The 57,671-nt window shown below is 35.1% G+C and carries 49 protein-coding genes and 2 pseudogenes (1 of these 51 only partly in view); 34 read left to right on the top strand and 17 right to left on the bottom strand.

Annotated features, from left to right (window positions below):
- From MKX37_RS17155 to MKX37_RS17140, 4 genes are all read left to right on the top strand, one after another.
- Positions 1–730 carry the 3' portion of a nucleoside hydrolase gene (locus MKX37_RS17155; protein WP_033708028.1) on the top strand. 203 nt of this gene lie to the left of the window's left edge, so the window shows 730 of its 933 coding nt (coding positions 204–933); the start codon falls outside the window, past its left edge; the stop codon is at positions 728–730.
- A gap of 117 nt (positions 731–847) precedes the next feature.
- The gene (locus MKX37_RS17150) at positions 848–1,957 is read left to right on the top strand and encodes a serine hydrolase (protein WP_002128464.1); all 1,110 of its coding nucleotides are present in this window, start codon (positions 848–850) and stop codon (positions 1,955–1,957) included.
- 101 nt (positions 1,958–2,058) lie between these two features.
- Positions 2,059–3,567: an argininosuccinate lyase gene (argH, locus tag MKX37_RS17145; protein WP_078203401.1), complete on the top strand. Its 1,509-nt coding sequence runs from the start codon at positions 2,059–2,061 to the stop codon at positions 3,565–3,567.
- 66 nt (positions 3,568–3,633) lie between these two features.
- On the top strand, positions 3,634–4,467 hold the full coding sequence (locus MKX37_RS17140; protein WP_002128462.1) for a GNAT family N-acetyltransferase: 834 nt from the start codon (positions 3,634–3,636) through the stop codon (positions 4,465–4,467).
- A 35-nt stretch (positions 4,468–4,502) separates the two neighbouring features.
- Here MKX37_RS17140 and MKX37_RS17135 read toward each other — a convergent pair whose 3' ends face one another.
- A complete protein-coding gene (locus MKX37_RS17135; protein ID WP_002128461.1) occupies positions 4,503–5,252 on the bottom strand; it encodes a (S)-benzoin forming benzil reductase in 750 nt (249 codons plus the stop codon).
- Positions 5,253–5,369: 117 nt separating this feature from the next.
- Here MKX37_RS17135 and MKX37_RS17130 point away from each other — a divergent pair, with 117 nt between their 5' ends.
- Positions 5,370–12,842, top strand: a complete 7,473-nt coding sequence (locus MKX37_RS17130) for a DUF7507 domain-containing protein (RefSeq protein ID WP_078422223.1) — start codon at positions 5,370–5,372, stop codon at positions 12,840–12,842.
- A 47-nt stretch (positions 12,843–12,889) separates the two neighbouring features.
- On the opposite strand, the gene MKX37_RS17125 is transcribed toward MKX37_RS17130, so the two are convergent.
- Entirely contained in the window at positions 12,890–13,447 is a 558-nt protein-coding gene (locus MKX37_RS17125; protein ID WP_078422222.1) for a CatB-related O-acetyltransferase, read from the bottom strand.
- Between the two features lie 139 nt (positions 13,448–13,586).
- Between MKX37_RS17125 and MKX37_RS17120 the strand changes: the two genes are divergently transcribed.
- The 8 genes from MKX37_RS17120 to MKX37_RS17085 all read left to right on the top strand — a co-directional run bounded on the left by MKX37_RS17120 (position 13,587) and on the right by MKX37_RS17085 (position 18,672).
- Positions 13,587–13,928 carry an ASCH domain-containing protein gene (locus MKX37_RS17120; protein ID WP_002167855.1) on the top strand — a complete coding sequence of 114 codons (342 nt, stop codon included), beginning with the start codon at positions 13,587–13,589 and terminating at the stop codon, positions 13,926–13,928.
- The gene (locus MKX37_RS17115) at positions 13,925–14,320 is read left to right on the top strand and encodes an NUDIX hydrolase (protein WP_002128457.1); all 396 of its coding nucleotides are present in this window, start codon (positions 13,925–13,927) and stop codon (positions 14,318–14,320) included. Before MKX37_RS17120 ends, MKX37_RS17115 begins: the two co-directional genes overlap by 4 nt.
- Before the next feature lie 86 nt (positions 14,321–14,406).
- On the top strand, positions 14,407–15,027 hold the full coding sequence (locus MKX37_RS17110; protein ID WP_000070943.1) for an acetate uptake transporter: 621 nt from the start codon (positions 14,407–14,409) through the stop codon (positions 15,025–15,027).
- Between the two features lie 142 nt (positions 15,028–15,169).
- A complete protein-coding gene (locus MKX37_RS17105) occupies positions 15,170–15,613 on the top strand; it encodes a flavodoxin (RefSeq protein ID WP_001062757.1) in 444 nt (147 codons plus the stop codon).
- Between the two features lie 16 nt (positions 15,614–15,629).
- Positions 15,630–16,529: a WD40/YVTN/BNR-like repeat-containing protein gene (locus MKX37_RS17100; RefSeq protein ID WP_002087724.1), complete on the top strand. Its 900-nt coding sequence runs from the start codon at positions 15,630–15,632 to the stop codon at positions 16,527–16,529.
- Between the two features lie 218 nt (positions 16,530–16,747).
- Positions 16,748–16,948: a cold shock-like protein CspB gene (cspB, locus tag MKX37_RS17095; RefSeq protein ID WP_001179147.1), complete on the top strand. Its 201-nt coding sequence runs from the start codon at positions 16,748–16,750 to the stop codon at positions 16,946–16,948.
- Positions 16,949–17,137: 189 nt separating this feature from the next.
- On the top strand, positions 17,138–17,983 hold the full coding sequence (locus MKX37_RS17090) for an exonuclease (protein ID WP_002167856.1): 846 nt from the start codon (positions 17,138–17,140) through the stop codon (positions 17,981–17,983).
- Positions 17,984–18,324: 341 nt separating this feature from the next.
- Positions 18,325–18,672, top strand: a complete 348-nt coding sequence (locus MKX37_RS17085) for a hypothetical protein (RefSeq protein ID WP_002087722.1) — start codon at positions 18,325–18,327, stop codon at positions 18,670–18,672.
- Positions 18,673–18,985: 313 nt separating this feature from the next.
- Here MKX37_RS17085 and MKX37_RS17080 read toward each other — a convergent pair whose 3' ends face one another.
- Positions 18,986–20,077 (bottom strand): DUF3900 domain-containing protein, encoded by a 1,092-nt coding sequence (locus MKX37_RS17080; protein ID WP_002128454.1) that lies wholly within the window; start codon positions 20,075–20,077, stop codon positions 18,986–18,988.
- A gap of 115 nt (positions 20,078–20,192) precedes the next feature.
- Positions 20,193–20,519, bottom strand: a complete 327-nt coding sequence (locus MKX37_RS17075; protein ID WP_002087720.1) for a hypothetical protein — start codon at positions 20,517–20,519, stop codon at positions 20,193–20,195.
- A gap of 464 nt (positions 20,520–20,983) precedes the next feature.
- On the opposite strand from MKX37_RS17075, the gene MKX37_RS17070 reads away from it, so the two are divergent.
- A complete protein-coding gene (locus MKX37_RS17070; protein WP_002128453.1) occupies positions 20,984–21,895 on the top strand; it encodes a VanW family protein in 912 nt (303 codons plus the stop codon).
- Positions 21,896–22,117: 222 nt separating this feature from the next.
- Positions 22,118–23,026 carry a VOC family protein gene (locus tag MKX37_RS17065; RefSeq protein WP_002128451.1) on the top strand — a complete coding sequence of 303 codons (909 nt, stop codon included), beginning with the start codon at positions 22,118–22,120 and terminating at the stop codon, positions 23,024–23,026.
- 200 nt (positions 23,027–23,226) lie between these two features.
- Here the strand turns inward: MKX37_RS17065 and MKX37_RS17060 are convergent, their stop codons facing one another.
- Positions 23,227–23,745 carry a GNAT family N-acetyltransferase gene (locus MKX37_RS17060; RefSeq protein ID WP_002087711.1) on the bottom strand — a complete coding sequence of 173 codons (519 nt, stop codon included), beginning with the start codon at positions 23,743–23,745 and terminating at the stop codon, positions 23,227–23,229.
- A 313-nt stretch (positions 23,746–24,058) separates the two neighbouring features.
- Between MKX37_RS17060 and MKX37_RS17055 the strand changes: the two genes are divergently transcribed.
- A complete protein-coding gene (locus MKX37_RS17055; RefSeq protein WP_002066498.1) occupies positions 24,059–24,736 on the top strand; it encodes an MgtC/SapB family protein in 678 nt (225 codons plus the stop codon).
- A 203-nt stretch (positions 24,737–24,939) separates the two neighbouring features.
- Positions 24,940–27,855 (top strand): collagenase ColA, encoded by a 2,916-nt coding sequence (gene colA / locus MKX37_RS17050; RefSeq protein ID WP_002128448.1) that lies wholly within the window; start codon positions 24,940–24,942, stop codon positions 27,853–27,855.
- Between the two features lie 33 nt (positions 27,856–27,888).
- Here the strand turns inward: colA and MKX37_RS17045 are convergent, their stop codons facing one another.
- Positions 27,889–28,392 (bottom strand): GNAT family N-acetyltransferase, encoded by a 504-nt coding sequence (locus MKX37_RS17045; RefSeq protein WP_000636220.1) that lies wholly within the window; start codon positions 28,390–28,392, stop codon positions 27,889–27,891.
- A 255-nt stretch (positions 28,393–28,647) separates the two neighbouring features.
- On the opposite strand from MKX37_RS17045, the gene MKX37_RS17040 reads away from it, so the two are divergent.
- The 6 genes from MKX37_RS17040 to MKX37_RS17015 all read left to right on the top strand — a co-directional run bounded on the left by MKX37_RS17040 (position 28,648) and on the right by MKX37_RS17015 (position 32,842).
- Positions 28,648–29,046: a DUF2871 family protein gene (locus MKX37_RS17040; RefSeq protein WP_002128447.1), complete on the top strand. Its 399-nt coding sequence runs from the start codon at positions 28,648–28,650 to the stop codon at positions 29,044–29,046.
- 136 nt (positions 29,047–29,182) lie between these two features.
- Entirely contained in the window at positions 29,183–30,574 is a 1,392-nt protein-coding gene (locus tag MKX37_RS17035) for an FAD-binding oxidoreductase (RefSeq protein ID WP_002128446.1), read from the top strand.
- Positions 30,575–30,580: 6 nt separating this feature from the next.
- Entirely contained in the window at positions 30,581–30,928 is a 348-nt protein-coding gene (locus MKX37_RS17030; RefSeq protein ID WP_000415340.1) for a DUF4260 domain-containing protein, read from the top strand.
- A 24-nt stretch (positions 30,929–30,952) separates the two neighbouring features.
- A complete protein-coding gene (locus MKX37_RS17025; RefSeq protein ID WP_000808566.1) occupies positions 30,953–31,489 on the top strand; it encodes a GrpB family protein in 537 nt (178 codons plus the stop codon).
- A 187-nt stretch (positions 31,490–31,676) separates the two neighbouring features.
- Positions 31,677–32,282 carry an FMN-binding negative transcriptional regulator gene (locus MKX37_RS17020; RefSeq protein ID WP_000275775.1) on the top strand — a complete coding sequence of 202 codons (606 nt, stop codon included), beginning with the start codon at positions 31,677–31,679 and terminating at the stop codon, positions 32,280–32,282.
- Positions 32,283–32,632: 350 nt separating this feature from the next.
- A complete protein-coding gene (locus MKX37_RS17015) occupies positions 32,633–32,842 on the top strand; it encodes a hypothetical protein (RefSeq protein ID WP_016120604.1) in 210 nt (69 codons plus the stop codon).
- A gap of 46 nt (positions 32,843–32,888) precedes the next feature.
- Here the strand turns inward: MKX37_RS17015 and MKX37_RS17010 are convergent, their stop codons facing one another.
- The 5 genes and pseudogenes from MKX37_RS17010 to MKX37_RS16990 all read right to left on the bottom strand — a co-directional run bounded on the left by MKX37_RS17010 (position 32,889) and on the right by MKX37_RS16990 (position 37,449).
- Positions 32,889–33,077, bottom strand: coding sequence for a Phr family secreted Rap phosphatase inhibitor (locus MKX37_RS17010; RefSeq protein WP_000592011.1), 189 nt, complete (start codon positions 33,075–33,077; stop codon positions 32,889–32,891).
- The gene (locus tag MKX37_RS17005) at positions 33,074–34,168 is read right to left on the bottom strand and encodes a response regulator aspartate phosphatase (protein WP_001102705.1); all 1,095 of its coding nucleotides are present in this window, start codon (positions 34,166–34,168) and stop codon (positions 33,074–33,076) included. Before MKX37_RS17005 ends, MKX37_RS17010 begins: the two co-directional genes overlap by 4 nt.
- A gap of 276 nt (positions 34,169–34,444) precedes the next feature.
- Positions 34,445–35,911, bottom strand: a complete 1,467-nt coding sequence (locus tag MKX37_RS17000; protein ID WP_078422221.1) for a protein adenylyltransferase SelO — start codon at positions 35,909–35,911, stop codon at positions 34,445–34,447.
- Positions 35,912–36,088: 177 nt separating this feature from the next.
- Positions 36,089–37,086, bottom strand: a pseudogene (locus MKX37_RS16995) (NADP-dependent oxidoreductase).
- An 18-nt stretch (positions 37,087–37,104) separates the two neighbouring features.
- Positions 37,105–37,449 (bottom strand): ArsR/SmtB family transcription factor, encoded by a 345-nt coding sequence (locus MKX37_RS16990; protein WP_002033417.1) that lies wholly within the window; start codon positions 37,447–37,449, stop codon positions 37,105–37,107.
- A gap of 502 nt (positions 37,450–37,951) precedes the next feature.
- Here MKX37_RS16990 and MKX37_RS16985 point away from each other — a divergent pair.
- Positions 37,952–39,568, top strand: coding sequence for an FAD-dependent oxidoreductase (locus tag MKX37_RS16985; protein WP_078422220.1), 1,617 nt, complete (start codon positions 37,952–37,954; stop codon positions 39,566–39,568).
- 120 nt (positions 39,569–39,688) lie between these two features.
- Here MKX37_RS16985 and MKX37_RS16980 read toward each other — a convergent pair whose 3' ends face one another.
- Both MKX37_RS16980 and MKX37_RS16975 read right to left on the bottom strand, forming a co-directional pair.
- A complete protein-coding gene (locus MKX37_RS16980) occupies positions 39,689–40,198 on the bottom strand; it encodes a DUF3916 domain-containing protein (RefSeq protein ID WP_078422219.1) in 510 nt (169 codons plus the stop codon).
- Complete coding sequence (locus tag MKX37_RS16975) at positions 40,191–41,042, bottom strand: LysR family transcriptional regulator (protein ID WP_002167871.1); 852 nt, start codon at positions 41,040–41,042, stop codon at positions 40,191–40,193. The genes MKX37_RS16980 and MKX37_RS16975 overlap by 8 nt, the downstream gene beginning before the upstream one ends.
- 112 nt (positions 41,043–41,154) lie before the next feature.
- Between MKX37_RS16975 and MKX37_RS16970 the strand changes: the two genes are divergently transcribed.
- A complete protein-coding gene (locus tag MKX37_RS16970; RefSeq protein WP_078422218.1) occupies positions 41,155–42,381 on the top strand; it encodes an MFS transporter in 1,227 nt (408 codons plus the stop codon).
- Between the two features lie 94 nt (positions 42,382–42,475).
- On the opposite strand, the pseudogene MKX37_RS16965 reads toward MKX37_RS16970, so the two are convergent.
- Positions 42,476–42,703, bottom strand: a pseudogene (locus MKX37_RS16965) (hypothetical protein).
- A 261-nt stretch (positions 42,704–42,964) separates the two neighbouring features.
- Between MKX37_RS16965 and MKX37_RS16960 the strand changes: the two are divergent.
- The 8 genes from MKX37_RS16960 to MKX37_RS16925 all read left to right on the top strand — a co-directional run bounded on the left by MKX37_RS16960 (position 42,965) and on the right by MKX37_RS16925 (position 52,291).
- Positions 42,965–44,092, top strand: a complete 1,128-nt coding sequence (locus tag MKX37_RS16960; RefSeq protein WP_002128430.1) for a serine hydrolase domain-containing protein — start codon at positions 42,965–42,967, stop codon at positions 44,090–44,092.
- A gap of 285 nt (positions 44,093–44,377) precedes the next feature.
- Positions 44,378–45,541, top strand: coding sequence for an agmatine deiminase family protein (locus tag MKX37_RS16955; protein WP_002167874.1), 1,164 nt, complete (start codon positions 44,378–44,380; stop codon positions 45,539–45,541).
- A 176-nt stretch (positions 45,542–45,717) separates the two neighbouring features.
- Positions 45,718–46,137 (top strand): phosphate-starvation-inducible protein PsiE, encoded by a 420-nt coding sequence (psiE, locus tag MKX37_RS16950; protein ID WP_002167875.1) that lies wholly within the window; start codon positions 45,718–45,720, stop codon positions 46,135–46,137.
- Positions 46,138–46,315: 178 nt separating this feature from the next.
- The gene (locus MKX37_RS16945) at positions 46,316–47,248 is read left to right on the top strand and encodes a bestrophin family protein (RefSeq protein WP_002185234.1); all 933 of its coding nucleotides are present in this window, start codon (positions 46,316–46,318) and stop codon (positions 47,246–47,248) included.
- 229 nt (positions 47,249–47,477) lie between these two features.
- Positions 47,478–48,455 carry an agmatine deiminase family protein gene (locus MKX37_RS16940; RefSeq protein WP_002128426.1) on the top strand — a complete coding sequence of 326 codons (978 nt, stop codon included), beginning with the start codon at positions 47,478–47,480 and terminating at the stop codon, positions 48,453–48,455.
- A gap of 44 nt (positions 48,456–48,499) precedes the next feature.
- Complete coding sequence (locus MKX37_RS16935; protein ID WP_078422217.1) at positions 48,500–49,321, top strand: MerR family transcriptional regulator; 822 nt, start codon at positions 48,500–48,502, stop codon at positions 49,319–49,321.
- 81 nt (positions 49,322–49,402) lie between these two features.
- Entirely contained in the window at positions 49,403–51,145 is a 1,743-nt protein-coding gene (locus MKX37_RS16930) for an amidohydrolase (protein ID WP_078422216.1), read from the top strand.
- A 96-nt stretch (positions 51,146–51,241) separates the two neighbouring features.
- Positions 51,242–52,291 carry an agmatine deiminase family protein gene (locus tag MKX37_RS16925; RefSeq protein ID WP_078422215.1) on the top strand — a complete coding sequence of 350 codons (1,050 nt, stop codon included), beginning with the start codon at positions 51,242–51,244 and terminating at the stop codon, positions 52,289–52,291.
- Between the two features lie 54 nt (positions 52,292–52,345).
- On the opposite strand, the gene pepF is transcribed toward MKX37_RS16925, so the two are convergent.
- A complete protein-coding gene (pepF, locus tag MKX37_RS16920) occupies positions 52,346–54,133 on the bottom strand; it encodes an oligoendopeptidase F (protein ID WP_078422214.1) in 1,788 nt (595 codons plus the stop codon).
- A gap of 118 nt (positions 54,134–54,251) precedes the next feature.
- The gene (locus tag MKX37_RS16915) at positions 54,252–55,043 is read right to left on the bottom strand and encodes an arylamine N-acetyltransferase family protein (protein WP_002033438.1); all 792 of its coding nucleotides are present in this window, start codon (positions 55,041–55,043) and stop codon (positions 54,252–54,254) included.
- 216 nt (positions 55,044–55,259) lie between these two features.
- On the opposite strand from MKX37_RS16915, the gene amyS reads away from it, so the two are divergent.
- A complete protein-coding gene (gene amyS, locus MKX37_RS16910) occupies positions 55,260–56,801 on the top strand; it encodes an alpha-amylase (protein ID WP_002167880.1) in 1,542 nt (513 codons plus the stop codon).
- 92 nt (positions 56,802–56,893) lie between these two features.
- Here the strand turns inward: amyS and MKX37_RS16905 are convergent, their stop codons facing one another.
- The gene (locus MKX37_RS16905; protein WP_078422213.1) at positions 56,894–57,598 is read right to left on the bottom strand and encodes an exosporium leader peptide-containing protein; all 705 of its coding nucleotides are present in this window, start codon (positions 57,596–57,598) and stop codon (positions 56,894–56,896) included.
- Between the last annotated feature and the right edge of the window lie 73 nt (positions 57,599–57,671).

Below are 57,671 nucleotides of genomic sequence, written 5' to 3'. Positions count from 1 at the left end.
TCCTTTATCTGGGGATTTTGTAACATATTATCCGGAAATTCATGGGGTAGACGGTTTGGGACCTATTAAGCCTCCTAAAACTTTTTCTCCCAATATTAAACCTTTTTGTGCATTTTTCGATATCATTGAAAAATATAAAGGAGAACTAATCATTGTTGATGCCGGCAGATCAACAACATTAGCGACGGCATTTATTTTAGAAAAACCAATGATGAAGTATGTGAAAGAATATTATATAATGGGCGGAGCTTTTTTAATGCCCGGAAATGTTACACCGGTCGCGGAAGCCAATTTTCATGGTGACCCAATTGCATCACAATTAGTTATGCAAAATGCGAAAAATGTGACATTAATACCGCTTAACGTTACATCAGAAGCGATTATTACACCGGAGATGGTGAAATACATTACGAAACATTCTAAAACGAATTTCAAGAAATTAATAGAACCGATTTTCGATTATTATTATAAAGCTTATAAAAATCTGAATCCTAAAATAACAGGGAGCCCAGTGCATGATGTAGTAACGATGATGGTAGCGGCAAATCCATCTCTTTTAGATTACGTGTATCGTCGTGTTGATGTAGATACAGTTGGAGTTGCGAAAGGGGAAAGTATCGCTGATTTTCGCCCGCAACCTGAAGCAAAAGCGTTGAAAAATTGGGTTAAAATTGGCTGGTCTTTACATTATAAAAAGTTTCTAGAGGATTTTGTGAAAATTATGACGTAGACATAATAGTAGCATACAAGTTAAAATAATGGAGATGATTGTTTAAATAATCATCTCCATTATTTTGTTTTTAAGAGATAAATAGAGAAGAGTTACACAATAGGAGAGGAATTTTACTTGAAAAAAACTATAGTATGCGCAGTGATTGTGGGTATTTTTGTTTTGCTGATATCAGGTAACTTTTTAGTGAAAAAAGTGTGGAGTTCAAATAATGATGATGCGCAGTACATAGCATCCTTTATTGAAGAACATAAAGATGAAAAGAATAGTGCACTTTTAATAAAAAGAAATGATAAAGTCGTGTATTCTGTAAATCCGGATGTTGTATTGCCAGTTGCTAGTACGATGAAGTTAATTGTGGCGCTTGAATATACGAAACAAGTTACAGAGGGGAAAATCGATCCGTCTAGTTTCGTTTCAATTAATGATGTGAATCGTTATTATGTGCCGGGTACAGATGGTGGTGCACAAGATAGATGGCAAAATTATTTGCAAAAAAAAGAAAAGATAACTGAAGGAGCGGTTTCTTTAGAAGAAGTTGCAAAAGGAATGGTTAAGTTTAGTTCTAATGCAAATACTGAATATTTAATGGAGGTATTAGGATTAGACAATATTAATCGGAATTTACAAAGTTTAGCACTTCCTGCACATCAACCGCTATTTCCGATTGTTTCATCTTTATACATTCCGGGATATTTGCATAAAGAATTACATGTTCCAAAATATAAAATAGAGAAAAAGTTAAAAGAAATGTCTCAAGAGCAATATCGTGAATATGCTATGATTATTCATGAACGCTTAAAAAAGAAGGGGCCATTATTACAGAAGGAAATTCCTCTGTATTTAGAGGAACGTTACGACAAAATTTGGTCGGATAGATTGCCGGCTGCTTCCGCTAACGATTATATGGTACTGCTTCAAAAGGCAAATCATCAAGGTGGTCTTACAGAAGCGGAAGAAAAAGTGTGGGCGAATATCGTTGAAACAGATATGAGCGCAAAGAAATATCGTAAAACATTCAGACATGCTGGACAAAAGAATGGTTATACACCATGGACGGTAACAAAAGCAGTTTATGCAATGGATAAACGCGGAAACTGTACAGAAATTGTTTTCTTGGCAAATAATTTAAATGAAGATGACAGTGCTGAAATACGTAAACATTTAGCAAATCTACACTTTCAAGTGTTGCAAAGTGATAAGTATGATGCGACTTTTATTAAATAAACTCGGTGCTATGAGCGCCGAGTTTATTTTTATGTACAAGCACTTTTTCACCATCCTTGGGTATGATGGGTAGTAACACTTAGGCGAAAGGGGAAAAGGTGATGAAACAGAGTAAAGAAGAGTTTATTAAGAATGAAGGCGCTGATTTCCCTGGGAAAACATATGTAGATTGTGTATTACAGCACGTATTTAATTTTCAGCGTAATTATTTATTAAAAGATATGTTTCAAGTGCATAGGGCACATATTACTATGTTAACTGAAGAGAAGTTAATGAAAAGAGAAGAAGCGAAAGTTATATTAATCGCACTTAAAAAAGTAGAGGGGATTCCAAAGGAGAAGTTGCTATATACAGAGCAACATGAAGATCTTTTTTTCTTAGTTGAACATTTGCTTTCTCAAGAAGCAAAGTGTGAATTTGTAAGTAATATGCATATCGGTAGAAGTAGAAATGATATGGGTGTAACGATGTATCGCATGAGTTTACGGCAATTTGTATTGCGGTTAATGGAACATCATTTATTGCTGCAAGAAAGTATGCTGGAGCTCGCCGGTGAACATATGGAAACAATTATGCCGGCGTATACACATACACAACCGGCGCAGCCGACAACATTTGGTCATTATATTTTGGCAATTTATGATACGATGCAACGAGATTTAGAAAGAATGAAAAAAGCGTATCATCTTTTAAATCATTCTCCAATGGGGGCAGCTGCGCTTTCTACAACAAGCTTCCCAATTAAGAGAAAACGAGTGGCACAGTTACTTGGGTTTACAAATGTAATTGAGAACTCATATGATGCTGTTGCTGGAGCAGATTATTTATTAGAAGTTAGCTCGTTACTAATGGTTATTATGACGAATACGAGTAGATGGATTCATGATTTTTTACTATTAGCGACGAAAGAATATGATGGGATTACTGTAGCGAAGCCATATGTGCAAATAAGTAGTATTATGCCGCAAAAACGAAATCCTGTTTCAATAGAACATGCCCGTGCTATTACGAGTAGTGCTTTAGGGGAAGCATTTACTGTATTTCAAATGATTCATAATACACCATTTGGCGATATTGTCGATACGGAGGATGACTTGCAGCCGTATTTATATAAAGGAATCGAAAAGGCGATTCGTGTTTTTTGTATGATGAACGCAGTTATTCGAACGATGAAAGTAGAAGAGGAAACGTTAAAAAGTCGTTCATATAAACACGCGATTACGATTACAGATTTCGCAGATGTTTTAACGAAAAACTATGAAATACCATTTCGGCATGCACATCATGCAGCAAGTGCGATTGCGAATATGTCATTGGAGCAGAAAAAGGAGTTACATGAATTAAATTTCAAAGAGATAAATGTATACTTACAAGAAAATTTGAAAGTAAATTTATTAGAAGAAGAGTGGAAAGAAATTATATCACCAGAAGCTTTTATTCAAAAAAGAAATGTATATGGTGGACCGAGTAAAAAAGAGATTGAGCGTATGATTAAAAATCGAAAAGAGTCATTTCAAAAAGAAGAAGAGGTATTTAAAAAGGAAAAACAAAGAATTTTACAAGCTGAAAATGATTTGAATACGTTAGCTTCGAACATTATTAAATCGTAAAAGAAGGATTTGATGAATTAATCGCCAATACTTAATGAAACTATAAATAGAGAGAAGAGATTGTCGATGATTCAACTACATGTATATGAAGAGATTCTTAATTTTACAGAAGAGGTTAAACCATTTTTAGAGAAGAATGAGCAGGAAAATAATCTCATATTAGGTGTATTACAAATGGTCCAAGAACCGATATTTATAGGAGTAGCAAAACAAGAGGAAGAAATTGCAGGTGTATTTCTTCAAACAGAAGAAAAGAAACAAATAATTGTTGCTACGTCTGAGATTTCGGCAGTAGCTATTAAGGAACTTGCAAAAGAGTTAACGAAAGTATATCCACATATTCCTGGATTGATTGGTAATAAAAAAATCGTACAGAAATTAGCGGAAGAGATTGCAGTGTTAGAGAATAAGAAAACTAATGTTGCAATGGAGCAAGGTATATATGAATTAAAACAAGTAAAGAAAAAGTGGAACGGAGATGGAATCTTTCGAGAAGTAAGTAGTGATGAGCTAACATTAATAGAGCAGTGGATATATCAATTTTGCGAAGATGTGAAGCTTCCTACTACGAAAGAAGAAGCGAAACAAACTGCTCATACATTAATTACTAATCGTTGTCTATTTGGTTTAGAAGTAGACGGGAAGATTGTTTCTGTAGCTGCAAAAACGAGACCGACTACAAACAATATAACAGTTAATTTCGTATATACACCGAAAGAAGCTCGGAAAAAAGGGTACGCATCTAGTTGTGTCGCTGCACTTAGTCAACGTATGTTAGATGAAGGCTACAAAACAACGACATTATATACGGACCTGGCAAATCCGACATCAAATAAAATTTATCAAGAAATTGGTTATGAGAAGATTATGGAGTCTGTACTTATATTTTTAGAGAAATAGAATGAAAAGGCACGCTATTATAGCGTGCCTCTTTGTTATTCATCAATTCGAATTACTTCACCCTGCGGGAAATTCTCAGTTTCTAGTAAGTTACGAATAGCTTTCGCAACATATTCAGGTGACAGCAGCTTTCCTTCTTCTTTTAATGCGGTGAATCGATCTAAGTTAATAAAGTCTTCCTTATTTGTTTCACGAATTTGTGCTTGCATATTTGTATCAACAACACCAGGTGCGAAAGCGACAGTTTTTACAGGATATTCTTTCTCCACTTCTTCAGTAGCTACGCACTGTGTAAACATATTTACACCGGCTTTCGTTGTACAATAAGCTCCCCATCCGAAATAAGGATTTTTTCCTGCTCCAGATGAAATATTTATAATGCGTTTTTCTACTTTCCAGTCTTTCGTATGTTTCATGAAAGTGGAAGTAAGAATCATTGGTGCGATTAAATTAATATGAACGTTCGTAATGAATTGTTCACTTTCTGACTTTTCAATAGGTTTCATTGGTGCAAGTGTTCCTGCATTATTAATTAAATGAATCGATGAGACATTGTCTTTTTGAATAGATGAAAAGACTTCGTTAAAATGAGTTTCTAAATTATGTACATCTTGAAGATCTATGGAATGGAAAATATAATTGCTGTCGTTTTGCTCTGCGAGTTTTGCAAGCTGTTTATTTTCTCTCCTAGAAATAGAGATAACGGTTGTATTTTCTTCTAACAATTGCACGGCGATTGCCTCACCTAAACCTTGTGAAGTTCCTGTTACGATAACGTAGCGCATAGTATAGTAAACTCCTCTCCATATATGTGGAATTTTGTTGGACAACGTACATTATATAGTTTGTCTACATTTTATAGTATAGAGCACTTTTTACTATAAATGAAATGAGATGATTGTGTGCCTTTTATGAATCGTTTTACAACAACAGTAACTGGTGCTGTCACGTTCACTGGGAACACGTTGGGACTAAGTCCTACATCACCTGCACCAAACAATAACTTCGGCACGATTGATGTGTTTACAACGTTAAATACATCGCTTCAAGTGCCTGGATTCCCGGCAGGAACAACGAATGACTGGCCATTAAATTCTTCAAGTGCAATTTTGAACCTTCCAGCAGGGAGTAGTGTTTTATACGCAGAACTAGTATGGGCCGGCACATACCGAACCGATACAGAGGATGTTACAGCATTTTTAAATGATAATATTTCATTTACAACACCAGCAGGAACATTTTCTGTTGCACCAGATCCTGCAACTGCGCAGCAAGGTTCAGTTGGGAACCAGTTTTATTATGTTCGCTCTGCTAATGTAACGAATCTTGTAAGTGCAGGTGGGGCAGGCACATATACAACAGGTGCCGTGCCAGCTGCAAGAACTTCAGCTGATCCAACAATCAGTCGTTCAGTTGGCTGGACGCTTGAGGTAGTTTATCAAAATGCAAGTTTACCACTTCGGAATTTGTCAGTATATGCAGGTCAAGAGATTATCGATGCTTCATCCCCGCCAGTTGATGCTACTATTTCAGGGTTTGCTACTCCGGCAACAGGAGCTGTTACAGGAAGAGTGCTCGTAACTGCTCAAGAAGGTGATTCTAACATTGTTGGAGATCAGCTTCGCTTTGGACCGAATGCAAATGCTACAGTCGCATTATTCGGTCCGAGAAACCCCGCGAATAATTTCTTTCAATCACAAATTTGTAATGATAGTGGCAATCTAGATACGAGCGGCACATTTGGAGATTTGAATCAGCCGTTAGGAATCGCTTTAGCGGTCCGAAGACAAGGGTGGGATATTACGAATGTAGATGCCTCATCTTCTTTAGTAAACAATCAAACGTCAGCAACTGTTCGCTTTGTCACAAATGGAGATGGATACGCTGCAGCTGGTTTTGGTGTTCAAATTGATGCGACAGGTCCAATCATTAATCCTGTTAAATCGGTTAATAGAACAGTTGCAGGGGTAGGGGATACTCTCACCTATACGATTACGGTCCCGAACACAGGAACAGGAAGTGCAGAAAACGTTGTATTACAAGATAGTATTCCGAACGGAACGACATTTGTAGCAGGTAGTGTAACGGTAGGTGGAGTAACACAACCGAGTGCGAATCCAGCGAATGGAATTAATTTAGGTACAATCCCAAATAACACGCAAAGAATTGTTACATTTCAAGTTCGAATAACATCGTTCCCGAACCCAAACCCTATTCCAAATCGTGCAATGGTGTCATACCAATTCCGTCCTTTTGTTGGAAGTCCTCCTATCACAAGTACAGCTTCTTCAAATACAGTACAGACGACGGTAAATCGCGCAAATGTAAGTTTGCAAAAATCTGTAGATTTACAGACGGCAACACTTAATGATGTATTAACGTACACAGTTAATGTGACGAATAATGGGAATGTCGCTGCAAATAATGTGATTTTTGTTGATAGTATACCTGCTGGAACAACATTTGTCGCAAATAGTGTTACGGTAAATGGAGTAGCACGTCCAGGAGCGAATCCATCAAGTAGTATTAATCTTGGAAGTATTAATGCTTCACAAACGACTGTAGTACGCTTTCAAGTTCGAGTAACATCTAATCCTCTTGTAAATCCAATTCCGAACCGTGCAAGTGTAACATTTAACTTTACTCCAGTGCCTGGCCAACAACCAATTTCAGGTCAAGCGACAAGTAATACTGTATTTACTACTATTAATATAGCTGATATAAGAACGAGAAAAACAGTGGATAGAGCTTTTGCGACAGTTAATGACGTTCTTACGTACACCGTTACAATTGAAAATACAGGAAATGTACTTGCGACAAATGTTATTTTTCAAGATCCGATCCCAACTGGAACGACTTTTATACCAAATAGTGTAACTGTAGATGGGGTTTCACAGCCTGGAGCAAATCCTGCGACTGGGTTTACAGTAGCGAATATATCTCCAGGTGGAAGTAGGACAGTGACTTTTCAAGTACGAGTCACATCTACCCCATCAGGAGGCACGATTGCGAATCGCGGTAATGTAGCTGCTAATTTCGTCGTTATTCCGAATCAACCGCCAGTAACGATTAATAGGCAAACGAATACCGTTGTAACACAAGTTAATACAGGTGGTTTAAATGTAATAAAAGAAGTAAATACAGCTCAAGCGGCAGTAGGTGATACTTTAACATACACGATTGCCGTCCAAAATACAGGAAACGTTCCGTTAACAAATGTGTTTTTCCAAGACACTATTTCTTCCGCTGTTTCATTTGTTGCAAATACTGTAACGATTAATGGAGTACCGCAAAGTGGATTGAATCCGAATACAGGATTTTCTCTTCCAAATATTCCTGCGGCTCAAACCGTTGTAGTCACATTTGACGTATTAATTGTACAGGATCCAGAAAATGAAGATATTTTAAATCAAGCAAATGTAACAGCAAGTTTTCAAGTGAATCCGAGCGAACCGCCAGTAACAATCAATGTTCCTAGTAACATTGTGAATACAACTGTACAATCAGGGGATTTTGAAGTTGTGAAAGCAGTGAATACGGATGTTGCAACGGTAGGTGATGTTTTAGTATATACAATCGAAGTCATAAATGCAGGTAGTGTACCAGCTACAAATGTATTTTTCCAAGATTCAATTCCACAAGGGACATTATTTATTGAAAACAGTGTATTTGTTAATGGTGTTTTACAAGAAGGGGCAGATCCAGAACTTGGATTCCCATTAAATAATTTGCCTACTGGCGCGAGTGTAATTGTTACGTTTGAAGTATTAATTGATGAAATTCCCCAAGGAAATAATGTCGTAAATAATGCGAATGTAACTGGAGATTTCCTTGTAAATCCAACAGAGCCACCGATTACTGTAACAGTACCAAGTAATACTGTTATGACAGTCGTGAATTCTTCAGGGTTAAATGTAATGAAGAGCGTAAGCGCTACTGAAGCAGGTGTAGGAGATACGTTAACGTATACAGTTCGTATACAAAATAGTGGAACAGTAGCAGCAACAAATGTATCATTCCTCGATCCTATTCCATCTGGAACAACGTTTGTAGCAAATAGTGTAACAATAAACGGAACACCTCAGCCAGGTTTAAACCCAACGACTGGATTTCCGCTTGCCAATATTCCAGTAGGAGGGATGGTAACAGCTGCTTTTCAGGTGACAATCACGAGTGTACCACCAAATAGAGTTCTTCCGAATAATGCAAATGTGACTGCTGATTTTCAAGTAAGTCCTTTGCAGCCACCAATTACAATTGTAACAATTAGTAATATTGTTGTGACGCGAGTGAATGTAGGATCAATTAATGTAATAAAGAGTGTAAACACACCGCAAGCAGGTGTAGGAGATACGTTAACGTATACGATTCTTATTCAAAATACAGGAACTGTTCCTGCAACAAATATTATTTTTCAAGATCCGATTCCTGTTGGAACTGCGTTTGTAGCGAATAGTGTCACGATAAATGGAGTTGTTCAGCAAGGTGCAGACCCTGTGGTAGGTTTTCCAGTTCCGAATATTCCAGTTGGGCAAACCGTTACAGTTACGTTTCAAGTTATAGTGACGAGTGTCCCGAGTGGTGGAAATATTAGAAACCAATCAAACGTTACTGCAAGTTTTCTTATAAATCCAGCTAATCCTCCAATAACGACTGTTACGAATAGCAATTTCGTCGTGACGCAAGTAAACACAGCACAGTTAAATATACAAAAATCTTCATCTGTACAACAAGCGGCACTTGGAGAAATTTACACGTATTCTGTTGTCATTAGAAATAATGGAACGGTAACAGCAACGAATGTCTCTTTCATTGATCCAATTGCTCCAGAAACAACATTTGTAGCAAATAGTGTAGTAATAAATGGAACACCTCAACCTGGATTTGATCCAAATATAGGTTTTACGCTTCCTAATATTGCTGCTGGAACATCATTGACTGTAACGTTCCAAGTAACAGTAGTTGCGCCATCCACGCGCGGAGCCGTACTAAACACCGCATCTGCAACAGCCACTTTTTTATTAAATCCTTTACAGCCCCCTGTAACAACGACGAATACAAGTAATACGACAGTAGTTACGATACCGTTACCTCCTCCTGGTGAAGTAACAGCAACAAAAACAGTTGACGTTGCAACTGGAGCGGTTGGGGATGTATTAACGTATACCGTGCTAATTTCAAACGTAGGAATTATACCTGTTACAGATGTGTTCTTCCAAGATGTCATACCAGAAGGAACGACATTTGTAGAAGATAGTGTAACGATAGGTGGGGTGCAGCAACTTGGTTTAAATCCAGAAATAGGATTTACAGTTACTCCATTATTAATTAATGGTGGAAGTATTGAGGTAACGTTCCGAGTGACGATTACAGAAATTCCAGATAATGAAGTCATATTAAATGATGCAGACGTTACATTTACTTCACAACCAAATCCGCAGGAACCACCGATTACGGAAACGATATTAACAAATTTAGTCGTTACGACAATTAATATAGCGTTTATTTTTCCGTTAAAACTAGTAGATAAAGAAGTAGCGACTGTAGGAGAAATTTTAACGTATGATGTATTGATTTTTAATTTTGGAACAGTGGCAGCGACGAATGTTCAATTTATAGATACTACTTCCGCGGGTGTAGCATTTGTACCAGGAAGTGTGAGCATAAACGGGGTACCAGCACCAGGATTAGATCCTTTTATCGGTTTTACAGTTCCAGATATACCTGTAGATGATTTTGTACTTGTCACATATCAAGAGATGGTAACGAGCATACCAGAAGGTGGAACAGTTGTTAACTTTGTAGATGTTACGGCTACATTTGCTGTAAGTGAAACAGAGCCGCCTATTACTGAAACAACGACAAGTAACACGACATTAACCGAAATAAATGAACCTGGTTTGAATGTTTTAAAATCAGTAAGTGAGCCAATTGTTGCAGTAGGCGATACAATCACATATACGACAGTAGTTCAAAATACAGGGACAGTGACAGCGACGAATATTCAATATAGTGATGTATTACCTTCCTCTATAGCATTCGTGCCGAATAGTGTAACGATAGGTGGTGTGATACAACCTGGGTTCAATCCTAATAATGGATTCCCACTTCCAGATATAAATTCAGGGGGAAGTGTAGAAGTCACATTCCAAGTAACCGTTGTTAGTGTTCCATCAAACGGAACAATTGCCAATACGGCAAATGTTACTGGAAGCTTTATATTAGTACCAGGAGAACCACCAGTTATAGTAAATCAGCCAAGTAACACAACGCTCACAACTGTAAATAGAGGACGCTTTAATGTTATTAAACAAGTCAATAGAGCTGCTACCTTAGTTGGAGATGTATTAACGTATACAGTGCAAATAACGAATACAGGAACAGTAACAGCTAACGATGTTCAGTTTATTGATACGATTTCAGCAGGAGCGTCATTTGTACCAAATAGTGTAACGGTAAATGGAACTCCGCAACCTGGTTTGAATCCGATTACTGGGTTTGGAATTGGCGATATACTTGTTGGCAATACGACTATAGTGACGTTCCAAGCGATAGTGACAAATATTCCATCTTCAGGAACGATAACGAATGTTGCAAATATAACGGGAAGCTTTACTTTAGTACCAGGAGAGCCACCGGTTGTAGTAACAGAGCCGAGTAATACGACAATAACAAGGGTAAATAGAGGACGATTTAATGTTATAAAAACCGTAAATAAAGAAGCAACACGATTAGGGGACACGTTAACTTATAGTGTGCAAGTTACAAATACAGGAACGGTAGCTGCGACAAATGTTCAGTTTATTGATATCCCATCGCCTGATTTAGAATTCGTTCCAGGAAGCGTACAAATAAATGGGATTCCACAAGTAGGTTTAGATCCTTTTGTAGGCTTTTCATTACCGGATCTTGCAGTAGGAGATAGCATACTAATCACATTTGAAGTAAATGTAATCGTAATTCCGCCTTCTAGTAGCATTATGAATACAGTGAGAGTAACTGGAGATTTTGAATTGATTCCAGGAGAACCACCGTTTACAATTACGAATTCAAGTAATACGACAGTCACACCAGTAAATAGAGGCAGTTTAGATATGCTGAAAGAAGTAGATCATTCAATTGTTGGAGTAGGAGAAACGGTAACGTACCGTGTTCGCATATTAAATACTGGTACGGCTGATGCAATGAATGTTCAATTTATTGATGTGTTATCGCCGGAAGCGGCTTTTGTACCAAATAGTGTAACGGTAAATGGAGTAGCACGTCCAGGAGTAAATCCGCAGGTTGGATTTACGATTTTAGACATTCCAGTCGGTGAGACGGCGATTGTAACATATGAAGCTACAATTACAAGTTTTCCAGATGGTGGTACAGTAGTGAACGTTGCTGGGGCATCGGCAGAATATATTTTAGTACCAGGGGAACCGCCAGTTACAGTGATGGACACGAGTAATACAGTTATTGTAACGGTAAATACTGCAATCTTATTTGTTGCAAAAGGAGTAAACTTTGAAGTAGCAATGGTAGGAGATGTTGTCACTTACGGAATTGCTGTTATAAATGATAGTACAGTTCCTGTGACGAATATTATTTTAACAGACATCATTGACCCAAATACGTTATTTATAAATGGCACGGTAACGGTAAATGATGTACCTTTTCCATTTGCCAATCCGAATACCGGTATCCTTTTAGGTGATTTTCAGCCGAATGATGCAGCAATTATTAATTTCCAAGTTGTAATAACAGGAGGGCAAATAAATAACTTAGTAACAAATACAGCTACAGCGAATGGGCTTGCAACTGTAAATCCTAATGAGCCGCCAGTAGTAGTTGAAGGCGATAGTAATACAGTTGTTATCCCGTTTATTCCTCAAAATGTTTCAACAACAGTCGTAAAAACGGCAGATCTTCAATCAGCAACAATTGGAGATGTTATTACGTTTACGACAGTTATTACGAATACGGGGGATACAGCGATACAAAATATTCGTTTTCAAGATATGTTAGATAGTAGTTTTCGATTTGTTCCTGGAAGTGTAACTGTTGATAATACGCCAGTGCCAAATGTAAGCCCAGTATCAGGGTTTCTTATAGGAAGTTTAAATCCAGGTGAAGCACGGACAGTTTCGTTCCAAGTAACAGTTCAGAGTGCACCAAGTGGTTCAGGAAATTATATTAATCAAGCGAGTATTCGCTTCGAACATCAAGTAGGCACAGTATTGCCACCTGTTACACAAATAATAGATAGTAACATAGTTGTCATTCCATTTGTTCCAACGATAGAACAAATTTGTGAAACAAACTTTAATTGTTTAGACAAAATTCCATTTCACTGTTCTCCGTGTAATCAGTTGCGAATAAATAAAAAATAAAAACAAAAAGAGCATCCTGAAAGAATAGGATGCTCTTTTTGTTTAGATCAAGTAGCTTCTTCTTCGGGAGAAGTGAAAAATTCGTTGACTTTGTTGGAGAGTAGAAATGGAATAGCTCCTTTTATAACGGAAATGTCCCAGTCCCACCATGCAAGGTTTTCTAGTTTTTCAATGATTTCTTGCGGGAAACGATATCGAACTAGTTTGGCAGGATTACCAGCGACGATTGCATATGGAGGTACGTCTTTTGTAACAACACTCTTGGCCCCGATAATGGCCCCGTTACCAATTGTAACACCAGATAAAATGCAGGATTGATAATCAATCCATACATCATTGCCGACTACGATATCACCTTTTGAAGAAGGATGACCAGTAATGTGTGCTCCTTCTTCGAAGAGGACATTAAATGGATAAGTTGTTATCCAATCAGCACGATGTTCACCGCCAAGTACGAAAACGACTTCTTCTCCTAATGAACAAAACTTACCTATTTTTAATTTTGTTTCATCATTCCAAGAAAAAATAATAGGGCCTACTTTACTGTAAGTATAATCACCGATATCATATTTATTATATTCAGGTTTTTGATTTAAATATAACATACCAATTTTAGCATCCTCTCTAAAGAAAGTAATGGATATGGAACATTATATGTAAGGTGAAGTAAGGCGAACTATGTTGTATGAAATAGTAATGTGCAAAAATGTTAGTAGGCAAGATGAATAAAAGGGAGTGAAATGTATGAGATACGAAATGGGATTATATAATAAACCTTTTCAGTCGATTCAATTAGGAAAAAAAGTATATGAAGTACGCTTATACGATAAAAAACGTCAACTTATAAAAAAAGACGATGAAATTGTATTTACGAACCTTACGACAGCAGAAACGATGGCTGTAAAAGTAACGGAGATAAAACGATACGAAAGCTTTAAAGCAATGTACGAACAAATTGATAAAAAATTATTTGATTGTGAAGAACTTAGTATAAAAGAAATGTTAGAAAGTACATACGGAATATATACGAAAGAACAAGAAAAAGAATGGGGAACAGTTGCGATTGGTGTTGAGGTAATAAAGTGAGAAGAAATCGCGGTGCAGCTATAATTATACAAGGTGGTAAAATCGCTCTTATAAAACGTGTTCGAGAAGGTGAGATGTATTTTGTTTTTCCAGGCGGGGGAATTGAAGAAGGAGAAACGCCTGAAGAAGCAACGAAGCGAGAGGTTTATGAAGAATTAGGGGTACATATACAAGTGGAGCATCTGATTGCAAAGGTGGAGTATAAAGGTACGGAGTATTATTATAATGCCCATATTATAGGTGGAGTTTTCGGAAGTGGTAAAGGCGAGGAGTTCGAGCTGAAAGATAGAGGGAGTTATATTCCTTTATGGATGCCGGTAAATGAGTTGCCAAATTTAAATGTAAAACCTTATGATGTGGCCAAATGTGTATTTGATTATTATGGAATATAAGGTCTGACAACATACAAAAAAAACCATTGACATAGCCTTCTGATTTAAGTATTGTATTCGAGTATGTTTATAATCAGGAGGTTTATATGAGCAATCAAACTACTACACATCATGTGAAAATGACAACAGCAGATCCATCTGGAATCGGTCTATTTGGATTAGCGATGGTAACACTTGTAGCATCGTCTCAAAAGTTAGGCTTAACAGATGGCGTTTCACTTGTATTACCATGGGCAATCTTTTTAGGAGGATTTGCACAAATCTTTGCATGCATTCACGATGCAAAGCACAACAATACGTTCGGTACAACAGCATTTGGTGCGTACGGCCTATTTTGGTTAGGTGTTGGAATGACTTGGTTAATTCAACTTGGAGTATTTGGCGAAAAATTAGCCCAAACTGCAGATTCAAAACAGCTCGGTGTAGCCTTTATCGGATACTTGATTTTCACGATCTTTATGACAATTGGTGCAATGGAAACACATAAAGTATTATTTATGATTTTCGTCCTTATTGATTTCTTATTTATCGGTCTTTCATTAAGTACTTTAGGTGTTATGCCGCACGCAATGCATAATTTAGCAGCGTATTCTGAACTATGTATTTCATTATTATCTTTCTATGGTTCAGCAGCAGCTGTGTTAAATACACACTTCGGAAAAGTTGTATTACCAGTTGGAAAACCCTTTGGTATTTTTAAAAAGTAATAAAAAAGAACAGATGATTGTATAGTCATCTGTTCTTTTTTTTATGGAATAAAATAAAATAGCAAAAAATATAATTGAAATTGATTCTCATTATTAATATAATGAGAATAAGAATCATTTATTGTAAGAGGGGGATGCCAAAGTGGCGAAAATTTTAATAGCGTATGCAAGTATGTCAGGGAATACAGAGAGTATTGCTGATTTAATTAAAGTAAGTTTAGATGCCTTTGATCATGAAGTAGTATTACAAGAGATGGAAGGTATGGATGCTGAAGAATTATTAGCGTATGATGGAATCATTTTAGGATCTTATACGTGGGGTGATGGTGAATTACCATTTGAAGCGGAAGATTTCCATGATGAGTTAGAAAATATAGATTTAACGGGTAAAAAAGTGGCTGTTTTTGGATCAGGTGATACGGCGTATGAGCTGTTTTGTGAAGCGGTAACGATATTTGAAGAACGTCTTGTAAAATGTGGGGCAGAACTTGTACAAGAAGGATTGAAAATTGAATTAGCTCCAGAAGATAAAGAAGACGTTGAAAAATGCAGTGATTTTGCAATTGCTTTTGCCGAGAAGTTCTAGGAACGGGAGTGTCAACGTGGAAACAATGTTAAGTGCAACTGCTATTACAAAGTTAAGAGATGGAAAGCTTTTGTTAGCTACTACATATAATGGTTTATTCATTGAAAAAGATGGAGAATGGAAACAGGCTTTAACTGGTTTCCAAAAACGAATTCGAGATTTACATAGTGAAGGTAACGTAGTTTACGGAGTAGGAGACGAAGGAGTTTTTATTCGTAGTATGAATGGTGGAGAAACGTGGACGATCCAGCGCTTTCCAACGAAAGCAACGAGCTGGAATGTATGTAGTAATGAGAATGGAACAGTAATTGCTCATGGAGATAAAACACTGTATCATTCTAATAATTTTGGTTCCACATGGGAGACTATTCAGCCATTTCTTAATTACGGTAGTGAGGCACCATCTATTCGATCATTATTTTTATATAAACATTACTTATTTATCGGTACGAAAATACATACTAAATATGGTGGTGTTTGGCTTTTTGATTTAGAGACACGTAAATTAAAAAGGATTAAAATAGCGATGAATCAGATGATTTCTGCGTTGACTATACATAATTCCTATTTAGTAGCGGCAAGTGGATCGTGCAAGGGAATTAGCGGAAATATTTCTTTTTGCAGAATAAATGAGAGTATCGAAAGTGATAAAATAGGTTGGCATACATGTCAAAGTGAACAAAAAGCGAGTAGTTATTTAGATTTAAGTGTGGATCAACATGTGTTATATACAACGTCAACGCAAAATAAGGCGGGAATTAGCACTGTTTGCCGTGTGCTTCTTGAAGAAGGAATTGTTACAGTATGTGATTCGGTTAAAGGGCATGGTTGGCGCATTGTTAATGAAAAAGAAGGCTATGTTGTAGCTGGATCAGGTGAATTAAAAACGATGCAGTGGAAAAAAAAAGCTGTATAACTTTAAAAAAACTTTACTTTTATTATATTGGTATGATATAGTTACTTTAAACCATTTTACTTTTAATAATATAGAGATTTAAATGAGCTGTAACTTCCGAGGAGGATAGCAATGTTAAATCTCCTCTGGGGTTGCAGTTTTTTAATATATGATGTATTATTGTAAAGTGGTTGAAAATGAATATGTACATATAGGTACATTGTAGGAGGATTTTTTAAATGCAAAACGGTAAAGTAAAATGGTTTAACGCAGAAAAAGGTTTCGGTTTCATCGAGGTTGAAGGCGGAGAAGACGTATTCGTTCATTTCTCAGCTATCCAAGGCGACGGCTTCAAATCTTTAGAAGAAGGTCAAGAAGTTACTTTCGAAGTAGAACAAGGTAACCGTGGACCTCAAGCTACAAACGTAAACAAGAAGTAATTATGAAAAAAAGAAGGGCTTGCCCTTCTTTTTTTTTGCGTTTTTATTGAATATCCTCCTATGTACATGTAATAATAAGACTGAATTTTTGATTTTTATGCGAAGTTTTTCATGCATAAAGTGCATTAATAAATAAATACTGAAAATAAAGTATGTGTGTGAAAAGGAATTTAGAAAGAGGTAAATAAATTGAAAAACGCTACACACTTCATTGTGTTTGATATTGAAAGGAATTTTAGGCCGTATAAATCAGAAGATCCGTCAGAAATAGTTGATATTGGAGCTGTAAAAATAGATGTGAGTACAATGAAGGTTATTGGAGAATTTTCAGAGTTAGTAAAACCAAGTGCCCCATTAACTCGTCATACAACAAAATTAACTGGAATTACAAAGAAAGATTTAATAGGTGTAGGGAATTTCCCTCAAATTATAGAGAAATTTATTCAGTTCATCGGAGAAGATTCAATATTTGTTTCATGGGGAAAAGAAGATTACCGTTTTCTATCTCAAGATTGTACATTATACGGTGTAGAATGCCCATGTATGGAAAAAGAGAGTAGATTTGATGTGCAAAAATTTGTTTTTCAGGCGTATGAAGAATTATTTGAGCATACACCAAGTTTACAATTAGCAGTGGATCAGCTCGGCTTAACGTGGGAAGGGAAGCAGCACCGGGCTTTAGCAGATGCTGAGAATACAGCAAATATCTTTCTGAAAGTATATGGCGAGAGAGATATTAACAAGCGATACAAGAGACATGGTGAGCTTGAACTTGTAAAGAACGGAAAACTAACAGAAAAAGCGAAAAAAAGGATGCGGAAATGGGTGTTTAAAGAACTGAGAAAAAATACAGAGCGTCCTTTTGTATGGAGTGCATTTGAAAGTAGTGACACGTGGGAAGGTATAACGGAAAGATATTATATAAGTGAATCAGCAGTAGAACTTCTGAAAAAACACTTTCCTACTGCGGTGAGAAAAGCGGAGCGGCAGCTTAGGTATTTGGCTGAGATGGAGAAAGTAGTAGAAGAAAGTTAGTAATAAAATTTATTTTATTCATATGTACAACTAGACTTCAGGATTAAGTTGCTGAAGTTTAGTTGGAAAATTCACGGCTTGTCCTGTATTGTTAATGGAATATTTTGTTGTTTTTAGTACGGATATACATAGAAAAGAGTGTAGTTTAATGGAAGCAATCTTTAACATTTTAACCGTTTTAGTTTTTTTGACAATATTTACCACACTATTTGCACTAATTACACTTCCTTTCATAGCAAAGAAGAAGAATTGGAAAAAGCTTAATATATCTTTAGCTCGTGGTGTATTAAAGATTAAAATCGAAGAGTAAGGTAAGAGTCTTATACAAGGGAGGTGTGATAGTGATAGACTTGGAAATCAAAGATGTCACCGTACAGATGGAATTAAATGGTGTCTTTTGGAATGAGGATGGAATTGCTGAAATGATGGTGACTACAAAAGCGGAGCATTCTCTTATTCTTCGTCTAGTAGTTGACTTAGAAAGTAAAACGATTCGTGCGATGAATGCCGAGATAGTGGGTGGGTTCTGTCCTCTATGTAAACAGAAAAGGAACGAATGTAGTGAACTTAATGACGTGCAAAATAAAATGGATATTTTAGAAGAAGCCTACGATTGGGTGAGAGAGCATCCGGAATATCGTTTTCAATTATCTTTTTACGAGTACAATAAATTTGAGGTAGTAAAGTGAAATTTTCATTTTAACAACATACATAATGACTAAAAGGAAAAACACCAAAAACTTATAGAAGGACTTGGTCAACTAGGGATATTGAAGTAGATGTCTCTCATGGAAATACGCTTGTACAACAAGGAAGGAATCTGCTTGATGCTACAAGAAATGTCATCTTGGAGCAAAAATATTTTTTAAAAATAAGCATATTTGTTATAAAGAAGAAAAACCGATTCTTAGTAGAATCGGTTTTTAGTATAAATGTCAACTATGTCCCAAATAAAAGAGCGCTTGTTAATAGAGCTCAGTAAAAATAGGTATATGGAAGCATTTATTCGATCCCATTCGAATCATAAGAATACTGCTGTTTATTCTCAATCCGCTCAATTACGTCCTGTAATTCATCCGGCTTCAAAAACTCAATGGGAGAGAAGCCTTTCTCAAACGTAAGTGTATCAGCCTCAATCATTAATACATATCGGTCGTTTACCTTTGCAATATGTATTAGGTCTCCGAAATCAGCAAGCAAAGCCTTCACAGAGATATGATCTGCTTTTAGCTTTAATTCCACTTCAGGGGCGTGCTCGACGATTTGAGCGGTAGCTTCCATTACTTCTTCTGTTGAAAATTGTTCCATAATTTCGCGTTTCGGACTGGCAGCCCATACTTCCATCGCTTGGTCGAACTGTTCACGTTCTTCAGTACCTTCTTCAAATACATCTTCAATTTGGTCGTATACCATGTCCATTACTTGTGTTTTCATAATTTCAGGCATAGAGCGTTCGTATTCGACGAATTTTAAGAAGTCTTCAAAGTAGCGGGCGTGTGATGCTTGGTGTATTTTTAGTTCGCCAGGCTCCACCATACCTTCTTCAGGCATGTATGGGTACTGGATAGATTTCATATTCTTTGTTGTGATGGCCATTTCAACGTTACGAATAAGTGTTGATTCATCAGAAATGGAAGCAACCTTTGGTTCGAAGTCACATTTCATTACGAATACGAATGGATCATCAAAGTATTTGCGTAGTTTTGCTTGAGCGATTAAAAACACACCACCACGTACAGCGCTTGTGTCAAGGTATGTATAAACGAGAGGTTCGCTCATATCTTTGAAGTTTTCTTTTGTTTCTGCAAAGCGAATACGATTAAATAAGTTGTAATGAGGGTTTGAATCGAGTTCATGCCCTTCTTCTACAATAAAGCGACCGATCTTCGTTGGGGCTTGTTCTGTTTTTGCGTGACGTTCTACTTTTCGCTTTGAAATTTTTAATAATTCACCATTCAAAAATTCTTTTAAAGAGCTATCTTCATACTCTTCAGCGTCTAATGTTTGAAAATGTTTATAGCGCTTATCAACTGCTTCACCTTTTCCTTCTACTTGTACTACATAAAAAGAAAGAAAATTTATTTCAAAATCCATATTTATCACCTTGTTTCATTTCATTAACTCTTATCAGTATAAAGATGGAAAAAACTTTCGTCAATTTATATAAGGAAGGGGGAGCCCCTTCCTTATATATTTGTTATTTTCGAAATTAAAATCCGTCTTCTAATGCTGAAAATGGAATATTTAGCCTGTTTTCTACTGTACGTAAACGCTGATTTAAGCGGTTTAATCTACGCGTATGACGCTCAACTGTGTTTTCTAGTTGACGTACTCTTTGCTCAAGTTCATTTACTCGTCTTTCTAATTGACGGTTTCCAGTACCAGGGAAAGAGATTGGAAGTTGAAATTGTCGATTTTGATCATATGGATTAACTTGTTCTGTTTGATCTATATATTGTTGGTATTGTGCCTGTAAATCATACTGAGGTTGGTAACCATATTGGTTATATGGATCATAAGGATTGTAGGGATACATAAAAACATCCTCCATTTCTTTATAATAGGTTAAATTCATCATAATGTATGTGCAAAAGCGGAGTAGTGGCACGGCAAATACCTATATACCTGAAGTGAATGATTGTTTTTACCGCTAAAAGCTCGGTTTAAGTTGTTAATAATGATCACATATGAGAAAGCGGTATTGCGGTTTCTGAAGCATGCAGGTGAATAGAGAGGTGAAATGAAAGGGTGTTACATTTGTATTTCATCTGTTGAATGGTATATACTGGATGGAGATAGGTTGCATAAAAGTTACAATTTTATCAAACTCGAAAATTTATATAAATATGTATAGACATTTACAAAAGAAAAGAGTAATTTTAATAGAGTAAAAAACAACTTGTAACATTTTCTAAATATATTGTAAAATGATTGTAACAAAAGATACATAAAAATGAAATAATACATAAGAAATAATGTTGGGGAAAAGGAGAGAGTATATTGTTCCGAAAAATAAAGGGTATATTAGTAGGGGTGCTATGCGTAGCTGTAGTAAGTGGTTGTGGTACAAAAGTAAGTGATGTGGCATTAGTAAGTGATTTTGGTGGGAATGTTGTAGAGGCTAAGGCTGATGTACAGGATTCAATTAGCTTAGTGGATGGGCGTACTGGTACTGAAGTGAAAAAAATAGACTTATCGAGTTTAGGTTATTTTGAAGATGAGGCGAAATTCAAAAAATCCGTAACGAAGGTTGCAGGTGAAGTCGGGAAAAGTGTTGACAAAAAGATGGTCCCTTCACGTATAGCATCTGATGGATCATGGCAAGAAGGAAAGCCTTCTTTTGAATTAATGGAAAAAGAATTAGTAGATAAATTATTAAACGTTGGTATGTGGGATTCTTCATATCAGTTACCTATCGTTGAGAAAAAGCCTACCGCAACATTAAGTGATGCGCAAGGAAGTGGCACGGTAATTGGTAGATATGAAACGAATTTAGGTGGATCAGCAGGTGGCCGTATTGAGAATATTCGTTTGTCGGCAGCGAGCATAAATGGAGTTGTATTAGCAAAAGGAGACAGTTTCTCTTTCAATGCATTAATCGGTGATACAACGCCAGATAAAGGATATCAATTAGGTAAAGAAATTGTAGATGGTAAATTAGTAGATGGTTATGGTGGTGGCGTTTGTCAAACATCATCAACGCTATACAATGCAGCAGATCAAGCTGGTTTGAAAATGGTAGAGAGAACTACACATTCTAAAACAGTAGGTTATGTCCCTCAGGGAAGAGATGCTACAATTGCTTATCCATATTTAGACTTAGTATTTGAAAATACGAATGATGCTCCTGTTAAGCTTTATATGGGCATTCAAGGCGGAAAGTTAGTTGCTGAAGTACATAAGATGAAATAAATATGTAGTTAAAGGATAAGAAAGTAAAATATTTATAGTTTCTATAATTGAAGCCATCTCTTCTGAATTTCAGAGGAGATGGCTTTTTGTCATTAATGGCCTTCTTAAAAAACTATGAATTCTGATTTTTCTTATTTACATAGTGTGTTTTTAGTTGTATCCTTCATAGTAACGGCGATGTTAGTTTGTTTTGAAATAAAGGATTAGGAGAGGAAGTTATTCATGGTACAAATTCATCCGAAAACACGTATTGGTCATGTCGAATTTAAAGTAAAAGATTTAGAGCGTCAAATTGCTTTTTATGAGAATGTAGTAGGGTTAGAGGTAAGTAAGGAAGAGGGGAATAAAGCATATTTAACAGGAAAAGGTGGTAAGAATACGTTACTTGTTCTTGAGCAGTTGGAAGATGCAGCGCTACAAGAACCGCGTACGACGGGTATATATCACGTAGCCTTTTTAGTTCCGACTCGTGAAGCTTTTGCTTCGGCACTATTTGGTGTTATTCGCAATAAGAATGTCATTGAAAGTCCAGCTGAGCAAGAAGGGCGTTATACATATTCAAATGAAATTTTGCCAATTTCAAGATTTAATAGTGCAAGTGATCATACGTATAGTGAGGCGTTTTATTTACAAGATTTAGAGGGGAATGGTATCGAGATTTATGCAGATCGCCCTCGAGGTCAATGGGGAGAAGGGCCAGGGGGAAGTACGCCACTAGATTTAAAAGAACTGGCAACACTCGTTAATTATGAGTTTGATGGATTACCTGCTGACACTGTCGTTGGGCACGTCCATTTACGAATAGCTGATGTAGGAAAGTCACATGAGTTTTATGTAGATACAGTAGGTTTTGAAGTACAACAGCGTGAAGATGATTGCTTATTTATTTCGGCAGGAGGCTATCATCACCATATTGGTGCAAATACGTGGAACGGAGTAAATAATCCGTATCCACCAGCACATGCAACTGGACTAAAAGTGTATACGATAGTACTACCGCATAAAGAAGCGTTAGATGAAGTGAAAGAAAGATTAATAGAAAAACAACATGAAATAAATGAAACTACAAATGGATTTACTGTAGTAGATCCAAGTGGTATTACAGTGCAGTTTGAAATAGAAGCAGTATAAAGTGAAACTTTAATCAGTGGGGGCTTTGTTCATCCCCCACTGATTATTAGCCTTCACCAATCGGGCGTTTATGGGCAGTTAATCCCCCGCCTAACTTCTTTGTTCCAGCTGAATTTTGAGGTGGGAGTTGTACTGCCCGTTAACGCGGGATAAAACAAGCCAGAAAGTGTTTAATCACTTTCTGGCTTGTTTTTGATTATTTAGAGCTCAATCCAATACCTTCTCACAACATTCCCATCTTCTTCAGTGAAATCATCATCACGGAGACCGCCGTTATGTAAAATCGTTTTCTCTGAAGCAGTATTCACCTCGTCGCAAACGACAAGTGCTTTCGTGATGTTTAATTCTTTCGTTTTTTCTAATGATAACTCTAGTAACTTTGTAGCATAACCTTTTCTTCTTTCAGAAGGGCGAATACCATAACCGATATGGCCTCCAGCATTAAATAAATGCTCCGTCAAACTATGACGAATATTAACAACTCCTACAATTTTATTTTCATTTGTAACAAGCCAATAAGTAGAATCTGGTACCCAAGTTTCAGGAATATTTATTCCGTTATGTGCGTCGTGTAATTCTTGAATCATTGCCGTGAAATTAGAAGGATTTTTTGAAATAACCCATGGAATCATCGTTTCACCGCTATCTTTCCATTCGTTATAAAAATCTAAGTATTCTTCTTGTAAATCAGTAGTAGGTGTAAGTAAAGAGACGTTCATTGTTAGTAAGCTCCTTTTATTTATGTTTTATTTCACAAAAATTATGATATAAAATGAAAGCGTTTCCTGAATTTCTCAACCTCATTTCACGCAACTCATATGCCATTTTTAACTGAAAATAAGTTAGACGTTGAACTTTAAAGTTTTTTTGTATGAGAAGTAGGTTGTTTCATTTATGTTAATATTTAAAATATTAACATAAAATCACTGGGATATTAAATGTATTTTAATAAAATGCTTTTATATCGATGGGTAGATGCATGTGATAATTTTTGTTTTATCTCTCTATAATGAATAAAAGGGGGAAGTGCTCGTGAGCTTACATATTGATTTTATTATACGAATCGGTGTTGCTGGTTTGTTAGGGGCGATAATCGGTATTGAAAGGGAAATTCGCTCAAAAGAAGCTGGATTAAAAACACATTTCCTAGTAGCCGTAGGGAGTGCTTTAATAATGGTCGTTTCGAAATATGCTTTTTCGGATATTGTGTTTGAAGAACATATGGCTCTTGATCCGAGCCGGATTGCAGCGCAAGTTGTTAGTGGAGTTGGATTTTTAGGTGCAGGTACAATCATTATTCAAAAGCAGGCAGTGAAAGGATTAACGACAGCGGCTGGTTTATGGGCTACAGCAGGAATAGGGCTAGCAATTGGAGCAGGTATGTATGTTGTAGGGATTGGAGCGATGATTCTCGTTTTGATTGGTTTAGAGATTGTAAGTCGTATTTTTAAGGTGCAATTTTTATTTCCGCAAAATATAACAGTGCAAATGTGTATAAATAAACACGAAGCGGTACAACAAATAGTAGAGACTCTACGAGTGAAAGGTATTCCAATACTTTCATATGAAGTTGAAGCTTTACAGCAAGATACAGAAATAGTTTATAAGGTAGGAATGCAATTGAAAAATATATCGTCAGAAGAAAAGAATGCATTTATTCAGCATATGCAAACATTGCCGGAAATTACGTTTATAAAGTTAAAATCATAGTGTTGAAATAGAGGATAGATGTAGCAGGAATTTCGCTATTATCTATCTTTTTTTGACATAAATCACATGTGAAGTCAAGTGTTAATTTCGCTTTGAGTGGATACATGTGTGAACGTTCCCTTCTTTTTTCTCAATACAGAATAAATAGTCAGAATAGTAAAATAATGGAGCGGGACACTAAAAAATGTAAGGTAGGGGAGAGCATGAAAGGCTATTCAAAAAAAGTTTTAGTAGGGGTAAGTTTTGCTAGTTTAATGTTAGGGAGTTTTCAAGGAAGCATATTGGCGGAAGATACTAAGGGAGAGCAAGTTTCATATCGAAATGTGCTAAAAATGGAGCCGGTTGGCGTACAACTACCAGTGGAAGAATTAGCTCATTCATCGAAAGTATTAGAAAGCAAGTCTTTTGAGAAAAGGCTACAATTTGCTGATTTATCGCAAAGACCGCCTGAAGTAAAAAAGGAAAGTAAGCAATTAGCTGTAGCGAAAACTTATACAATTGCTGAATTAAATCAATTAAGCAATCAACAATTAGTAGATTTACTTGTAACAATCGATTGGGAGCAAATTACGGGGCTATTTCAGTTTAATAAGGACAGTCTTGCATTCTATCAAAATGATAGTAGGATGCAGGCAATTATTGATAAATTGAAGCAGCAAGGACAGGCTTATACGCAAGACGATTCAAAAGGGATTGAGACATTAGTGGAAGTTTTGCGATCAGGGTTTTATTTAGGGTTTTATAATACAGAATTAAGTAAACTAAATGAACGTAGCTATCATGACAAGTGCTTACCTGCATTAAAAACGATTGCGAACAATCCAAATTTCAAACTCGGTACGTTAGAACAAAATAAAGTTGTATCATCATATGGGAAATTAATAGGAAATGCTTCGAGTGATGTGGAAACGATAACATCGGCTGCAAAGATTTTTAAGCAATATAATGATAATTTTTCTACATTGGTAGATAATCTTTCAGCTGGAAATGCGATTTACGATATTATGCAAGGTGTTGATTACGATATTCAATCGTATTTGTACGATACGAGAAAAGCACCGAAAGATACAGTATGGTACCAAAAAATAGATAGCTATATTAATGAATTAAGTAGATTCGCGTTAATGGGAACGATTACAGAGAAAAACGGATGGCTTATTAATAATGGCATTTATTATACAGGTAGACTCGGCACATTCCATAGTACAGGGACAAAAGGATTACAAGTTGTAACAGATGCGATGAAAATCTATCCTTATTTAGGTGAGCAATATTTCGTAGCAGCTGAGCAAATTACGACGAATTATGGCGGGAAAGATGCAAACGGTAACGTTGTTAATTTAGATCAAATACGAGAAGATGGGAAGAAAAAGTATTTGCCGAAAACGTATACGTTTGATGATGGTGCAATTGTTTTAAAAGCGGGAGATAAAGTGACTGAGGAGAAAGTTAAACGTTTATATTGGGCAGCAAAAGAAGTGAAGGCACAATTCCATCGTACGGTTGAAAGTGACCAACCGTTAGAAAAAGGAAATCCAGATGATGTATTAACGATGGTTATTTATAATAGCCCGGCTGAATATCAATTTAATCGTCAATTGTACGGGTATGAAACGAATAACGGCGGTCTTTATATAGAAGGAACAGGTACGTTCTTTACTTATGAACGTACGCCAGAAGAAAGTATTTATAGTTTAGAAGAATTGTTCCGACATGAATTCACGCATTATTTACAAGGTAGATATGAAGTGCCAGGACTTTGGGGACAAGGTAAGATGTATGAGAATGAGAGATTATCTTGGTTTGAAGAAGGGAATGCTGAGTTTTTTGCAGGTGCAACGAGAACGGACAACGTCGTTCCAAGAAAGAGTATTATAGGAGGACTATCTTCGAATCCAGCAGAACGTTATACCGCAGAGCGAACGTTAAATGCAAAGTATGGAACGTGGGATTTCTACAATTATTCCTTTGCTTTACAATCGTATATGTACAATAAGAGATACGATATGTTTGATAAAGTTCATGATCTTATTAGGAAAAATGATGTAACAGCATATGATGCATACCGCTCTGCTTTAAGTAAAGATGCGAATTTAAATAAAGAGTATCAAGACTATATGCAAATGTTAGTAGACAATCGTGAGAAATATAATGTTCCGTTAGTGTCAGATGATTATTTAGCAACTCATGCACCGAAACCAGTTTCGGATATTGCGGCAGAAATTACAGCGGAAGCAAAATTAAGTAATGTATCAGTTAAGAAAAATAAATCACAGTTCTTTAATACATTTACACTACAAGGAACGTATACAGGTACTACTGCAAAAGGAGAATATGAAGACTGGAAAACAATTACACAAAACGTGAATGATACGTTAAAGCGTTTAAGTGCAAAAGAATGGACAGGCTATAAAACAGTAACAGCGTACTTTGTAAATTACCGTGTGAATGCATCAGGACAATTTGAATATGATGTTGTATTCCATGGTATTAATACAGAAGAAGGTGCTGTGAATAAAGCACCAGTTGCGGTAATAAATGGTCCGTATAGCGGAAATGTAAATGAAGCAATCTCGTTTAAAAGCGATGGATCAAAAGATGAAGATGGGAAAATTGCTTCTTATAAATGGGAGTTTGGCGATGGTACTGAAAGTAGTGAACAAAATCCAACTCACGTATATACAAAAGAAGGAACATATACAGCAAAATTAACAGTAACAGACGATAAAGGATTAACTAATACTGCTACAGCAAGTGTAACGGTTCAAAAGAAAGAAGATAACAGTGTAGAAAAAGAGCCGAATAATTCATTCCAAACAGCGAATAAACTGCAGTTAAACCAATTGTTACGTGCAAGTTTAGGAAACGGTGATACAAGTGATTACTTTGAAATAAATGTGGAAACAGCTAGGAATCTCCAAATTAACGTAACGAAGGAAAATAATATTGGGGTAAACTGGGTTCTTTATTCAGCAGCAGATTTAAATAATTATGTTACGTATGCTCAGACGCAAGGAAATAAATTAGTGGGCAGCTACAATGCGCATCCAGGTAAGTATTATTTACATGTATATCAATATGGTGGGGGAACAGGGAATTATACGGTAGAAGTGAAGTAACAAAAAGGTCGCCATGAATGGCGACCTTTTTTATTATGCGTTATACCCGAATAATTTTAGATCTTCTCCGGAGTCTGAAATTATTTTTTCGAATCGCAATCCTACTTTTTCTAACAGATTGCCTGAAGCAGCATTATCTATAGAAGTAATTGCTACAATTCGTTTCATACCTAGCTTATGTACACCGTATTCGATTACCGCAGCAGCTGATTCATAGCCGTACCCTTTCGAACGGAATTTTTCTAAAAAGGCAAAGCCGATATCAACATCTTCTAATGAATCTCTTTTAATAAGGCCGCACATGCCAAGTGGAGTGAGATCTTCTTTTCGTTCAACTAAGTAAAGACCAAAGCCCATTTTATTATACATATCGACCGGACCGTTTAAAATATAATTTTGAGCATCTTCTAGGTTTCTAACCCTTTTATCACCAATAAACTGAATCCATGCAGGATCGTTTACTAACTCAAGAATAAACGGAGCATCTTGTATATCGAACCAACGAAGAGTGAGTCGTTCAGTTTCAAGAACTATCAATCTATTGCACCACCTTTATAAGTTATAATAATTAGTATGGATTGTGTAACACAAAAGCGCAACATATTTTAATAGAGTCCTGCTTGTTCACATAAAGTTCGATTGTTTTGTATAAAAGGATATTTTATAATTAGGATTGACTGTAAAGAGTGAGATGCTTATACAATGACTCCTAGGAAACTAGGAGTTTTTACTATATAACTATCATTATTACTAAATATGACACATTACACATTCTACTTAAGGAGGTACATAATGAAGAAATTATATAACGCATCGTTTACGTATTTAATTATTGGTTTACTATCAGGAATATTCGCTAGGGAGTATGGGAAATTTAAAGGAATACTAGGATCTACACTATTAAATCTTTTGCATACACATACGTTAGTACTTGGCTTTTTCTTCTTTTTAATTGCTTTAGGATTAGCGAAAGTATTAGCTTTTCATGAAGTGAAAGGATTTAATAAATGGTTTGTTTTACATAATATCGCATTAACTTTAATGTTAGGATCGCTGGCAGCGAGAGGACTTCTTCAACTAAATGGAGCGGACTTTAAAGGGTTAACTTATATTGTAGGGTTCTCTCATTCTCTGATGGCATTTACTTTAGTTTGGTTTATGATTTTATTGAAAAAATCGTCTAAAATATAGTTTTAAAAAAGAACTTGTAGGGAATACTGCAAGTTCTTTTTTGTATATAAAATTTCATAAATTTAACTATTCTAATTATTTTGTATAAAAATGGTATAATTAATGTAGAGTAAATAATATAAAAGGAGAGTATGTAATGGAAATAACAATTGAGCGTTTAGTAAATGAATTAAAGGATGTACTTCCTGAAGATCAAGTAGTGGTTAATAAGACAGTAAGAGAGTTACATAGTAAAGATGAATCTTACCATAATAGTAGTTTACCTGATGTAGTTGTTTTTCCAAAAACGATGGAAGAGGTTAGAGCAATAATGAAAGTAGCGAGTGAGCATAAAAAACCTGTCATTCCATTTGGAGTAGGTTCTAGTTTAGAAGGTCATATAATTCCTTATGAAAAGGGGATTACAGTTGATTTTTCATTAATGAACAAAATACTTGAAATAAGAGAGAAAGATTTTCTTGTGAAAGTACAACCAGGAGTGACTCGTTCTCAGCTCAATAAAGAATTGAAAAAGTACGGTTTGTTTTTTAGTGTAGATCCAGGTGCAGATGCAACGTTAGGAGGCATGGCTGCTACGAATGCGAGCGGAACGACAGCGGTTAAGTATGGCGTAATGCGTGATCAAGTTCGTGATTTAGAAGTGGTGCTAGCTGATGGGCAAGTGATACATACTGGCAATTTAGCGGCGAAGTCATCATCAGGTTATCATTTAAATGGTATTTTCGTAGGATCAGAGGGTACGCTTGGATGCTTTACAGAGCTAACATTAAAAGTATACGGCATACCAGAACATGTTATGGCTGCGAGAGCATCGTTTCCAACTATAAATGATGCAGTAGAAGCTGTTATTAATATACTACAAGCTGGTATTCCAATTGCGAGAATAGAACTTGTTGATGAATTATCTATGAAACAAGTAAATCATTACAATGAAACAAATTACAGAGAAGAACCAACACTGTTTTTAGAGTTTCACGGAAATGAAGCAGGGCTAACGCAAGATATCGAGTTTACGAAGGAAATTGTTTTTGATCATAAATGTAAAGAAGTTGCTTTTGAAACTGAAACTGCGGCAAGAAATAAATTATGGGATGCAAGACATAACTTAGCTTATTCTTACGTTCATAGTTACCCTGGCAAAAAGCTAATGAGTACAGATGTATGTGTGCCAATTTCAGAGTTAGCTGGCGCGATTCAAAATGCGAAAGAGACGTTAGATAAGGTGGGCCTTGTTGGTGGTATTCTTGGCCATGTAGGAGACGGGAATTTTCACGTGCTCTTAATGATTGATCCAAATGATAAAGATGAAGTGAAAAAAGCGGATGAAATAAATGAAAGTATTGTACTGTATGCTCTTAAGCGTGGCGGAACTTGTACAGGAGAGCATGGCGTTGGAATAGGAAAGCAGAAGTATCAAGAAGAAGAACATGGTGCGGCATTATTGGTAATGGAGAAAATAAAGAAAGCTCTTGATCCGCAAAATATTTTAAATCCGAATAAAATTTTCAAGCTAACAGATAAGGAATGATGAATTTTGGAGAAACGAATTATACACTTTGAAGGATTGGTCGTCTTATTAGCTGCGATTTATATATATGCATTATGTGGATTTAGTTGGTTATTATTTATCGTATTACTTTTTGCACCTGATTTAGCAATGGTGGCGTACGCTATTAACAAACGTGTTGGTGCACAAATTTATAATCTATTTCACACATATATCATATCAATATTACTTGTTTTAATAGGGGTCTATTTAAAGATGGATACAATTTTAATGGTTGGTTTAATATGGACAGCACATATTGGAATGGATCGAATGCTTGGGTATGGATTGAAGTATGAAACTGATTTTAAGGATACGCATATTCAGAGGTTATAAAAGTGATTTGAGAAGGGTGGTCAATTGAAACAATTTATTACTGTTGAGAAATATAATACACAATGGGAAAGTGAATTTTGTAAATTACAGACGTTGATTAATAACGTAATGGGAGAACTCATTTTTTCTATAGAGCACGTTGGGAGTACATCTGTTAAAGGCCTTGCTTCTAAACCGATATTAGATGTCGATGTTGTAATAGAAGATTATGATGTTTTTCCGAAAGTAATAAAGAGGCTTGAACAGATAGGTTATTTTCATCAAGAAGAGTGGAGTTTTAAGGGGAGAGAAGCTTTTGGGAGAAAGGATCAATATGTTCCGAGGGACGGGAAGAATACAATTTGGATGGAACATCATTTATATGTATGCGATAAGAATAGTGAAGAGTTAAGAAGACATGTGGCGTTTCGTGATTACCTTCGTGGAAATCCAAACGTTGTTATTGAATATGGAAAGCTAAAGAAAGAATTAGCAGAAACGGCGGAAAATCGCTTAAGTTATAGCTTAGGCAAAACGGAATTTATTGAAGCTGTATTAGAAAAAGCTATGAAGGATAGTTGAATAGAAGAGTTTGTATCAATACGAAAATAGACTAAGGTGGCAGAAATCATATAATGCCACCTATTGTTTTTGAAGAAGAGGTTTTACTATATGAACTGACCTTATAAAACAATTACAATCTGCCCCTGCCAAATAATAAATCTCGTAAATATAATGAGAAATAAGAAGATAAGAAAAGAGGGAGCTTATGTACATACCAAAACATTTCACTATACAAGATGAAGAGACGAAGTACGAAATTATTGAACAAAATAGCTTTGCAACTTTATTTTCTCAACATAACGGAGCACCGTACGCAACGCATTTGCCGTTATTGTTAAATAGGGAAACACTTACTTTATCCGGGCATTTTGCACGTCCAAATGAGCAATGGAAAGATAGTGAAAATCAACAAGTGTTAGCTGTTTTTCAAGGACCACATAGTTACATCTCTCCGTCATGGTATGAAACAAATAAAGCAGTACCAACATGGAACTATGTTGCGGTCCATGTATATGGAGAGTTAGAAATTGTTGAAGATGAACAGGAATTAATAGATTCTCTTCAAGATTTAGTACATAAATATGAAAACTCAAAGAGCACCTACTCACTGAAGGATGTAGATCCGAATTATATGGAAGGATTAAGTAGGGGAATAGTTGGGTTCAAAATAAAGATAAATAATATAGAAGGAAAAGCGAAGTTAAGTCAAAATCATTCTGGGCAAAGACGGAAATTAGTTGTGGAGGAACTTGAGAAAGTTGGTAGTGAGGGGAGTAGGGGGATTGCTGATTTGATGAAAGAAATAGAGTGATTTCATATGAAGTAAAGGGATATTTCTATTTTTGTAGAAATATCTTTTACTTGAAAGAAAAACTGCCTCCGTAGCTCTAGAAGGGAAGAGCGCCGGAAAACAGTGTAGAACCGGGTCGCAAGGCGAAGGTTTCAGAAGCACCGAAAAGCAAATAAGCTGAGACAGGTGAAACTCCTGTCGGTGAAATTCCGTAGGGAAGCGTGTTCCCCTTAGCCTATGCTTACGAAAGGAGTACGGGTTCGAATCCCGTCGGAGGCATATAGAAAACCGTATATTAAGAAATAGTTTGTCTTTGTTATACTCATTTAATGGTAAAATTAAAGTTAGGATATTTTATAGTGGGAAACAAAATGGAAGTGTTTTTAGTAGCCATCTTTTCAGCGACTATCATAATGATGACTGTTTTTGTTATAACAAAGGCTTGTTTTACGGGGTACAAGAGGAATGATATATCATTTCGGAAATTTATTTTTTTATTAAGTGTTTCAATTATGATAGGCTGTTTAGTATCATGGGTGTTACCATTTGGCTATGAAAAAATATTGGATTATATTAACTAAATAAGCGCATTTAAAAAGACCTTCTTAATTGAAGGTCTTTCATTTTTTAAAGTGCTTTTTCAGCTGTTGTCGTGTTGTAGTCTTTACTAACGTCAACTGATTGAACAAAATCAGGTCTTTGTGGTGCAGGAAGATCGGCATGACTTGCTTGATATGTAAATGAACTATTTATTCCAATAGACACAATACCAATAACAGATAATCCTAAAACGAGAGAACTAATTTTTTTAATCATTTTAGAGCTCCTTTCTCAAACGTTTTTTCTTTTGCTTGTAACGCTTTATGAAAATATTCACTCGCCTTTATATGATTATTTTCATCATAAAATTTAACAGCTAGTTTCTCTGAATACTCTTGAGTGTAGTTATATAAAGATTCTTTGTCGAAATAAGTAATTCCTTCAAGAATAATTTTTTCTAGATCTTCAGTTGACTCATTATTGTTAAATGAATTTAAATTTTTAAAATGAAGTATATATTCTTCATTATTTAGTTCTGTACAAACTTTTAATCCTTTTTTAATAAGTTCTTCCGCAATATTTATTTCACCAAGTTTAGAATGTTCTCTAGCTTGTAAAAAGGTCGCTTTAAAATGTGTAGGTATTTTTGTTGTAACTTCTGATAAATGTCGAATTGCTAGAGGAGAAAGGTTTTGACTTGCATAGAGCCAACCTAGATTATTGCGAACACTTAAAACTAAAGCATTCTCGTTGAATTTTTGTAAAATAGAAAGAGCAGAATTGAATTTTTCCTCTGCTTGTTCATATTGTTTTAAAAATACACATGAAGAACCAATTATGTTGTCACAAAGCGCTAATTTTATTTCAAATCCTTTTTCAGTAATGAAAATTTCTCTGGCTTTTGTTGCTTGCTGAATTGCTTCAATAGGTTTATAAAAATGTTGATTAAAGATAGCGAATCGATAATTGAATTCTGCTTCCTCTAATTTATCTGAAATATTGACTAATAGTTTCTCTGCCTTTTCATAATGTTTACTCGCTAAGTTATAATTTGTTGTTAAAGTAGCATAAATCGCTTTAAACAAATTATAGTAATAAGAAAGTGGATGATTAGATGAGATGGTATAAGAATCTATCTTATCAAAACTATCTTTAGTAATACTTAAACTAGCTGTTAAAATTTTATAGCGAAAATCTAGTAAGGAATAGTATAATGCTAAATTTTCGTCTTCTTTAAAATGTAGTTCCTTTTCCTCAATTTCATGCTTTAAATTCGTCGCCTGTGAAACATCTTGCTTTAGCATAGCTAAATACCAATCATTAAATAGTTTTGTAATTTGTTCATTACCTTGTAGTTGAACGTTCATGAAATCCCCTCACTTTTTGAATATTCTTATAAAACATATTATCAAAAATAATAATATTTAGAAATGGGGTTTTATATTTCTCAATATTTGTTTAGTGGATTTATTATTAAACAAATTGGAATAAAGTCAGTTTTGTTCTTTAGTTTAAGGGAGGGGAGTGTGGAATATAGTAAGGATAACTATAAGATGCTTCAGTCTATCTGTTTAAAAGGGAAGTGTATAAAAAAAGTGTGTTCACACAATTTGTATGAACACACCTTTTTACATATTAAACAATCACGTCCCACAAAAAGTACGATAAGGACGATTCGACGGCGCTGGAGGCGTGCAGTAATCCGCTTGTTCTTGAGAATATTCATAAGGATTTGCTAAAGCTTGAAGAAGTTTCTCCATTGCGCTATAGTCTCCATTTTTAACAGCTGCTTCTAGTGCTTCTTCTACTCTGTGGTTTCGAGGGATGATTACTGGGTTGTTATTTTTCATTAATTTGTATGCATCATCTTTCGATTCTTTTTGTCTTTCTAACCGAGATTGCCATAGCTCGTACCATTCTTTAAATTCAGGACTTTCAAATAAAGGTGCATTTTCTAATATATTGTCAGTTAATGCACGGAATGTATTTGTATAATCTGCTTTATATTTTTCCATTGCTTTTAAAAGTTTCTCAATAAGTGATTGATCTTGCTCTTCATTGCTAAATAGTCCTAATTTCTTCTTCGTTCCGAGGAACCAATTGTTTTCGTACTGCACACTGAACTTTGAAATTTCATCTTGTGCAATTTTTAGTGCTTCTTCTTCATCTTCATGTAGTATCGGTATTAAAGATTCAGCTAAACGTGCGAGATCCCATGCAGCCATATATGGTTGATTTCCGTATGCATAACGGCCTTGTGTGTCAATAGAGCTAAATACTGTTCCTTGATTATAACTATCCATAAAGGCACATGGACCGTAATCAATCGTTTCACCGCTAATCGTTATATTGTCAGTGTTCATTACGCCGTGAATGAAGCCAACGAGTTGCCATTTTGCGATAAGGCTTGCTTGTCTCTTAATGACTTCTTGTAGTAGTGCGACATATGGATTTTCAGTAGATTCAACCTCTGGATAATGTCTTTTTATCGTATAATCAGCTAAAGCTTTGAGATCTTCGATTGAGCCTCGAGCTGCGGCGTATTGGAATGTTCCAACGCGTATATGACTGCTTGCAACTCTAGTTAAAATAGCTCCAGGTAACTTCGTTTCGCGATAGATTGTTTCGCCAGTTGAGACTACTGCTAAACTGCGAGTAGTTGGAATATCAAGCGCGTACATCGCTTCACTAATAATATACTCACGTAGCATTGGACCGAGTGCAGCGCGACCATCACCACGGCGCGAATATGGAGTTGGACCGGAACCTTTCAATTGAATATCAAACCGTTCGCCTGAAGGAGTAATTTGTTCTCCAATTAAAAGGGCACGACCATCCCCTAACATGTTGAAATGACCAAATTGGTGCCCAGCATACGCTTGAGCTAGTGGATGAGCTCCTTCTGGAATAGTATTACCAGCTAAAATGGCGATTTCAGCGTCCTTTTTTAGTTCCTCAGGATTAAAGCCAAGAGATATTGCTAAAGAATTATTTAGTTTAATTAACTCCGGTGAGTGTACAGGAGTTGGGGGGATTTCTGTATAAAATGATTGTGGTAAAGTCGTATAACTATTATCTAAATTCCAACCTGCTTCATTATTTTTAGTCATTTTATCTCCTCCTTGTTTATTTTTTTATTATGTATTTGTACGTATGTATTCTTTGTAAAATTAGCTAAAAGTATAATATGATATTTCCCCTTGAAATCTATTGTAAGGACTTCATTGCACTATGTCTATTTAACAGCAAATAATAAAACTCCATTTTAAAAAAATGGAGTTTTATTATTATTTGATTTTTACAATTATCTTTCCTTTTGCTCTTCCAGACTCTGAATATTCCATTGCTTTTTGAGTATCTTCAAAAGGGAAAATGCGATCGATTATAGGTTTGATTTGTCCAGATTCAATATACTTTGCAATTATACGTAATTGATCTCCGCTTGGTTTCATAAACAAAAACGAATATTGAGCATTATGCTTTTTTCAAGTGCAGTAAGTTTTTTGCTTGCTAATGAAAATAAGAGTGTTTTGAAAAATCCTGAACCAAATTCTTTACCGAAGCGAGCATTCGGCATTCCTGAAACGGAAACAATGTTCCCTTCGCTTTTTATAATATCGAATGATTTTTCAAGTGTTGTACCGCCAAGTGTATCAAATACCGCATCATAATTTTTCAGTATATCTTCAAACTTTTCTTTTTTGTAATTAATAATTTCATCTGCGCCAAGAGACTTTACTAAATTTTCACCAGCTTCACTAGCAGTTGTTGCAACAGTGGCACCCATTATTTTTGCTAACTGAATTGCGAAAGTACCAACACCGCCGGATCCAGCGTGAATCAAAATCTTTTGTCCTTTTTGTAATTGCATGATGTCATGTAATGCTTGATATGATGTTAAGCCAACGAGTGGAATCGACGCCGCTTCCTCAAAAGTTAAATTTTTCGGTTTTAAGGCTATATCATCTTCATGAATGGCTATATATTCCGCAAAAGTACCGATCTTATCTTTTCTTGGACGTGCATATATTTCATCACCAACTTTAAATTGAGTCACCTTTGTTCCGACTTTTACAATGACACCAGAAAAGTCATTACCAAGAATAAGGGGCATTTTATATTTAAGTAACAACTTCACTTTTCCATCGCGTATTTTAAAATCAATTGGGTTAATGCTAGCTGCATGAATTTCTGCGAGCACCTCATACTCATTTATTTCAGGGGTGGGCATCTCAGTCATACGCATTGGAACTTTCCCGTACTTATCAATCACCATTGCTCTCATTTCTTATACCTCCAAAGTTCAATAAAAGTTTTGCAGTAGCTTCTCAATATCTAATACAAGATTTTTTAATAATCCTAATTTTGTACGTATGTCAATATAATAAAAGTTCTTTGTACCTTCTTTACGCATTAAAATAATACCAGCTTCTCGTAAAATCTTAAGGTGATGTGATACTGCTGGTCGAGAAAGGTGTGTTTGTTTAGTGATTTCGCCAACACGTAATCCAGTTTGACATTCTGTTTTCATTAGAACTAACAAAATAGCTTGACGTGTTTCGTCACCAATTGCCACTAATACTTTTTGACAATTAATAAAATCTTCTTTAATAACATTTAATTGTTCTTGTTTATTCATTTCAATCACTATACCTCCAATGATTAGTCGAAAGGTTTAAGATGATGAACCATTACATCGATACGGTAATGCTACATGAATGTTGTATGAGCTGCAATATTGAGAAAGAAAATCGAGACGAATCAATTTGTACGTATAGAAAATAATGGAGTTGAACGGTAGGAAATGATTTAACAATGCGTTGTCTGCCGAGGATAAAGGGTAGCCATTTAACAATAAAATAAGCGGTCGTAACCTTGTATAATTTACAAGGTTACGACCGCTTATAATGTTTTTATTATTTTTGATGTCTATATCAGAGAATAGTTCAAAGTAAAGTAGGGCCTTCTTTTTTATTCTTTCATACACACACAAATTAAGTGACTTGTAGATGTATGAAAGGATAAAAGTAATTTGGGTCGTAATCTATCTATATGATAATTCAAAATGAAATATAAGTCTATATTTTTGTTGGTTTTTTGATTATATTTATGTCACTGAGCTCAGAAGAATATATGTGGAGGGAAAATGTATGGAATCGAAACATGTACCAGTTTTAATTGTTGGAGGGGGATTATCAGGATTATCGTCTGCATTATTTCTTGCGAAACATAACATTGATTATGTACTTATTGAAAGGCATCCGTCTACTGCGATTCATCCGAAAGCGGGTGGAATTACATTTCGCACAATGGAATTATTCCGAGAACTGGGTCTAGAAAAAGGAATTAGATTAGCTGGTAAAGCATTAGAGAATTGTCACGGGAGAATTGCAGTTCAAACAATAGCTGAGGTAAAGCATGAAGAGTTGGAACAAATAAGGGCGGCGCAGTATGAAAATAACGAAAATTTATTTCGTAAAGTGGAAGAGATTAGCCCATCAAAACAAACTGCTTGTTATCAAATTACTTTAGAGGAGATGATGTTACAAGAAGCACAGAGATTAGGCGGGAAGCTATCTTTTTATCATGAACTAGTTTCTTATGAGCAAAATGGAAACGGAGTAATAGCAACGATTCGAAATCGTAAAACGAAAGAAGAGAGCATGATTCATTGTGATTATGTAATTGCAGCAGATGGAGCGAAAAGTAAAATACGTGAACAGTTAGGTATTTTAACCGAGGGCCGTGGTACAATCGGTGGTTATTATATGAACATATATTTTGAAGCGGATTTGAGTGAATTTATTAAAGGAGACGCATTCGGTTTTACTATGATACTTCATCCAGAAGTAATTGGTGCGCTTATTCCAGTCGATAACGAAAGTAAATGGATTTATCATGTAGCTTATGATCCAGTAAAAGGGGAGCGACCAGAGGATTTCTCTATAGAACGCTGTAAACAAATTATTCAAACTGCAATTGGAAGTACGGATATTAAGCCAGAAATAGTAAGTGTTTTGCCGTGGGAAGCGAGTGAAAGTACAGCGGTAAAATTTCAGGACAATCGCATCTTTTTAGTTGGTGACTCGGCGCATATTATGCCGCCAACAGGAGGATTCGGTTCAAATACAGGAATACAAGATGCACATAATTTAGCTTGGAAATTAGCGGCTGTTATAAAAGGGAAAGCAAATCCAAAATTGTTAGAAACCTATCATGACGAGAGATATCCTGTTGCAAAATTAACGACGGACTATGCGAGTAGTATATTATTTCGTGCTGCGAATAGAGAGGAAGGTAATTTGAGTAATATGGATAGTTTAGCTGTCACTGCTGGTTATCAGTATTGCTCAGAAGCAATTATAGACGAATGTAACACACCGCATAGAATGAATATAGTTGATTTGAACGGACGCCCGGGAACGCGTGCGCCACATTTTTGGGGAACTTATGAAGGAAAAGAAGTTTCTATACTTGATCTATTTGGTAGCAACTTTGTGTTACTTACTGGAGCAGAGCCTAGTACTTGGACTGAAGCTGCAAATGTTGTTTCATCTGGATTAGGAGTAAAGATAAAAGTGTATCAGGTAGGTTTAACTGGTAATTTTATCCATCAAGGTAACTTTTTTAGAAAACTATACGGGATAGAAAATGGAGGAGCGGTAGTAATAAGACCAGATGGATTTATTGGATGGCGTACGGAAAATAAGGTATTAAAGCCGAACGTATTACTTGAAGAAGTAATGAACAATTTATTGTGTAATTAAATAAGAAGCACCGCTTGTTTTTCACAAGCGGTGCTTTATAACAATCCACTTTCAACTTACAAAATAAAAATATTGTAAGTTGAAAGTGGATATATTCGAAAAATCGTTGATATTATTTGATTATGATAACTCTCCGATAAACGAAAGTTCTTCTTCGAAAAATCCATCTTCATCCTTGATTATCTCTTGGAAATGCAATGTTTGGACACTGTTAGAAATTGATATTTTCCATTCATGCCCGAAGTCGGAAGCATTGGAGAGGGGAATCCATTTTTGAAATTCGTTATCTCTATTGAAAAAATTTTGAAAGTAGTCATCGTTTTTAAATATGATGATTTGTGAGTTCCATAAGCTTGCTATTTTGATCATAACAACGACTCGATATGTATTTGTATCGTTCGGTTTCATTGTCATTAATTGATTCGCTTGATTTAACAGGGTTTGAATGCACAATCGCTTTACTTTCCTAGGTGTTGTACTAGAATTGATAAAAGCTTGAGAGCCTGGTAAAGGCATATGCCAGTATTCATCGTTATAGAAAGTAGACGGAAATGCTTTAGTAGAGTCTTCAATTCTTTTTATAAGAGTTTTTGTTTTTCGGTTCATTCCGCGTATTTTTTTTTCACGCATTGTTGATCATCTCCATAAATTTTTGCAAGGCAGCTGAGTGGAAAATATCTTTTCGAATAATAAAGGTAGTAGGAACCTTTCTAAAGTGATTTGGTAATGTATTTAAAGATAAACCATGTTCGTAATCTGGAATAATAGATTTCAGCATAATAGCCGTACCCATACCTGATTTTACACATGCAAGTATTGCTTCAATTGTTCCGAACTCTAGTATTCTTTTAGGTGAAATCCCTTCTTCTTGAAGCCAGTTTTCTAATAGTTTTCTGTAATAACATCCTTGACTAAAAGCGAGTAAATTCAGTTCTCCTATTGTTTTAAAGGAAGATAGAGGAGTCTTACTAATGAGAACGAGTTCTTCTTCTCGAAATAAAAGTGTATGAAGTTCAACATGCTGAATATTTCCAGCGATGAATGCTCCATCCAGTTGACGGTCTAAGACGAGTTGAGTTAACCGTTCGGTCGTATTTGTTTCTAAAATAAATTCGACTTCTGGATACTTTTCATAATAGGTCGTTAATATAGGCGGGAGACGAACGGCTGTTGTCGATTCTGTACACCCGATTTTTAACGTGCCTTTTGGCTCGGTTCCGTTACTTTGGACAGCTTGAATGGATTGATCGATTAGATGGATGATTTGTTTTGCATATGTTAATAAAATTTCTCCGTTAGAAGTTAAAGTAACGCCTTTTCCATTTCGATAAAATAAAGGCACACCTAACTCAATTTCTAGTTGTTTTATACGCATCGTTACACCTGATTGTACATAGTTTAAGTTTTTAGCAGCATGAGATATATTTCCTACTGTCGCAACTTCGTAAAAAACCGTTAAATCTTTTATGTCCATTTATTATCACCCCGAAAAAGGTATCAATTTTTTTGATGGATTCTATTATTAACACTTATTTTACATGATATCAGAACCTTCATACAATGAAAGGGATATGGGGGAGATAACGTTGATAAGTGAAGAAAAAATTGAAAAGTACAGTAGTTCTAATAAATGGATCATGTTAACTTTGGCAACGGTAGCACAGGCAAGTGCAACACTTATAACATATGGAGTAGGGGTACTTGCGTTATTTTGGAAAGAGAAATATGCACTTTCGAATATGCAGGTTGGGTTGTTAATAAGTGCTGTAAATATTGGTCCGTTGTTTTGTATGCTTTTTGCCGGAAGGTTACTTAATCGATATAATGAAAGAATATTAATTGGAGCGAGTGCTGTATTACTTGGTGGGGCACTGTTACTTGCTCATACGGCAAGGGACTTTATTGGGTTATTATTTGTTCTTCTTTTAATAGGGACCTTTTATAGTGTATCTCAGCCAGGGGGAAGTAAAGTAATCTTGAAATGGTTTCCGAAAGAAATGCGCGGATTAGCTATGGGAATACGGCAAGCTGGTATACCTATTGGCGGAGCGTTTGCAGGAGTAATAATCCCTTTGCTTACAATTAAATTTAGTTTAGCTTATACGATAAATGTAATTGCAACTATATGTATAATAGGCGGGTTATTGTTTTTCATATTTTATAAGGAATCGTACGTACGAGAACACATGAGCCAAGAAAATGTAAGTATTTCTTTTTGGATGCAGTTAAAAAAGGTAATATGTAAAAAAGAGCTGTATCCAATTTTTATTACAGGTATTTGCATGATTTCTTTACAAATGATATTAGTCGGACATTTTATAAAATTTTTAGTCATTGAAAAATCGATAACACCTATTGTAGCAGGGAAAGTATTTTCAGTTATGCTAGTTGCAGGAATGATAGGCCGAATTATATTAGCTACAATAAGTGATACATATTACAAAGGGAATCGTCGTACACCGTTGTTTATATGTGCATGTATTTCTTTTTGCTTAATTTTAGTTGTTGTGATGAGTATACATACAATGAGACTTGGGGCATTATTTGTGGCAAGCGGACTGTTAGGTTTTTTTGCAATTGGTTGGTTTAGTCTTTTTATGGTCGAAGTTGCTGAGTCTGCAAGTGAGGAATCGGTAGGCGTAACAGTGAGTTTTGCGCTTACGCTTAATCAAATTGCTATTATCTTTGCGCCTGCTTTGTTTGGTTATATAGTAGATGGAAAAGGCTACACATATGCATGGATGGGGATAGCTGCATTACTAAGCGTTTCAGCAGTGAGTTTATGTAAAAGTAAACGAATATTAAAAATGTAAATCTTTTATGAAGAAAATTTAAAGAAATGTCGTGGGAGTGACATTTCTTTTTTAATATGTTGTATAATCAAGTTATAAATGAGATTCGTTTTCATTAACGCTCATTTCCTCTTTTGAAATTACCTGTAATTTTAGCCATAATAAGCTGTTTTTCTTTTTCGTTACTTGTCCGATTTATTTTGTTTAAAAATTTTTCAGCATCATTTCCTTTTAAAATTATAATCTGTTTTCCGTAATATTCAATTTAAACTATATTATTTTTTGTTACTCGATAATGAAACATCATATCATCTAAACGATTGCGCTTATCGGTCTTTTTCAAATTAACGCCTCCATTCTTGTTAATGTGTAACGAATGTTACATAAAAAATTAAAATTAAAGTTGGATGTATCCGATTGTAAGGTGGAAATTTTGTAAAAAAGAACTACAATAGAGAGTAGTTAAAATTTGAACGTTAGAAAAAGGAATCTAGTTTACTATGAGGAATAATAGAGTAGATAGATTATAAGATATTTAAAAACTAAAAGATATAGAATAGAATGGAAAAGTATAAAGTGAAACTAGATAAAAGAGGGTTCCCATATGTTTAAGAAATGGTTAATCGCTTTCTTTGTTTTTGCTATTTTTTGTGGGAGTGTCGCTGCACTCATACATGCAAATAAAGAAAAGAAATACAGTTTGAAGGCATTTTCAAATTTTGAGGATAAAGTTGGAAATGTTCAACCGAAAGTTGATGCGAATCAGCAAAAACGTTATGATATTGCAGCAACGAAACTCGATCAATATTTAAAAGATAAAGGATTTAACGGGACGGTTCTCGTAACGGATAAAAATAATGTGGTTTTACGAAAAGGCTACGGGTATGCGAATGTAAAAGATAAAGTTTTAACAACGCCAAGAACAAAATATCGCATCGGTTCCATAACGAAAACAGTAGTTGCAATATCTATATTACAGCTAAGAGAAAAAGGGAAATTGAATATTGAAGACAATGTAAATAAGTATATTCCATCGTTTCCAGCAGATAAAAACATTACGTTACGAAATTTGTTAACACATACGTCCGGGTTACCAGATCAGGGACAAGGTAGTGTTGATGCGGCATCACGTTTAAAGTTAGTAACGTGGATTGGAGCGCAAAAGTTGCAATTTCCTGCAGGGACAGGATGGAAATATACAGATTATAATTATATGGTACTTGCGTATATTGTAGAAAAGATATCGAATAAACCGCTTGCTGAATATGTGAAAGAAAACATTTTTACTCCTGTTGAAATGAATGAATCTGGTATGGGTGCAACTCTCCCTGAAGATATTTTCTTAGCAGAAGGTTACACGAAAAAAGATAATGAGTTAATAGCTACACCCCGCTTAAAAATGAACTGGCTGTATGGTTGTGGTGAAATGTATACGACCGTTGAAGATATGAAAAGATTAGATGAGGCTATTATGGATGGAAAGCTGATTTCTAAACAAAGCTTATCAGATATGTTTACAGTATCACCTGCGAGAAAATATGGATTTAGCTTCTATATTTACCCAGATTATTATCATAACCATGGTGTATTAGCTGGCTGGAACACTTTTAATAATTTTAACTGGGATAAAAGAACGTTTGTAATATTATTCTCTAACGTACAAAATGGTATGAATGATACATTTAATCAAGAGTTTAGGAAATTAGCGAATGATTTAATAGAAGGAAAATAATTATTTGAAAATCGGTATTGATATAAAATTATCAATACCGATTTTTTTATTTAGTGAACAAGCATGTATGAGAGGGGATTAGTATTAGAATAAATTTATGAAGGAAGTTAAATGATATGGATGTTAAATATAGGAAGTGTATTTTGTGAATGTCATCTATTTGTATTGAAATTATGTGATTATCATGCGGAAGAATAATTGGTAATTTTTACATTGATGAAAAAGCTTGAGCTTCACACTATGTTAAGCCTTACAGTATTGTAGACATGAACAGGAGGTTGAAAAATGAAAAAAATAGTAAAGTTTTGTTTAATAGCTACATTATCTACAACGATTATTAGTGGATGTTCTTTTGAAGGGAATAATGAAAATGCCAAAGGGAAAGAGAAAGAGGATAAAAAAGTAGAGGTACAGAAAAACGCTGGAAAATATACGATGCCGGATGAAAAAGATAAACATGAAGGTACGTGGCTACAATGGCCTCATGAATACACATATGGTCAAGAGTATAAACAAGAAGTTGAACCTATTTGGATTAAGATGGCAAGTGCTTTAACTGAGGGTGAAAAAGTCCACATTGTTGCATATGATGAGGAAGAGAAAGAGCGAATCAATAAGCTTTTAATAGATAAGGGGCTGAATATGGATAAAGTTGATTTCTTTATCGCTCCTACTGATGATGTGTGGGCAAGAGATAGTGGACCGATTTTTGTTTATGACAATAATAAAAATCTAAAAATATTAGATCCAGCATTTAATGGTTGGGGAAAGAAAACTCCATATAAAAATGATGCCCGTATACGTGAGAATGTTAGTAAACAATTAGGGATTGAAAGAATTGATTGGGGGAAATTTGTCCTTGAAGGTGGCGCAATTGAATTAGACAGCAATGGGACTGCTTTATTAACTCGAAGCGCAGTAACGAATAAAAATAGAAATCCTGATTTATCAGAAGCGGAAATTGAAAAATATATAAGTGACCTTGGGGTGACAAACTTTATTTGGTTAGATGGAGTGCCTAATTTAGATATTACTGATTTTCATATTGATGGATTTGCTAAATTCCATGATAAATCTACAATCGTAACGATGGCAGAAGATGACTTGGCTGAATGGGGCTTGTCAAACAAAGATATGGATAAATTGTTAGATGCAAAAAATGCTTCAGGACAGAAATATAAGTACGAATACTTACCGCTTAGTAAAGATAAAGTTACTTTAGAAGGTGGAAAAACTCTAGATTATAAGGGGTCGTATATCAATTATTATGTTGGGAATACAGTTGTATTGGTTCCTAACTATAATGATCCAAATGACAAAATCGCAAACGATACGATTCAGAAATTATACCCGGATCGTAAAGTAGTGGGAATTGATGTGAGAGAGCTTTATAAAAATGGCGGAATGATCCATTGTGTGACACAGCAACAACCGATTCAATTGAAGTAATCGATTATAGTTTCGTTATGTTGCTTTATAGACAAAATAGGTGAAATGCTATCTTTACTTATTTTGTCTTGTTTTAACATCTGTAACAAGAACGGAATGTATAATTTTAATGTAACGATAATTGAATAAAAGTATATTGTCATTATTGGTTTATATGGAAAAGGAGAAAAATGTTTGTGGTAAAGAATTTTAAAAAAGTATTTTCGTTTTTCCCTATCGTTCTACAGTACATTATAAATGTAGCTTTGATCTGTTTGGGAATTGTTTTAAGTGTGTTTCTTATGAAAGAAGTCATTCAATTTATACAAGAACTTAAATTAAATAGTGAGGAATCTAGTTATCATTTAATTGATAGCATTGTCGTATTCTTTTTATATTTTGAATTCATCGTAATGATTATAAAGTATTTTCAAATGAACTTTCATTTTCCATTACGATATTTTATATATATAGGTATTACGGCTATTGTTCGTCTAATTATTATAGACCATGATAGTCCAATGGATTCATTGATATATGCTTGCGCGATTCTTGTATTAATTAGTGCTTTATTCATTGCAAATTCTAAAATAATGCGTCGTGATTTAGAAGAGTGAACGTTTGTTGTTTAAATCAAAAAAGATGTTTTATCTTTTGGTAAAAAGGAGTAACAGTATTGAAAGAAATAATCTTAACCAGTTTTATAATAATAGGGTTTATGATTCTACTATTTAATTGTATACTTTCATAATTTAAAAGAATAAAAGGTTAATAAGGAAAGAGGTTTTTGTAAATATGGTTCATTACAATAATCAAAATAATTTACATCAAATATTTACATTAAAGGGAACAGTTATAAGAGATATTTTCCCGCAAATTTTATTATATATATGTATTTCAACGATAGTAACTGTGATTAATTATTATTATGTAGAAATAAAAATTAATCAAACTCCTTGGGTAATTGTTGGAGGAGCTTTAGGTCTACTGTTAGTTTTTCGTACTAACACTGCCTATGATAGGTATTGGGAAGGTAGAAAGTTATTTGGCACGGTTGGTGCTTGTACTAGAAATTTGGCAGTTAGTTTTTTATGTTATTGGGAGTCTGAAGGGAAAAAGACGGATCAGGAAAAATTAAAATTTTTACATTTGTTAATTGCTTTTCCAAAGATAGCGAAAGGACATTTGAGAGACGAAAAAGATTTATCCGAAATAAAAGCATTGTTTGATATTTGTTCTGAGAAGGAAAAAGAAATGTTGGCTGAGTCTATTCATTTACCGATTAGTATAGTTTTTATGTTAAAAACTATACTATCAAAAGGTTTGAAAACGGGTCAAATTCACCCAAATGCAATAATTAATATGGAAGCTGATTTGAATACTATGCTTACGGCTGTGGGTGGATGTGATCGGATCAAAACAACGCCTATTCCTTTTGCATATTTTGCTCACATTAAAATTTTACTGCTCATATTTTGCGGGACTTTATCGATTGGTCTTGTTGATAGTCTTGGATGGTTTACAGTACTTGCAACTACGTTTATAAGTTTTGCATTTATAGGGATTGAAGCAATAGGAGTTGAAATTGAGGATCCATTTGGTCAAGATCCAAACGATCTGCCGCTAGAAGGGATTTGCATTGGTGTAGAAACGCATTTAGTGAATTTATATAATCAAAACGCTCTATTAGAAGTAATGGATTTGAATCTTGATAAAAAAATCATCTAATCCTTCATTGTGTACGACGATTAAAATTTAAAAATCTTGTCAAGAGTCAGTTTACGGCTTAACGACGTCTTTATATTTTTTATATAAATATATAATATTTCTCCGTGCTATAATCCATTCATGAAATGTGCACGTTTCAAAAATTGTAATGAAAAGAGAAATGAATTGGGGAATAGTTGGCTTATTGAAAACAGTTATTCAATCATTATTAAAAAGCGAGGTAAGTAATATGGAACAAAAACATAGTGGCATTATTTTTACTGCAATACCAGATGAATCGAATGAATATTATCGACCATTTTATGAAGACATTATTTATTTTAATGAATACTTAAATGAAAATAAAGCATTTACCGATCAACTTATATCTTTATCTGTTGAAGAGCAAGACTTTCATACAAACTTTTTTGAGTATGATGATATTTGGCTAAGAGATGTTGCACCAGTTGTAACAAATCATCTAGTTAAATTCAAATATCAACCGAATTATTTACCGAAAGATCAAGGACGATATTTAGATCAACAATTTAATAAATGGTTGAAAAAGAACGATTTTGAATATGTGACATCTCCATTGATATTAGACGGTGGAAATCTTATTTGGAATAAAAAAGATACCGTTATATTAACGGAACGCATATTTGATGATAATTATGATTGGACGGAAGAAGAAATTATAGAGCAACTGGAATGGGATTTAGATGTGAGTCGGGTTATTATTATTCCTGCTGAAGAGGGAGATGTACTTGCACACGCAGACGGGATGGTTAAATTTATTGATGAACATACAATGTTTATTAGTGATTTTTTAGGGGATCATGAATTTAGATATAAGGTTCAAGAGATTATTCAAGAGCAAATGCCAGAGGCTGAATTTATAGTTGTTCCTTCGTCATATACAGAGAAGGGTCAATACGATGAAGAGATAGCGTCAGCAAAAGGTTTATATATAAATATGTTAGAAACATGTGATACGCTTTATGTTCCTAAGTTTGGATTAGCTAAAGATGAGGAAGTTTTAAGATATATTCAACAGCATACTGAGAAACAAGTTATTCAAAGTCATGTAGGAGAAATATCGACAATGGGAGGCGCGATGAATTGTTTAACGTGGTATTGTCCTAGTCATTTGTTACCTTCAAAAATGAAAAGGCTGAACGATCAGAATGAAGGTTCTTCAATCAGAAAAATATTTGATTGGTTTTAATAAATAAGCTTATATATAAGAGAATGTATTCAAGGGGTATTTATATGTATACAATTACTGAGTTTTCGCGGATTTGTAAAATGAGTACACGGATGCTAAGGCATTATGATAAAGAGGAAATATTGAAACCAGCATATGTGAATCCGGTAAATGGATATAGATATTATGAGCAAGGGCAGCTTGAAATAGCGCTGAAAATTAAAAAGCTAAGGGAGTATAAGTTTCCTTTACCGAAAATCAAAATAATTCTTCAATCATCAAATCAAGATTCATTTATTAAACATATGCAATCACAAATTATAGAGTTGTCTCATGAGGTGAAACAAAATTTACAGGTTATTTCAGAAATGAATGAAATGGTAAATATGAATTATGCTTTAAATACTGCTTGTCATAGAAATTACGATATATTTATTGGAATGAGAAATGAAATAACAGTAATTGCTCAAAGACTGCAAATAAATATAGATGATATGGATGATTATTTTTATGACTTATATGAAAAAGTACAAAAGCATAACTTACAAATGGTCGGTTCGCCCTCTACGGTCTTTTATGATGAAGAGTATATTCCAAATGAAAGTGATGTTGAATTAAGGATTCCGGTCATGCATGGGAACAATAAAGATGTAGTACAAGAATATGAAATAAAAAAATTAAATCCACATCAAATCGTTACTACTATGCATTATGGAAGTTATGACTATATAGGCTACGCTTATATTGCGTTAGAAAAATGGATTGAAAGAAATGGTTATGTAATAGATGGTTCACCATATGAGGTCTACATAAAGGGACCTGAATGTGATTGTTTAGTAGAGGAGTATGTGACACAAATTTGTTTTTTAGTTATGAAAATAGACTGAGAATAAGGATTGACATTAACATTATGTCAATCCTTATTCTATTTATGTAAGTAATTCATCATAATAAAAAGGAGAAAGAATATGAAAAGAACAATCATGATTATTTGTCTGATTCTAAGTATGACATGGTTTTCAGCGTGTACTCCTGGAGTAGGAGAAGGTGAGAATGGTAGCTTCGTTCTACCAAATCAGTTGCCAAAAAATGTAGTGTTTAAAAATGGTACAATCTATACTTCAAATGACAAGCAAGACATTGTAGAGGCTGTAGCCGTTAAAGAAGGGAAAATTACATTTGTTGGTTCAAACAAAGATGTAGAAGGATTTATAAATGAAGATACGAAAGTGGTGGATTTACAAGGACGTTTTATTCTTCCTGGTTTTGTGGACAATCACAATCATATATTTGAGGCGAAATCGCCAGCAGCAGGGAATTGTAGTGTTTCACCGGATGCTGCGCTGCAAGAACAACGCTCGTATTTAAAGGCTTGTAAAAAAGATGTGAAAGATGGCGAATGGATAAGCGGAACAGGATTTAGTTTGGAAGAGCTGTTAAAAGATATGGACGAAAAATCAGAACAACAAACGCCATTACAAGTTCTTGATGAGTTATTTCCTAATAACCCTGTATTAATTATGGAAAGAACTTCTCATTCTGTATGGGTTAACTCAAAAGCATTGGAAGTAGCGGGAATAAATAAAGAGACGAAAGATCCGCAAGGCGGAAGAATCATCCGGGATCCAGAAACAGGAGAACCTTTCGGGCTTCTGTATGATACAGCAGGGGATATCGTGATGGAAAAAGCATGGAATTCCCAGCCCAATCTCTTTGAAAAAAATTATGAAGGTTTGTTAGATGGTTTAGATGAGGTTGCGAAGAATGGTATTACTACAGTCGGCGATGGACGTCTTTATTGGAAACGAGGCTGGTTAGATGTTTGGAATAAAGTTAATGATGAGAAAAAGTTAACGTCGCGAGTAGTACTTCGTCCGTGGGTATATCCGAACTTAAATGAAGCAGAGCAAATGGAGTATTTCAAAAAAATTAAGCGTGATGATGTATCATCTAGAATGCTTATTAATCAAGTGAAGATGTATAGTGATGGAATTAGCATTAACAGCACAGCTAAAATACTAGAAAAATATAAATTTGAGTGGTTTAAAGGAACACCGTACGGTTTGAACTATATTCCAGAAGAAAAAATGAAGTGGTGGTTGAGTGAACTCAATAAAATTGGTTATGGTGCACTCATCCACACAATTGGAGATGGCGGAGTAAGAGAAAGTTTAAATGCAATTGAAGCAGCGAAAAAAGAAGGGGCGAATCAACCTTATACGCTTACACATGTGGAAATGGTAGAAGATAGTGATATAAATCGTTTTGCTAAGTTAGGTATTAGCGCTGATTTCCAAGTAGGTCATGATTTTGCAGAAGATCCTAAACAAAGCTGGGCAAGTGCGTATTTTACAAATCAACAGATGAAACGAATTATGCCGTTAGGACGCATTTGGAAAACAGGAGCAAATGTATCGCTTAGTAGTGATTGGGACGTAAACGAACTGAATCCACTTGTGACAATTTCGAATGCGTTAAGTATTGAAGAGAAAGGCTTATCTGATATATATGCAGCTATTGATGCTTATACAATTAAGCCCGCCAAAGCATTAGGTCTTGATAATATTACTGGTTCAATTGAAGTAGGTAAATCAGCCGATATGGTATTACTAAATGAAGATATTACTAAAATGAGTGCCGATAAGATTCCGAATGCGAAAGTTTTAGTGACGGTTTTACAAGGAGAAGTAGTGTATCACAAGGGAAAATAAAGAATCAGTTTATGAAGTAGTTAATATATTTCTGTTGACCTTAACACGATGTCAAAGTTTAGACTGAACTTACATTCGAAGAAGGGGTGAACACGTATGAGAAATATAGAAAATAGTTTGTTTTATATGCCTGCTGAGTGGGAAAATCATGAGGGGACATGGCTCCAATGGCCTCATGATAAAGCTCATAGAGGTGAAGGTTACAGATCTAAGCTAGATGATATTTGGGTAACGATGGCAAAGGAGCTTCATTACGGTGAGAATGTGCATATTGTTGTATTTGATGAGGAAGAAAAAGTACATGTACAATCGAAGTTAATTGAAGCGAATGTAGATATGGATAAAATTGATTTTTTAATTGAAGAAACGGATGATGTTTGGATAAGAGATAATGGACCGATCTTTGTAAAAGATAAGGAAGGCAATCTCTGTTTAACACACTGGGTATTTAATGGCTGGGGGGATAAATATCCGTATGAAAATGATGCTGTTATTCCGGAAAAAATAAGTGAAATGTATAGCATTCCAAAAGTTAAATCTAGTGTCTGTATAGAAGGTGGAGGAATAGAGATAAATGGAAATGGCACCTTAATGGCGGCAAAAACTTCTATTATAAATAAAAATCGAAATCCTACACTAAATCAGGAAGAGATTGAAATAGAGTTAACGAAGTATTTGGGAGTAACGAATTTTATATGGATAACTGGTATTCGCGGAGAGGATAATTATGATGAAGATACAGATTACCATATTGATGGGGCAGCGCGTTTTGTAAATGAAAATACAATTCTTTATGAATATGATCCTTTTGGGGAAGGAGAGTCGTACCTTTTGGAGGCGCAGGAAAAGCATTATCAAGAATTGCGACAAGCGAGAAATATAGATGGAAATCCATTTCAGCTCATACCAGTACCGGTGACAAGAAAAGTGGTAAAAGAGGCAGACTGTAAAGGTTCGTATTTGAACTTTTATATTGGAAATGAAGTTGTATTGGTTCCTATATACGGTGATGAACATGATAAGTTAGGACTTCAAATCATTGAAGGGCAGTTTCCAGGAAGAAGAATTGTCGGTGTTTATGTAAATGAACTGTATGCGTATGGTGGTATGATTCATTGTGTGACGCAGCAACAAGTGAATAAATGAAATGTATATTTTATATGAAAAAGCATGCAGATTCTATAATCTGCATGCTTTTTTCTATAATGCTGAAAACTCTTCAACAAGTTGGGTGAATCGATTTAATGCATTTTCAATCGGTTCTGGTGTAGTTAAATCAACGCCAGCTTTTTTCAGTAGGTTTAATGGATAGTCAGAACTTCCGCCCTTAAGGAATTCAATATAGTTTTTCTGAGCATTTGGATCACCGCTTAATAATTTATCGGCGATTTGAATGGCAGAAGCGAATCCAGTTGCGTATTTGTATACGTAAAATGGACGGTAGAAATGAGGGATTCTAGACCAGCCATATTTTACTTCTTCGTCAAATACGAGAGAGTCGCCATTATATTCTCTAAATAAGTTTTCGTAAATTTCACTAAAGACTTTGGCATTTAATGGTTTACCTTGTTCGGCCATTTCATGTGTGATTTTTTCAAATTCTGCAAACATGATTTGTGTAAAGAAAGTACCTTTAAAGCTATCGATAAAGTAGTTAATTAAATGATTACGTACGTTCGTTTCTTTTGCTTCTTTTAATAAATAATGAATTAATAACACTTCATTTACTGTAGAAGCGACTTCTGCAACAAAGATAGTATAGTGTGCAGAAATTCTTGGTTGGTATCCGTGTGAGTAATGCGTATGCATACCGTGCCCGCATTCATGAGTAAGGGTGAAAAGGCTATTTAAATCATCATGATGATTTAAAAGAATGAAAGGATGAACACCGTATACACCAAAGTTATAAGCGCCAGAACGTTTTCCTGGTGTTTCTCTCACATCTATATAGCGTTTATCTTTAAAGTTTTTTAATGTTTCGATATATTCTTTACCTAAAGGAGCTAGTGACGCGATCATTATATCAAACGCTTCGTCGTATGGAATGTCTTGTTTTACACCTTTTACTAAATCAACACTCAAGTCGTATTGTCGTAGTTCATCTACATTTAATTTTTCTTTTCTAAGTTCATTATACGTATGTAATGATTGAATGTTTTTTTTCGTTGTCTCAATTAAATTTTCATATACTTCTTTCGGAACCATGTCGCCAAATAATGATTTTTCTAAAGCTGATGGATATTTTCGTAGCTTTGAGACAGTAACATTGTTTTTAATAGCTGCGGACAAAGTAGAAGCGATAGAATTCTTTAATTGAACGTATGGTTTGTAATAAGCTTTATAGGCTTCTTCACGATTCTCACGATTCTCATCTTCTATTAGCTTTGAATACATTCCACGTGTTAATTTTACTTTTTCTCCATCATCAGTAGTCACTTCACCAAAAATTATATCTGCATTATTTAACATGCCAAATGTATGCTGCGGGGAGGAGAGTGCTTCACCCATTTGTGATAAAATCTCTTCTTGGTCTTTATTCAAAACGTGTTTTTTATAACGGTATAGCTCAAATAAGTCTTCTTTATAATAGTGTAAGCCTTCGGTTTCTTCTATGTAAGAATATAATGTGTTTTCATCTACGCTAAGTAAGAATGGAGAAAAGAAAGATTTAGCCGCACTTACTTTCACGTGTAATTGTGATACTTTGTCGACAAGGGATTGAGCGTCAGTATCGCGTGTATCAAGATCAGATTGTAATCGTGCATAAGCGAACATTAAAGATATTATGCTAGATATTTCTTCACTCTTTGTTAAATAAGCTAATAAACTATTGCCGTCATGAATATTTCCATTAAACTTGTGTAATTCATTCGTTAATACTTCAATTTTATGAAAATCGCTTTCCCAATCTTCAATTGTATGATAAATATCCGTTAAATCCCATTTTTCTTTATCAGCTACTTGTAGTCGATCTTTAAGTTCAGTCATAATCATTTCCTTTCTAAATATGTAGTTATATTCCTATATAACTATGAAATACAACAAATTGCAAAAAATCCCTGCTGGAAAATGAAAAGCCTTGCCGGAAATGGCGAGGCTTTAAAAGTTATAATGTAATGCCGAACGTTGAATGAAGGAGGTTTGTATATTGCTCTTTTGTAATTGTTTCTTTTGTTTTATTTCTATTTTTCGTTACTGTAAGGCTATCTTTTGTTAATGATGCGTGCCCGTCATGAGTAAGTTTTACAACAAGAGGTACTTTGTTAAATGGTGAACCTTCATGTTCAACAATAATTTTTTGTGCTGCATTTGCTTTCGTTTCATCCACTTCTTCCAAGTAAAATGCATAACCTACTGTCCAATCATCAGTAGAAGATTGATCTAGAAACTCATTGCTTTTACGCATTTCTAAAATATAATTACCTTTTTCAGTCGTTTCTTTACGAATACGATAGTCGCCTGTTACAGAATGAACGATCTCACCTGAGAAAGGAACAGGGGAAAGGGGTAAATATGATCCGAAACCTACTTCAATTAAGTAAAGTTCATTATGATGTTGTAAAACAGTTGCGATATGCCCTGAATCTACAGCCCATATAGAATTTGCAGCGTTATAAACTGTTCCTGAAACGAGATGGACATCGAATTTAGAGTCTTTAAGGAAGTAATACATAGCCGGATTCAATTCATAACAAAGGCCGCCACGGTTGTTTATTAAAATTTTTTCTTTTAGATTTTCTTTTGATATTTCTTTAAAGTTGTTTTCGAGAATATTTAAGTTTTCAAAAGGGACAGTTTGTGCCATTGCGTACATAATGTTAGGTAAATCTTCAAATGAAACTTTGTGTTTTTCTTCTATATTTAATCTTGCAAAAAATTGTTTTTGAAAGTCGGTCATAGAAATCCCTCCGTTATGCTTTTATAGATAAATTGTAAACAATTTTGAATCCGATGTGAATTTTAAACTATATGGGGTACTTGTGGAATAGTTGAATTCATATTTTGAAAAATAATGTGAGAGATTAAAAGATTGTTACTTTACTAACTGTAGAACGAATATTATAATAACTTTAATAAATTATGCAAACGTTTTCTTGAAAGGGATGGTGTAAATATGTTGAAAAGGATTACGGTAGTCTGTTTATTGTTTATTTTGCTTTTTCCTAATATATATGAGGGAAATAAGGCAGAAGCAGCAACAGTGAACAATGGAACATTAATGCAGTATTTTGAGTGGTACGCTCCGAATGATGGGAATCATTGGAATCGTTTGCGTTCCGATGCTGAAAGTTTAGCTCATAAAGGAATCACATCTGTATGGATACCACCTGCATATAAAGGGACTTCGCAAAATGATGTAGGGTATGGGGCCTATGATTTATATGATTTAGGGGAGTTCAATCAAAAAGGAACGGTGCGGACGAAATATGGGACAAAAGCACAGTTGAAATCTGCAATTGACGCTTTACATAAGCAAAACATCGACGTATACGGTGATGTAGTTATGAATCATAAAGGTGGGGCTGATTATACTGAAACCGTAACAGCTGTTGAGGTAGACCGTAACAATCGAAATATTGAAGTATCAGGTGATTATCAAATTAGTGCATGGACGGGGTTTAATTTTCCAGGGCGCGGAGATGCTTATTCTAATTTCAAATGGAAATGGTATCATTTTGACGGAACGGATTGGGATGAAGGAAGGAAATTAAATCGAATTTATAAATTTAGGGGTGTAGATAAAGCGTGGGATTGGGAAGTGTCTAGCGAAAATGGAAATTATGATTATTTGATGTATGCAGATCTTGATTTTGATCATCCTGATGTTGCGAATGAGATGAAAAATTGGGGAACATGGTATGCGAATGAATTAAATTTAGATGGCTTTCGTTTGGACGCTGTTAAACATATTGATCATGAATATTTACGCGATTGGGTAAATCATGCCAGACAGCAAACGGGGAAAGAAATGTTTACAGTAGCTGAATATTGGCAAAATGATGTTCAGGCTTTAAACAATTATTTAGCGAAAGTCAATTATAATCAATCTGTGTTTGATGCACCGCTTCATTACAATTTTCATTATGCTTCAACAGGAAATGGGAATTATGATATGAGAAATATTTTAAATGGAACAGTAATGAAAAATCACCCTGCACTCGCAGTTACTCTCGTTGAGAATCATGATTCTCAGCCTGGGCAGTCATTGGAATCTGTAGTAAGTCCGTGGTTTAAGCCGCTGGCATATGCATTTATTTTAACTCGTGCAGAGGGCTATCCTTCAGTTTTCTATGGTGATTACTATGGGACAAGCGGAAATAGTAGTTATGAAATTCCAGCGTTAAAAGATAAAATTGATCCAATTTTGACGGCACGAAAAAACTTTGCATATGGTACGCAGCGTGATTATTTAGACCATCCAGATGTGATTGGCTGGACAAGAGAAGGCGATGGTGTACATGCTAATTCTGGTTTAGCGACATTACTCTCGGACGGACCAGGAGGATCAAAGTGGATGGATGTTGGAAAGAATAACGCTGGGGAAGTATGGTACGATATTACGGGTAATCAAACAAATACTGTAACAATTAATAAGGACGGATGGGGGCAGTTCTATGTAAGTGGAGGCTCAGTTTCCATATATGTTCAGCGGTAAATTGGTGATGAAAAGAAGAGGTAGACTGAAATATAAGTTTCCTCTTCTTTTTACATTGATATCATTCCTAAATCTTTATTTTAATAAATGAACTAGTCGACTTTTGAAACAACAAGAGATGCATTGGAATAAATAATGTCACCCGTGGCTTTTCTTATTCGTACTCGAAGGACATCTCCTTGGTTTAAAGGTAATAGATCAGTTCTAGCGGATGTAGTTCTTACCCCAGAACCACCACCAACTCGTGTTTCAATGGCGAATTGAATGGAATCATTTATTGTAAGGTTTAATATACTAGACGAAATAGCTTGTATCACAAATACAATTGAAAAAGATACAGAGTACACACCAGTGGTATCAATTGTAATGGAGTTGTCTACTGGGGTTAGAGTAGTTCCACTAACAGGTCCTGGAATTGTCAAATTAACATTTGTATTAACTACTGCTGAAAAACCGATACCTACTTCAGAAGTTATTGTTCCAAATACCGGGAGAATTCCTAAACCGGTCGCTCCAGTGGGACCGGTTATTCCGATTCCTGTAGCGCCGGTAGGTCCAGTTATTCCGATTCCAGTAATTCCTGTAACACCAGTAGGACCAGTTATTCCAATTCCAGTAGGTCCTGTAATCCCAGTGGGACCAGTTATTCCAATTCCAGTAAAACCTGTCGCACCGGTAGGTCCTGTGATTCCAGTAGATCCGGTTGGGAATGTAAATGGTGGAATTGGTGGGAGTGTGGGGCCAATTAAATTTGGTTCAAGAGCAGGTCCATGTAAAATAATATTTTCTTTGCTCATATAGTAACCTCCTATGATTGCTTGTCATAATTATTAAATGTATTAGGGAAAGTAAATGACATTCGCAATAGCG

It is taken from the genome of Bacillus sp. FSL R5-0709 (genome assembly GCF_038004785.1).
Taxonomy (GTDB): domain Bacteria; phylum Bacillota; class Bacilli; order Bacillales; family Bacillaceae_G; genus Bacillus_A; species Bacillus_A mycoides.
Note: the sequence above shows the minus strand (reverse complement) of the source record. Positions and strands in the feature narration are given on the sequence as shown.

Coding starts and splice junctions, on each gene's coding strand:
- argH (WP_078203401.1), top strand. CDS start 2,059: ATGAAACAGAGTAAAGAAGAGTTTATTAAGAATGAAGGCGCTGATTTC.
- MKX37_RS17140 (WP_002128462.1), top strand. CDS start 3,634: ATGATTCAACTACATGTATATGAAGAGATTCTTAATTTTACAGAAGAG.
- MKX37_RS17135 (WP_002128461.1), bottom strand. CDS start 5,252: ATGCGCTACGTTATCGTAACAGGAACTTCACAAGGTTTAGGTGAGGCA.
- MKX37_RS17125 (WP_078422222.1), bottom strand. CDS start 13,447: ATGTTATATTTAAATCAAAAACCTGAATATAATAAATATGATATCGGT.
- MKX37_RS17120 (WP_002167855.1), top strand. CDS start 13,587: ATGAGATACGAAATGGGATTATATAATAAACCTTTTCAGTCGATTCAA.
- MKX37_RS17110 (WP_000070943.1), top strand. CDS start 14,407: ATGAGCAATCAAACTACTACACATCATGTGAAAATGACAACAGCAGAT.
- cspB (WP_001179147.1), top strand. CDS start 16,748: ATGCAAAACGGTAAAGTAAAATGGTTTAACGCAGAAAAAGGTTTCGGT.
- MKX37_RS17080 (WP_002128454.1), bottom strand. CDS start 20,077: ATGGATTTTGAAATAAATTTTCTTTCTTTTTATGTAGTACAAGTAGAA.
- MKX37_RS17075 (WP_002087720.1), bottom strand. CDS start 20,519: ATGTATCCCTACAATCCTTATGATCCATATAACCAATATGGTTACCAA.
- MKX37_RS17065 (WP_002128451.1), top strand. CDS start 22,118: ATGGTACAAATTCATCCGAAAACACGTATTGGTCATGTCGAATTTAAA.
- MKX37_RS17060 (WP_002087711.1), bottom strand. CDS start 23,745: ATGAACGTCTCTTTACTTACACCTACTACTGATTTACAAGAAGAATAC.
- colA (WP_002128448.1), top strand. CDS start 24,940: ATGAAAGGCTATTCAAAAAAAGTTTTAGTAGGGGTAAGTTTTGCTAGT.
- MKX37_RS17040 (WP_002128447.1), top strand. CDS start 28,648: ATGAAGAAATTATATAACGCATCGTTTACGTATTTAATTATTGGTTTA.
- MKX37_RS17035 (WP_002128446.1), top strand. CDS start 29,183: ATGGAAATAACAATTGAGCGTTTAGTAAATGAATTAAAGGATGTACTT.
- MKX37_RS17020 (WP_000275775.1), top strand. CDS start 31,677: ATGTACATACCAAAACATTTCACTATACAAGATGAAGAGACGAAGTAC.
- MKX37_RS17015 (WP_016120604.1), top strand. CDS start 32,633: ATGGAAGTGTTTTTAGTAGCCATCTTTTCAGCGACTATCATAATGATG.
- MKX37_RS17010 (WP_000592011.1), bottom strand. CDS start 33,077: ATGATTAAAAAAATTAGTTCTCTCGTTTTAGGATTATCTGTTATTGGT.
- MKX37_RS17005 (WP_001102705.1), bottom strand. CDS start 34,168: ATGAACGTTCAACTACAAGGTAATGAACAAATTACAAAACTATTTAAT.
- MKX37_RS17000 (WP_078422221.1), bottom strand. CDS start 35,911: ATGACTAAAAATAATGAAGCAGGTTGGAATTTAGATAATAGTTATACG.
- MKX37_RS16985 (WP_078422220.1), top strand. CDS start 37,952: ATGGAATCGAAACATGTACCAGTTTTAATTGTTGGAGGGGGATTATCA.
- MKX37_RS16980 (WP_078422219.1), bottom strand. CDS start 40,198: ATGCGTGAAAAAAAAATACGCGGAATGAACCGAAAAACAAAAACTCTT.
- MKX37_RS16975 (WP_002167871.1), bottom strand. CDS start 41,042: ATGGACATAAAAGATTTAACGGTTTTTTACGAAGTTGCGACAGTAGGA.
- MKX37_RS16960 (WP_002128430.1), top strand. CDS start 42,965: ATGTTTAAGAAATGGTTAATCGCTTTCTTTGTTTTTGCTATTTTTTGT.
- MKX37_RS16955 (WP_002167874.1), top strand. CDS start 44,378: ATGAAAAAAATAGTAAAGTTTTGTTTAATAGCTACATTATCTACAACG.
- MKX37_RS16945 (WP_002185234.1), top strand. CDS start 46,316: ATGGTTCATTACAATAATCAAAATAATTTACATCAAATATTTACATTA.
- MKX37_RS16940 (WP_002128426.1), top strand. CDS start 47,478: ATGGAACAAAAACATAGTGGCATTATTTTTACTGCAATACCAGATGAA.
- MKX37_RS16935 (WP_078422217.1), top strand. CDS start 48,500: ATGTATACAATTACTGAGTTTTCGCGGATTTGTAAAATGAGTACACGG.
- MKX37_RS16930 (WP_078422216.1), top strand. CDS start 49,403: ATGAAAAGAACAATCATGATTATTTGTCTGATTCTAAGTATGACATGG.
- MKX37_RS16925 (WP_078422215.1), top strand. CDS start 51,242: ATGAGAAATATAGAAAATAGTTTGTTTTATATGCCTGCTGAGTGGGAA.
- pepF (WP_078422214.1), bottom strand. CDS start 54,133: ATGACTGAACTTAAAGATCGACTACAAGTAGCTGATAAAGAAAAATGG.
- MKX37_RS16915 (WP_002033438.1), bottom strand. CDS start 55,043: ATGACCGACTTTCAAAAACAATTTTTTGCAAGATTAAATATAGAAGAA.
- amyS (WP_002167880.1), top strand. CDS start 55,260: ATGTTGAAAAGGATTACGGTAGTCTGTTTATTGTTTATTTTGCTTTTT.
- MKX37_RS16905 (WP_078422213.1), bottom strand. CDS start 57,598: ATGAGCAAAGAAAATATTATTTTACATGGACCTGCTCTTGAACCAAAT.